Raw genomic sequence first — 57,671 nt, forward strand, 5'->3', positions numbered from 1 at the left:
ACAACTATAGATTCCAGTACAAGTAAATACTAAAATTGCAGTTCCGATAAATTCTGCGATAAAACCATTCAACTTATTGTTAAGTGTTTCACCAGTCGCAAAACAAGAAAAAATTTGCCCTTCTCCATTAGTAGTTTCTCTAAAGTACGGCCAATAGATAACAACAACCAATAATTGTCCTACAATAGCACCGAGCATTTGGGCAATTATATATTGCGCAACATGACTCCAGGGAAAAACTCCAGCTGCAGCCTTTGCAATAGTAATTGCGGGATTAATATGGTTTCCTGAAATTGAGCCAAACATCATTGCCGGTATCATTACGCCAAAGCCAAACCCGAGCGCAATAAAAATCCAGCCTCCGTTTGCTTGACCATCTTTGCCATTGGCTGTGGTTTTCTTGAGAAATGAGTTGGCAACTGATCCGTTACCAAAAACTATAAAAACAGCTGTCCCCAAAAATTCGGCAAAATAGCGCGTCATCCAACTTCCAGTCATAATCTTCCTCCTTTAATTAATTAGACTTTGCACAAACTATAAACTAATGTGAAACGCTTACACAAATAGCTGAATGACTATTAATACTGTTTGTTATCAGTAGCATTATTTTTAGTTATTGCCAGTGAAAAGGCTGAAGCATTAAGCCTTTAAAACTATTTCACAACACAATTTGTGCAAAATTTAACAAAAGTTATTTCTACCATAACTTTTTTTCAATGATGCTAAATCCCTGATTATTTAAGCTTTTACTACCAAATCCTGAAAAAAATAAAAAACAAGCCTAATTTGCTAATTGTTTCCGCTTACACAAGAATTGACCGTGAGAGCATAAAATGAGTTTGATGTTTTGAAAGGATCAAGGAAATTATGAGTTTTAATAAATATGATAACGTTTTGTTGGAAGCTGAAGATGGAATTGGCACATTGACCATTAACCGTCCTAAAGTTTTGAATGCTTTAAACTCTGAAACGCTGCAAGATATTGGGGATGCCTTAAGAGAGGTAAAAGCTCACCAAGATGAGATCAAAGTTTTGATAATCACAGGTGCTGGTCCCAGATCATTTGTTGCCGGTGCAGATATATCACAGATGCGCGACATGAACACACTGCAAGCACTTGAGTTATCAAAACTGGCACATAAGTCTTTTGGCGAAATTGAAGATTTACCTCAATTTACGATTGCTGCTGTCAATGGTTTTGCACTTGGTGGTGGCTGCGAGTTAGCTTCATCTTGCGATATGCGTGTTGGTTCTGCTAAAGCTAAGTTTGGTCAACCCGAAGTTGGCTTGGGCATTATTCCCGGCTTTGGTGGGACACAACGCCTGACACGCCTAGTAGGTCGCGGAAAAGCTAAGGAAATGATTGCAACTTCTACAATGATTTCTGCAGATGAAGCTTATCGCATCGGTCTACTTGATGAGTTAGTTGAGCCGGAAGAATTAATGAATAAAGCCCGTGAAATTGCCAAGCAGGTTATGAAGAATGGTCCTATTGCAGTTGCTCTAGCCAAATATTCTGTTGACCGGGGCGCAGATTTGCCACTTGATGTTGCTATTGACATGGAATCACAAATTTGGGCTGAAACTTTTGCTACTAAAGATCAAACAGAAGGAATGAGTGCCTTTGTTGATAAGAGAGATGCAAAATTCTCAGGTAAATAATTAATCACTCAAGCCTCCCTTTGCTTTATTAAATAAATTAAAAAATCAAATATTTTAAGGAGATTAATATGAATCGCGTTACAAAATTATTAGGTATTAAATATCCAGTTGTTCAAGGTGCCATGCAGGAAGTTGCTACAGCTGACTTAGCTGCTGCGGTTTCAAACGGCGGCGGCTTAGGCATTATTGCTGCCGGTGGAAAAACTCCGGATCAGGTTAGAGAAGCAATTAGAAAAGCCAAAAAACTTACTGATAAGCCTTTTGCTGTTAACTTGATGCTGATGGACAAGAATACTCCTAATGTTGTTAAGGTTTTAATTGAAGAAGGAGTAAAAATTGTTACTACTGGTGCTGGTACTCCAAAACCTTATATGACAGACTTAAAAGCTGCAGGTGTGAAAGTAATGCCTGTTATTCCAAATGTCAAAATTGCTAAGAAGATGGAAGAAATGGGCGCAGATGCAGTGATTGTTGAAGGTATGGAAGCCGGTGGCCACATTGGTAACACCACTTCAATGGTTTTATGGCCTCAAATCGCCGATGCAATTTCCATTCCTTTAATTGCTGCCGGTGGTATTGGTGATGGTCGTGGAGTTGTTGAAGCCTTTATTGCGGGAGCAGAAGGCGTGCAGTGCGGTACGATATTCTCCATTGCCAAGGAAAGCCCAGTCGGTGAAAATTGGCGTAAAGCCGTAATTGATGCAACAGATACTGGAACTGCAGTAGTAGGTACCTCTATTAAAGGTGGTGCTACTCGCGGGATTGCCAATGAAGAAGCTCTTAAGTTAACTGAACTTGAAAAAACTGGCGTTTCTCGCGATGATTTCAATGCTGCTATGAATAAGGCCCTTTATAAAGGCGTTCAAGAAGACGATCCTAAAGAAAGCTTCTTCATGTCTGGTGAAGTTGCCGGATTGATTAAAGAATCAAAACCGGCTGCTCAAATTGTGCAGGACCTTATGGATGATGCCCAAAGAGTCATTAAAAAAGGCGTAGAAATTTTATAGAAAGAATAAGAGGTAAGCATTATAGCTGAAGAAAAGTTAAGAATTGGGTTATCTGGCACTTTTACTAAGCAAGTTACAGATGAACTAGTTCAACAATTTGCTGAACTAAGCGGTGACCATAATCCAGTTCACATGGACGAAGAATTTGCCAAAAAGACCCAATTTAAGCATAGAATTGCGCACGGAATGATTACTGCTGCTTTTATTTCTACCTGTTTAGCAGAGCATATTCCGGGACAAGAAAGTTGTATTTATCTAGATCAAACCCTTAAGTTTGTCAAACCTGTGTACTTAAATGATGTGTTGACTGTCAAATGTACGATTACTGAATTTATTCCTAAAAAGAACTTCACTATTGTTGTGTATGATACTACTGTAACAAATCAAGATAATGTTGTTGTTACCAGTGGTCAAGCGCAATGTATGGCTACTAAGTAAAAAGAAATTTATGTGATAACAAACTACCTTGCACTAACTAGCATTTAACTAGTTTTGTGCAAGGTTTTTTTGATTAAAACCATAACTTAAAGTTATATAGACAGTGAAAATTATGTATTTCACAATCTATACTTGTAAGCGTTACCCTTATTGTGTCGGAACGATGTATGAATGACATAGTTCGGATAGTTATTGGTTTTAAAATTAATTTTTTGATTACATAAAGTGCTCTCATCAATCTAAATAAACTCATTTTATTAATTGTAATTGAATAAATTATTTTTTGACTCATTAGGAGGATTAATCTGATGGCAATTCAATTTATTAATAGTCAAAAAGCTGCCGAATTAATTCCAGATAATGCAGTAATTGCACTAGATGGGTTTTTAGGTACAGATACTCCAGAAGAAATTTTGGAATGCATGAGAGCACGTTATAAAAAAGAAGGACACCCTAAAGGACTGGATGTTTGGCACGCAGCCGGCATAGGCGACGGCAAAACTAAGGGGACAAATAATTTTGCGGAAAAAGGCTTTCTGCATCGTTTAGTTGGTGGACACTGGGCATTAGCACCAGAGTTGGAACCACTATCAGCTGCTAATGATTTTGAAGCTTTTAATTTCCCTCAAGGAGTTTTGTCACAAATATTTAGGGATGCGGCTGCACATAAGCCGGTTTTGATTACTAATGTAGGTTTAGGTACCTTCGTCGACCCTGAGGTTAGCGGCGGTAGATTAAATGATGCAGCTAAAAACGCTACATTGGTCAACAGGATCAATATTCACGGCAAAGATTATTTAGCTTATGAAGTACCAAAACCAAATGTTGCTCTTTTACGGGGCACATTTGCTGATGAGGATGGTAATATTACGTTCGATGATGAGCCGCTTACCCTAGTGGCAACAGCGATAGCCATGGCTGCTCATAATAATGGCGGCAAGGTTTTTGTTCAAGTTAAACGTGTGCTTAAGCGCGGTTCCATGAAGCCTAAAGATATCAGAATCCCAGGGATATTAGTTGATTATGTTGTAGAAGCTGATAGTGCTGAATGGACTAAGCAAACAACAGATACCCAGTATAACCCCGACTTTGTCAGCTCTGCTGTTATTAAAGCCGAAGATGAAATTAATATACCGCTAGATAGTAAAAAGGTTATAGCACGTAGAGCTGCTCTGCTCTTTAATGAAAAAACCGACCAGGTGGTTAATTTCGGTATTGGCCAGTATCCAGAAACCTGTTCGTTAGTCTTAAAAGAAGAAGGACTTTCCGATAATATCATGACTACCGTTGAGCCCGGTACTTTTGGCGGCACCCCACTTGGTGGTGGTGACTTCGGCGCTGCTATTTCCCCACAATCAATTATTGATGAGCCGTACATGTTTGACTTTTATGACGGCGGCGGGATTGATTTAACATTTTTGGGCTTGGCTGAAGCAGATGCCAAAGGTAATTTGAACGTTTCTAAATTTGGCCCTAAGATTGCTGGTACTGGCGGCTTTGTCGATATTACGCAAAATACTCCTAAAATTATCTTTACTGGTACTTTTACAGCTGCTGGGTTGAAAGAAGAAGTTAAAGACGGCAAGCTGCACATTATCCAAGAAGGTAAGGTCAAGAAGTTTGTTAAGGAAGTTCAACAAGTTACATTTTCAGGGAAAGTTGCTTCCGCTAACAAGCAAAAAGTATGGTATGTCACTGAACGTGCTGTCTTTGAATTAGCCGAAAATGGTTTGAAATTAATAGAGATCGCGCCCGGTGTTGATCTGCAAAAAGACGTTCTTGATCAAATGGAGTTCAAGCCGCTTATTAGTGATGATTTGAAAGAAATGGATTCTAGGATTTTCCAGGAACCGCTTATGAATATAAAAAATAATAATTAGTTTTATTAAGTTAAGCTAATAAAAGAAGCAGTATTTTAAATGGTTTAAGAAAAAATACATTTAATGCTGCTTTTTTTATAAATCTGAACGTGAATGAAAGTAGGAGAGCTTATCTTGGATATTAATCAGATTAAATACTTGCTTGCAGTGGTAGATAATAATTTTAACCTAACTAAAAGTGCGGAAATTTTGCATGTTTCTCAACCAGCAATTAGTAAATCAATTAAAGACATTGAATTTAGGAAGGGCATCAAGGTTTTCAAGCACAAAAAAGGCAGGATTATTGGACTCACCCGCTATGGCCAGGCTCTAGTAAATGAATCAAGAAAAGTTTATCAACAATACGTTGAAATGATGGAAAAACTAAATCGTTTTTCAGAAGAAAAGAATGGAATAGTAAAAATTGGCATAGCTCCAGTAATTAATTCTATTGTTTTTAATGACGCCTTGATTTCATTTATTAATTCTAATCCTGGGATTGAGCTTAAATTGGTTGAATGTGGGGCATATAGTTTGCAAAAGATGCTCGTACTAGGGGATATAGACTTAGCTGTAATTGTTTCCCCCGCTACAATTGAGGGCATCTATGAAAATTTGATTTATGAAAGCAGCGTTCGCGTGTGGTTTAATGCTAATCATCGTTTTAATCAAACCAGCGCCAAGGTAATTCCGTTTACTGAAATCGAAAAAGAGAAGATTGTGACTTTAACTGATAGTTTTATGGTTACTTTCCAATTGAATAAAAGATTCAGAGGGGACCGCAAGAGACCTAATTACTTTTTACAAACCGTTTCTTGGGATCTGGTGTTAAACCTGGTACAAAGAGATGCAAATTTGGTGGGCATTTTGGCTGCCCCAATTGGACAAAATTATAGTGACAAGGAAATCAAAAGTAAGGAAATGGAACCAGCTTTTCCGTGGCGGATTTCCCTTTGTAACACCAGCACGTCTATTGAGAGTCCAGCGGTTGATTACACTAAAAATTGGTTTTTGAAATATTTTTCCAAGTATAAAAAAATTTCTATTGAAGGCTAGAAGGAATTAAAAAATGTTGATGCAAATTGCTAATAGGAAAATTTATTATGAAGTGACGGGAAAAGGTCAGGCAGTGGTCTTTTGTCATGGCTTTGGCGGTAATCACGTGGTATGGGCTGGGCAAGTGCCTTACTTAACCCAACACGGCTACCAAGTAATTACTTTCGACTTGGCTGGGCACGGCAGTTCAGAAGGACCTGCAGTAAGCACCATGGCAGAGCTTGCAGATGAAGCTGCCGAATTAATTACCAGATTGAATTTAAAAGACATAATTTTAATCGGGCACTCAATGGGAGCAGGTTTAGTGTGGGCAATTTTAAAATATCATCCCGAATTGAAGATAGCTAAGATCATTACAATTGATCAAACACCCAAAATGCTGAATGACGAAAAATGGCATTATGGCTGGGCTCACGGCCAGTTAGAATTAACGCGGCATAATTTTAAAGAGGTATTATCCCATTATGATCATATTAAAGAAACGCTAAATGGGATTGATAGCCAGGTTTGGTCTGAACTATATCCGTTTAAACAACAGCATCCCTTTAAGCGCGAGAAAAATATGCCACTGCTTTTTGATCATGTTCAAAAAGATTGGCGTCAAACTGTTTATAGTATCGATTTTCCGGCGCTATCAATCAGTTCAACTAAAAGTCCATACTTTAGGATCGGCTACGTGAATGAAATGCAAAAGCACAATCAACACATTGAAATCAACACTGTTACTGATGCCGGTCATGACATAATGGCTGAAAAACCGGCAGAATTTAATCATTTGCTGGGCAAATTTTTAGGGATTGAATAGCATGCCCCCAATAGTAATTTGCTACAGACGTCATTAAAAAAGTGGATGTTCAATAATAGCAGATGCCATTATTGGCAGACTGAATAATGATAAATATGACAAAGACAATATGGAGTAAAAGTATGAAAAGAGATAATACAGTTAAATTAGCAGTCACTGCTGTGTTTATGGCGATATTGATTTTACAAACCTTTGTACCTAATATTGGCTACATCCGTATTTTGCCAGCGATTCCGGCTATTACTACCATTCCGTTAACTGTTGCTATTTATGGTAGTTTACTTAATCCTTGTTATGGTACAGTTTTTGGCCTATTTTGGGGTTTGACCAGATTAGTGGTGGCGTACACACAGCCGGGAGATATGGTTAGTCTCTTGCTGTTTCGCAATCCGGTAATTTCTTTAGTACCAAGCATCTTGGCCGGACTTTTCCCTAGTCTGATTACCAAATATTTTCAGCAAAAGAATTTACCGGTCAAAAAGTGGGTTTATGTATTAAACGGGGCTGTAACATCTTTGACCAACACGGGACTGGTCATTACTTTAGCCAGCTTATTCTTTATGCGAAATCCGCAAATATTGCTCTCAAATATCGGCAATTTCACGGCAGGGATGCCATTATTTATAGTTTTACTTGTTTCGCTGGGAATGAATGGTTTAGTCGAAGCGATTTTTACTGCAATAGTCACACCTATAGTTGTTGTGCCTTTGCACTATATAATGAAAAGAGCATAGATGATGAAGAACTTTACTAAAATTTCACGGCAGGATTGGTCCCAGGCAAAGAGTGAGACCAGCAAAATCAGCAAAAATGAGTTAAAAGAACTCACTTCATTAGGCGATATTGTCGACTCCAGCGATGTTAACGAAATTTATGCTCCCTTGGTGCATTACTTGTACCTGTTTGTGCATAACGAACAATTGCTGCTGCAATCAATGAACCATTTTATTGGGGCCAATAATGTTAATAAACCCTTTATTATTGGTATTTCTGGTCCAGTTGCCGTCGGGAAATCCACAGTATCGCGCCTGTTAAAAGTCTTGCTTGAACGCCTTTATCCTAAATTGACAGTACAACTGATGACGACAGACGGCTTTTTATATCCTAATCGTGAATTAAAGCAAAAAAGACTAATGGATAGTAAAGGCTTTCCCGAATCTTACAATATGAAACTGCTAGCAGATTTTTTATCAGATGTAGCCAGTGGCCAAAAAGAAGTGTTTTATCCGTTATATTCACACGAACTGTCAGATATTGTTCCTGGCGGTTACGGCAAGATTACTAATCCTAATATTTTAATTATTGAAGGGATAAATACCCTGCAAATTCCACCTAATAAAATGATTGCGACAAGTGATTTTTTTAATTTTTCGATTTATATTGATGCAAATGAACAACTGATCAGAACGTGGTTCTTGCAACGTTTTGTTCATCTGTTGGTCATGAACCAAAATAATCCTGCCAGTTTTTATTATTCTTGGGCAAACGGACCAAAAAGACGGGCTGTCGAAATGGCGGAAAGGGTCTGGCAAACCGTTAACTTAGTTAACCTGCGTGAATTTATCGCGCCTACTAAGTCAAGGGCCAATGTTATTTTGCATAAAACAGCCGGTCATGAGATCAACTATGTGTATTTACGCAATTATTAAAAAAGAAGAAGGCAGCGCCTTCTTTTTTTATATGTATCCTCTTTGAAGAGCTACAAAAATGGTAACAATCAGTAAATCGGCACAACCGCCCAGACTATAATTGTGTGTTAAACAATCTTGGCATAATTTTTGCAGTTGCTTTCTTCCAGCCAAAGTCTGATAGCCGCCTAAAGCTAAGTATTTTGTTGCACCTTGGTGCAGCCATTTAATCACGCTATAATTGCCAGCTCGTTTAATCAAATTGCTATCAACACTTACTGCAGCTATTTTAATTAGTGTGTCAATGAGTCTTGCTTGTAGTGTCCCCCTACTGTTTTTTAAGAAAGGCAAAGCAACTTCTCTGACTACAGGATAACCTTTTTCAGCTTGTGCGCGTGCTCCGCCTATTTGATATTGTATAAATTCTTTTTCTCCGGCTGTTTGCAGCTGGTTATTTTCCACCAGATCATGGTGGACAAGGCCGCGGCACATCTGGGTAATAGTGAGAAATAATTCGGTGTTATTAACTGTAGAATAACTTTCGGCACAAGCACAGATCCCTAAGGCAAATATTGCTCCTTTATGAGTATTGACACCATGAGTAGCAGTAAACATTTCTTTTTCAGCGATGATGCCTCTTTTGCGCAATTGCTGAAACATTTTGGTTAAATCAGGAGCTGAAAAATTTTGCCCAATTTGAACAGCGGCAGCAAAATATGGTTCTAAACTTAAGCTGCTGTCAATAAAAGTGTAAATATCCATATCTGGATGCGGGCCGGAACTTGCAGGATTTACCAAACCCGGCTTTGGTTCGGTTACGACTTCATATAAAAGAGCACGTATGGCGTTTGTGGTAATTGAATTAGTCATAGTTATCCGTTTTCTCCATTAGTTGCGTTACTTTCGGTAATTTTAATTGACAGGAATATTATCAACAATTTTTTGAATATCTGGTCTATGGCTTTTAAGAAAGTCAATAAAATCAACAATTCCCGGTGAAAAATTCTGATTGGAGTCGTAAACTAAATAAACCTGACGAGTATTTTTAGGTAAGTCCAGTTTGATAATGTGAATATCGAAACCGCTCAAATAAATAGTTTTGGCAACGATGCCGACAATATCATTGGTCAACACTTGTCCCGCAATCGCCAATTCATCATGCAGTCTATTTGTGATACTCAGATCAGATGCGGTTGCCAGTAGAGCATTGGTGATGTCTTTACCAATCTGAATTTTTTTAGAATAAGTAATAATTGGCTCACCTTGTAATTCTGCGGGAGAAATTTCATTTATTTTGGCCAGGTTGTTTTCCTTTGAAACGATAGCAACAATTTCCTCGGTGTAAAGGGGAATGTAAGTAAAATAACTAAATTCAGGTACAAATGAAGAAATTCCAATATCATACCAACCATTTTTAATGCCTTCGCAAATCTGATATGAGGGATTATCGTGGTAGATGAAATGCGGGGAAATATTGCTTTCTTGTTGGAACTGCTTAGTTAAGTGGGGCAAAATAGTCCCAATTGCTGTGGGGATGCCGGCAATATGGATGTTGCCTTGATCTTGACTGATACGCTGTTCAATCTTCTTTTTACCACTATCTAAAATATTCAGTGATTTGGTCACAGTATCATAAAAAATGCGCCCATATTCAGTTAATTGCACGTAGCGTCCATTATGCTTAAACAATTTGCAGTGCAGTTCATTTTCCAATTGTTTAATCGATATTGATAGAGTCGGTTGACTGATAAACAAGTTTTCTGCTGCTTTAGTGTATTGCTTTTGATCTGCCAATTCACAAAAATAGTAGAGTTGATTTAGATTCATGATCTTACCTCAAAAAGTATTTTTATATTTAATACTTATATTAAAAAACACTATACTCATTTTTGTAAAGCCCTTACAAGATTTATTTATATTATTATTGCTAAAATTAATATTCCTAGCTTATTGTTGATTGCTCTATTTAGTAGTTGTTGTTCCGGACAAAGGGGATTTAAAAAACTAGCAACTTTCTTTGCGTTAACAAATAACTTTAAACGGCCTTGGCAATACGGATATACAATTTACTATTGTGAGATACCTGATAAGTATCTGTTTAACAAGACAATAGAGGGTACAAATGCTGCTAATTATAGTTATTTTTTATAATTTAGCAATCAGAAATAATTATTCATATCCGTTTTAATAAGATATATTTATTTCTGAAATATTAGCAGTCTTAATTTTGAAAGGTAAAGCTATGAAAAAAGGTAAAAGTTATAGTGGTGTTGCCGCTTCTGTTTATATCCATTTTGCAGTTGTGGGAGCAGCTACCTTATTTATTAGTCAATATAGGGAAATATTGGCCCATTCTTGGAATGCTACTGAAACCCAAGTCTCGCTTGTAATTGCAATGGTGGGCTTGGGTAGAATTTTTACAATTCTATTTGCTGGTGCTATTTCAGATAAGATTGGTCGCAAAAGGACTTTGTTAATTGCATTGTTAAGTGACGCAATCTTTCTTCTTGGTGCTGTTTTTGCCAATAATATTTGGGTAGCCGGTTTAGCGGCAATGGTTTTCGGTGCAACCAATTCATTTGGCGATACTGCGGGTTATCCTGCACTTGCAGATGCTTTTCCGGATAAAACAGCTACAATGAACTCGTTTGTTAAAGCTGCAATGCAAGTAATGCAAATGGTATTTCCATTTTGCGTGAAAATAATTAAAAACCCCAAGATTACAGCGTTAATACTAGTCATTATTATTTTACTGGATGTTGTATTTACAATGAAGACGGCTTTTGCCCCACAAGCTGAAGCAAAAGCCGCACCTGCAACAGAGAAAAAACAAGAGACTGGTGTTAGTGAGCAGAATCAGCCTAAGTTAGCCGTTGATGGCCTGATGATTATTGGTTTAGGCTTTACGCTTTGCTTTACATTCTATATTTTTTCTCTTTATGCTCCTTACTACGGGCAGTATGTGTTAAATGAGCCTGCTGCTAACGCCAATCAGCTTGTATCATGGTATTCGATTGCTTCCTTAATATCTGTGTTTGTGACATCAGCTTTAGTTACTAAGGTAAAAAGATTGAATTTAATTATGGTATATTCGGCAATCACTGCTCTTGGTCTACTATTTATGGTCTTAAAGCCGTCCCTGTTAGCCGGTGAAATAGGTGCTTTGGCTGTCGGTTTCTTTACTGCAGGAGGAGTATGGCAGGTTGGACTTTCTGTTTTGACTTCTTATTTCCCCCAAAGTCACGGAAAAATTACTTCATACTACAGTTTTGCTCCAGCCGTAGTTTACTTTGTGGCACCGCTTGTAGCTGCATTTGTATTAAAGGCTAACGCTACAAGTACACTAATGGTATTTTGGATAACTACAGTCATAACAATCATTTCGGTAGTTCTATGTGTTGTCTTAATTAGTCGTAGTAAAAATTTCAACATCAAAAATTAATGTAAAACGGAAGGTGGAGTTATGTCAGAAAAAACAATTAAAGCAACAGCAGAGGGCAGAAATGGTCAGATCGATTTTGATATTAAAGTTGAAAATAACCAAATTGCCGATATTAATGTAACCAAAACTGCAGAAACCCCAGGTATCTTCAACCAGGTTGTGGGTAAATTAAAAAAGAATATTATTAATAATCAAAGTTTCGCTGTTGACGCTATTTCCGGTGCTTCCATTATGACGCAAGCCATGCTTGACTCTGGGAAGAAGGCCTTAAAAGAAAATGGTGTAAATATTGTTGCTAAACCTAGTGATCAGTCACATCAAGATGTAACTTATGATGTAGATGTAGCAGTAATTGGTTCAGGGATGGCTGGCTTAATGGCTGCCTCTCGGGCATTATCAATGGGTAAAAATGTTCTTTTACTTGAAAAAAATGGTTATCTCGGTGGGGCTACAATTTTAAATGGCTCAAACGTAGTTGGTACCGGTTCAAAATTAGCAGCTACTTTATTTGGTGAGGAAGCCCAAAAAGATTCTCCGCAGCTTTTAGTTCAAGATATTGCCCGTGAATGCCGGGGGACAAATTATCCCTTACTTTCAAACTTACTGGCGCAAAATATTGGTAAAGCAGTTGATTTTATTACTGAATTTGCGGACCTAACCTATCAAAAGGCCGAAACACAAACTATTGAGCATTCTGTTGATCGCCAAATTGAAATGCCCACAGAAAGTTCTTATGAAGTAGTTTCTAAAGTGGCAAATGCCTTTACCAAAAAGGGTGGCAAAATTTTACTTGAAACTCGGGTGGAACAACTTAATAAAAATAAACAGGGCCAGCTTGTCTCATTAGTTGCTGAAGGCAAACATGAAACTGTTACCGTAAACTTTAAGTCCTTAGTTATGGCAGCTGGTGGCTGGGGTGCCCGTGATTACCTTAAACATAAGACTAATATTCCTTATTACGGCCCGATGACTTCTACTGGTGATTATTTTGATTTTGCTAAAAATATGAATTTGGCTTCCCGCAATCTTGACTGGTATAAAGTTTACCCCCATGGTTTAGAAGTTGAACCTGGTATCGCCAAACTAACTACCTATTCAACAAAAGAAGCTACAGACATGGGTGCTATTTTTGTCAATACCAGTGGTAAGCGAATTGTAAATGAATCTGCCCCATACACTCACTTTAGGGATGCTATTGCTGAGCAAAAGGATAAAATTGCCTTTGTAGTAATGGATGAGAGAACTTGGAACAGATTTTATGAATTGCTGCTTAAATATGGTTTTAGCAAAGACGAAGTGCAAGGTTTCTTCGATCTTGATGGCAAGAGGAGTCCGATTTTAGTTAGCGGAGACTTAAAGACAGTGGCTCAAAAAGCCGGCATTGATTATGAAAACCTAAAGAAGACTTTAACTGACTATGATAAATACGTTGCCTCAGGTAATGATCCTGAGTTTGGTCGTCCTTCCCAGTTTATGCATAAATATGAAGGCGATACCTACTTTGTGATTGAGCAGAAATTACGTTTTTGTACTACCCTTGGTGGCTATGAAACTAATCAGCGTATGCAACTTTTAAACCAAGACTTTAAAGCACTAGATAATTTCTATGCCGCTGGTGAGATTGTTGGCGGTGCTAATGGTCATGATTCAATGCCAAGTATGATGAATTCTTGGTCTTATGCTTCAGGTTTTGTTGCCGGAACAGAGGCTGCTGATAATGCTAATTATCAAAAACTGACCACGACTTCACCTGCTTCAACCGATGCAGTGTCTGGTGCTTCTAAAAATTAACGTAGATTAATTATTTTTAATTTTAATAAAGGAGAAAAATGATGACTAATAAAATTACTGGTGTTAATGGTCCTATTACTGGTTGGCTCGATGGTCATACCTACTTAATTGGGTTGATGGCTTATCCTATTCGGCATTCAATGTCACCGACAATGCACAATAATGCGTTTGCTAAGCTGGGCTTGAATTACACCTATCTTTGTTTTGAAGTTGGCAACGATAAATTAAAGGGCGCAGTTGACGCCATTCGCACGTTAGATATGCGTGGTTCCAACGTTTCGATGCCTAATAAAAAAGAGGTCATTCAATACCTCGATAAATTATCACCTGCTTCTAAAATGTGTGATGCTGTTAATACTATTGTGAACGATCATGGCGTTTTGACAGGCTACACCACTGATGGTATCGGTTTTGTGCAATCACTTAAAGATGAAGGCTTTGATATTAAAGGTAAGATTATGACTTTAACGGGTGCTGGTGGTGCTGCAACACCGATAGCGGTTCAGTCAGCTTTAGATGGTGCTAAGGAAATTAGAATGTTTAACATTAGAGATAAAAATTGGCCTCAAGCTGAAAAGACTGTTAAAACTATTCGTGAAAACACTGACTGCAAGGTTTCTCTTACTGAATTATCTGATCAGGAAGCATTTAAACAATCAATTGGAGAAAGTGATATTTACTGTGATGCAACCAGCATCGGAATGAAGCCGTTTGAAGATAAGACGTTAGTTTCAGATCCATCATGGTTCCATCAGGATATGGTGGTGTTTGACACGGTTTACTCTCCTAGAACTACTAAGTTAATGAGAGTGGCACAAGAGGCCGGAGTTAAGCATGTCTATGACGGTATCGGCATGATGATTGATCAAGGAGCAGCATCATTTAAGCTGTGGACAGGTAAAGAGATGCCAACCGATTATATTCGTGAGATTATATTTTCAGACGACAACGATTAGTTGAGGGATTGACTAATGGCTACTGTAAAGATTAGAAATACTGTTTTAGGAGCAGGACTGCCCAAAATTGCCGTCCCTAATGTCGGAACAACCGCAGAAGAAATTTTGACTGCAGCTGAAAAGATTAAGTCTGCCAAACCTGATTTAATGGAGTGGCGTATTGATTATTATGCTGCAGGAGTTAATGACTTTGACAAGCTAAATACTACTGCCAAAAAATTGCGGCAGGAAGTGGGCGAGCTGCCTATTTTGGTCACATTTCGCACTAAAAATGAAGGTGGAGTTTGCAGTCTGGATGAAGACCAATATTTAAATTTAATAGAATATGTCATTACTAATAGACTTGGTGATGCTGTTGATATTGAACTTTTCCACACTGAAAAAAGAGTAAAATCTTTAGTGAACTTAGCTCATGACTACAATGTCGTAGTAATTATGAGTAATCACGACTTTGAAAAGGTGCCAGCTAAAGACGTAATTGAATTTCGTTTACGAAAAATGGCTCAACTTGGTGCAGATGTCCCTAAGTTAGCCTGCATGCCTCATAGCGCTGCAGATGTTTTAACTCTTTTAGCAGCAACGACAGAAATGAATGCAGAAATTTCTAATCCCTTGATTACTATGGCTATGGGCGATATTGGTAAAGTTACCAGAATAGCCGGTCAAGTTTTCGGTTCTAGTTTGTCCTTTGGGGCAGTGGGTCAAACCTCCGCACCGGGTCAACTATCGATTGCAGACTTACGTAATGCAGAAAATTACTTAGCTTTATCGTAAAATTTCTTAAAATAAGAGGTATTTTTGAGTTAGCTTTAAATATTAAGGCTAACTCTTTTTTAGTTAAAACCAAATTTATGTGCAAAATAAGTGTTAAACTTTTTAATAATAATATTAAGTATTTTCAGGGTAACTTTAGTATTGGAGAAATGTATGACTGCAAACGAGAACATTGAGTGGTTTAAAAACGCTCAGTACGGCATGATGATCCATTGGGGGTTATATTCGCTTCTGGCCGGAGAATATCAAGGCAAAGCAGCAGGTGTATATGCCGAATGGATTCAGTCTAAATTGCAAATACCTAATGCCAAATACAGCCAGCTTGCTGAGGCGTTTAATCCAATATATTTTGATGCTGATCAGATTGTAGCTTTTGCCAAAAGCTGTGGTATGAAATATCTAGTCGTTACAACTAAACACCATGATGGTTTTGCTATGTACCACTCACAAGTAGATCCCTATAATGTTTATGACGCAACACCATTTCATAGGGATGTCATCGGTGAACTTGCAACAGCTTGCGCAAAAAATGGTTTAAAGCTGGGACTATATTACTCTCAAGACTTAGACTGGCATGAACCTAACGGTGGCGGATATCTGTCTAATACTATTGAATCAGCTGGATCAACTTGGGATAATAGCTGGGATTTTCCGCAGAAAAATAAAAACTTTGCGCAATGTTTTTCTGCTAAAATCTTACCCCAAATTAAAGAGATAATGAGTAATTACGGCGAAATAGCCACGGCTTGGTTTGATGTACCAATGACGCTGACAAAAGCGCAGAGTCAAGAAATTTATGATACTGTGAAAAAATTGCAGCCAAATTGTTTAATTAATTCACGACTGGGTAATGGTAAATATGATTATGTTTCACTGGGCGATAATGAAGTCCCCAGTACAAAAGAAGAAAGTAAGGGCAATACTGATTATAATTCACTTACTGGATTTAAGCCCTCTAAGTATGGTTTATATGAAACAGCGGGTACAATTAATGACTCTTGGGGCTTTTCTTACCGCGATCAAAACTGGAAAGCGCCTATGACAATTGCTCATTACCGCAAGCATTTAAATAGTCTGGGAATCAATTACCTTCTAAACGTTGGACTTGATGGTCTGGGTAGAATTCCTGTGCCAGCCCAAGAAAATATCAAGGCGGCAGCAAAATTGTTTGCAAAATAATAAAAAGGCGCATCGTAATTCGATGCGCCTTAATTAATGAAAGTAATTCTAATCAAAACATTAGCTGAATAAATTTCCTTTGATTTCATCAAAATTATAGTGCTTTGACTTTTCAGCTTTTTTAATTTTGTTTACCAGCTCAAGAGCAGTAGTAAATTCATCATATTCTTCGATATCTATGAGTGCAAATTTGCCCTAGCCATTTTTGGTGAGAAAAACAGGATTATCTTTTCTAACTTTATCAAGGACTTTATTGTAATTTCTTAATGCTGAAACGGGTTGGATTTGTAACATGAGCGTCACTCCCTTAGACAAAAATTGTACATTATTTAACTAAAAATTTACAGCATAATAATGAACAGAGTTAATAAACGCCAATTTTTTAAGTTTTTCATTACTGTCTGATATTAGACTAATTAGTCGTTAGACAAAGGATTTTTTGAAACTAGAATAAGATTCCTTACATAAATCACGTTAATAACATATTTTCTGTGGATGATGTGCCCAATTGATATTTAAAAGAAACTATTTTATTGGTATATGAGTGTATAACGACCAGAATTTATTAGAAAAAGACTTAGAAAAGTAGTTTATTCATCAAAAAAGCAGGCATACAAATATATACCTGCTTTTTTAACTATTTATGTTAATTAATCTTCATAAGTACCGACTTTTTTCAGGTTACCCAAGACACTTTCACCGTGAGGTGATTGTCCTATTGCTACAGTCAAGTCGCGTCCTGCTAGGTTACCATGGTGTTCACCATCAGTCCAGTGCGGATTACCAGTAACATCATATACGACGCCTTTGATTGCTACATAGGCTGGATTACCATTTTTACCATCGTATTTTGCTAAAGATTCTTTTGTAAATTTTTCCATTGGAATTATCCCCTTTCCAAATACACTTACTATTTGTCACCTACATTATAAGCTCAAAAAATGAGCAAGTCTAATTTTTATTTTGTTCTTTTTGATAATTAAAACGCCAGCCAGCAATATCCCACGGGGTAAAAGTTAAATCTAACTTACGTTGGTAAGCCTTTTCATAAGCTGCAACTTTTTGTTGATAGTCGCGTTTCATCATTAGCTTGGAATTTTCATTAGCAGTTAGTTTAACGTCGGGGAAAATCGGCGGTAAAACATGGACTACATATTTGGTTTGGTAAAAGTTGGGGTGGTTTTTTTCTATTTTTGCAGTTGATTGTATTTCAATAAAAGTTGAGATCACTGGTACGTTTTGCTTAGCAGCAAAATAGTAAGCACCACGCTTTAATTCCCGGGGCTTACGGTAGTTCCACCACATTTCCTGTTCTGGAAAAATCAAAACCCAGCTGTTTTGCTCTAACGCATCATGCAGATGACGAGGAAATTCCGTACCCACATAGCTTGGAACTTGAATTAGGGGAATAGTGCCAACGTAGTTCATTAAGTAGCATAAAATTCCGGGTAATTTCAAGTTAGTATCTTCAATTGCAATTGTTAAAGAATGATGTGTTTTATTTGCCAGGTGCTTGATAGGCAGCGAATCAATTTGGTTAAAATGATTGGCAGTTATAATTGCTCCACCTTGGGGCAAATTAGCCAGATTTTCCAGACCGGTGAACGTAGTAGATGAAGTTAAAAAATGGGTCAGGCTATTAAAGAATAAGTGGCCAATCCGGTCATTTACCTTGCCTTTAATGGTTTTTTGCTCTTGCCAAAAATTGTTGACTAGATCTTTACTTTCATTCAGAGATAAAACTGGATCACCGACTTCAACTTTTGCATTCCAGTTACCGTTTTTTACGGCGTTTTCAATGTTGTGGATAACTTGTTCACGATTGTCACCAATAATCATAAACTGACAGGTCCTTGCTTTTTCACATTTGCCCAGTTATGAGGGTCATTAATAGTTTTATCTTCTTTAGCCAGCATGTGATCTAACTTATGCCGATCTTCATCACGCTGCTGATCAGTGTAATTATTGAGCTCGCTTAAGAGTTCTTCATAAAACTTGGTTTCTTTTGCACTGTTCCAGAAATACTTTTCGTATTGAATGTTCTTGAAGTGCCAAGGCTTAAAGAAAAGGTTGTAGTGAATTAAGCTGGGATTTGCCAGGGGTTCGGTATTGTCATTTGGCATCGCGTCCCATTTAGGGTCAAGATGCAGTATTCTTTTATCCCCAATTTCATTTAAGTAGTCTTGATCAGGAGCGATGCAGTCAAAATGATATTTGGTCAGCAGGTGCATAAAGTGATCAATAAAGTGCTCGTCGCGAAAAGCTTTGCAGTTTAAAACCAACATTCCAGAATTAATGTACTTCTTGGGATCTAAAACCAGTACATTTTTGATGTAAGCAACCATTTTTGCTACGTATTGAATTGAAGAATCTGTACAGGCAGCAAACAAATGATTGCCAAGTTCAGTATCATATAATTTACCAATATCATCATTAACGACAGTGTCGCTGTCAATATAAATAGCTTTATCATATTGCGGGAAAAGATCAGGAATGAATAAGCGGTAAAAAATTGACATAGTAAAGAAATCAGCCCGCAGGAAGTTTTCAGTCCGATTTTGAATGGGCGCAACTATTTCATCATTAATTTTAAAAAACTTAACGTGAACGTTAGCAGCACCTAATGCCTGCAAGTCTTGTTTATGCTGCTCAGATAAATCCTGACTTAAAAAGTAGACGGTGTAATCTTTAGTTTTAGCAGCATTTTGCACTAAAGAATTAAGTGATACAGCTGCATATTGAGTAAAGTCATCACTGATAGCATAAAAAACTGGAATTGTCATATATTATTTTTCTCCAAACATTATTTTTATAAATTGCTTTTCACATTGAGATAGTAAGTCAGAATGTCGTCATATTCATGTAATTTTAATACTTCGTGTACTCTTGTCACATCCCAGGGCTTCACTGTTAATGTGTGAAAAACGGGCAGGAAGCGAAAACTCGTGGTAAAGTGTTGAATTACAGTGTCTGACTGCAATTTATACTGTTCATTATAACGCCGGGGCGCGATTTTCTTTTTTCTAGCATACCGATTGAGTGCAGTTTGATCCGGCATTAAAACGGTTCTGGTCTGTAACAGACGCCTGATTTTGGTAAATAGCTTAGTTTTCCTGATTTCAGGCAAATTAAGCAGCAATACGCCTGAATTGACATAGTCAAAAATTTTGTGTTCATGAAAATTGTGGAAAAAGTACCGTCCCCAATAATCAAGGACACCCGCAAATTCAAAACCGGATAAATCTTGCTCATAAAAGTTGACCAAACTGCGCCTGATAATCACATCAGCGTCAAGATAAAGTATTTTGTTTGGCAATTGAGGAATTTCATCCGCAAATAATCTCAGCATCGCATAAGGGGTAAAGTGTGTGCTCATGTTGGCTATTAATGGTTCTCTGACAAATAAGCCGGTACAGTCCATTAATTTTAAAGTGCTATGAGGATTTTGCTTTACCAAAAGAGATTTTAAATAGTCCGCTGCGTGTTTGCTAAAGGGCTTAAACTTTTTATGAAAACTTTGCGTGTACATCGTTAGAATGTAAATGTGGAGTTCTTCTGCGCCGCTGTTTTTTAATAAAGAAAGAGTGGCGATAAGAATGCCATCTTCGGCGTTATGATCACCGCAAAAAAGAATATTCATTTAGAACTCCTTAATTTATTTTTTGATAAGTGCAATACTCGTAATCGCTCAAAAGAGCGCGTTCTTGCATTGCTTGGTAGATTTGGCTGTGCAGCTTTTTTTGCGCCTGTTTTTTATTAAGGCTTGTATCTGGATAAAAAGGACCGTCTATGTAAACTGTCATTTTTGGCTTTGTACCTCTTTTTGGCTTGGAATAAGTAGTTGTCATGGCAAAGCTGGGAGCAGCTAACATAACAGGAAAGTGCATGCTGGTGGCAGGAAAAGGCCTAATTTTAGTGTAATAAGGCCAAACATGAGCTTCAGGGTAAATAACAACTACTTTTTTAGCTTTAATGACGGCAGTGACAGCTTTAATCAGTTTACCAGATTGGTTTAGGTTCTGACCCACTGGCAGCCCAAAATAGGGCAAAACCAACTTGCCTAAAATTGGAAGACTCCAGTTTGCTTGTGAACCGATAGCATAATAATCTGAGGCAGAAATAATGCTGAGTGGCAAAACGACATCACCAAAGGCTTGTGTATGGTTGCCATATATAAAATAGCCTTGATCCCTTAGCAGCGATAATTTGCTTTTGCCGACAATGCGTACCCGCAGAATTAAACGAATATAGATAATACTGATTAAATGAGCAAGAAAACGCACAATTTTGGACCAAATTCTGCCACCAAGTGAGTGAGGAAAGATAGTGTAATTCTCAGGCAAATGATATTCTTGGCTCTTAGTGACCACTACATCATCAGTTAAATGCTGGTAGTAGTATTTATGTTTACCCATGAAACCCTTCTTTCAATACAGTCATTAAGTAATTCTATCATGAATTATACCAGATTAAAAAGGGGGCCAAAGGCTTCTAAAAAAGAGCTAAATTAAATATAAAAATATTTTCATATAGTAAATGATTAATTTGTTATTCGGCTCCATTTACTAATTTGTATATAAAAAGAGTCTACCCTTAAATTCTACTCTCTTAGCAGTTGAAAAATGGTATAAATTACTATTTTTATAAAAATAATTTCAGTCTGACAATAATTTTCAGCGTGTTTAGTGATTAATAATAGTTTATTAATTTTGTAAATACATAAAATTTACATCAGCAGTAATAAATGCGTATTTAGCAGTTGACATTATATTTTATCACTACTAAAATGACATTATGTAATTACAAAAGGAGAATAAAATGAAATATACAATTGATGACTTTGCCCGTTTGATTGATCATACTAATTTACATGCTGATGCGACAGAAGATGATATGAAAAAACTTTGTGCAGAAGCTAAAAAATACCATTTTAAAATGGTAGCTATTAACCAGGTACAATCACATTTTTGTGCGGAGCAGTTAAAAGGAACTGATATTGATACTGGCGCTGCTATCAGCTTTCCTTTAGGTCAAACCACAATAGCCTGCAAATTGGCGGAAACTGAAGACGCTTTAAAAAATGGTGCTAATGAAATCGATTATGTCGTTAATTTATCGCAAGTCAGAGCTCATAACTGGGCTTATATTGAAGATGAAATGCAAAAAATGGTAAAGCTCTGCCATCAGCACCAGGTACCATGTAAAGTTATTTTTGAAACTTGCTATTTAACTAAAGCAGAAATTAAACAACTCGCTTTAGTAGCTAAAAAGGTCAAGCCCGATTTTATTAAGACTTCTACCGGCTTCGGTACTGCTGGTGCAACAGTAGAAAATGTCAGGTTAATGAAAGAAACCGTAGGCCCAGATGTCAAGGTTAAGGCTGCAGGCGGAATACGCAATACTGATGATTTTTTGGCTATGATTGCTGCTGGGGCTGAGCGTATTGGTACTAGTTCTGGAGTCAAAATTATTGAAGCATTAAAAAAGCGTTTTGCAGAAGACGGTATTAGTGCCATTGAAATATAATTAATTAGTAAGCCGCTGTGAAGCTAGAAGACTATTCTTACTTTACACTGGTTTTTGCATGATATAGTAAATAATTGTAATGACATTATTAGTAATCTGAAAATGGTGGGGTAAATTGACAGAGAAAGAACTTCCTAAATACCAAGTAATTGCCAATGATTTGTTAGCTAAAATTCAAACCGGATTTTACCCGCAAAATTCAATTATTCCACCAGAAATAGACTTGGCGCAGAAGTATCAGGTAAGTAGGCCAACGGTGCGCCAAGCAATTTCCCAACTGGTGCATCAAGGCTATCTGGAGCGAAAGCGTAAACGGGGCACATTAGTTAAAAAGGTAAAAATAGAACAAGAATTTACGCATTTAATTGAAAGCTATAGTGAGGAAATGAGTGCCAAGGGCATTTATCCCAAAACTAACCTGCTTTATTTTAATGAAGAAAAAGCCAATTCCGAGGTAAGTAAGAATTTACAATTACCACTAAATGAGCCTGTTTTTAAGTTGGTACGATTACGGTATGCCAATAACCAACCGACAGTTTTAGTAACAACTTATGTGCCTAAGAGACGCGTACCTGAATTAATTAATTATGATTTTGCTCAAGTTTCTTTATACAGCACGCTTGAAAAATATCACTTGAAAGTGACACGTGTAATTAGAAAACTAGAGGTGCTGGCAGCAAGTGAAACTACCGCTAACTTATTAAATATAGCGGTTAACGAACCTATTTTTTATTTTCACACTCAGGGGTTAACGGCTGACGAGCAGCCAATTGAATATTCGATCGCCGAATACCGTGGTGATATTAATTCATTCGTAATTGATGTGCGACGATAATTGAGGAATTTAAAAAGTCTTGCTTTGACCCATATTAGTCAAAAGCAAGGCTTTTTTATTTGATTTTGATTGAGCCTACCGAGCTGAAAGCAGTTAATTGGTTAGCGTTATCGTCGTGTTTGTAAAAATGTTTACCTATTTTACTACCATGGAAATAAATTGAGCCTAAAGTAGTAGATAAATCATAATCAGTCTGATCATCTCTATCGCCTAATGTTTTTAGTGATCCAGCAGCCAGTTTAAAGTGGTTTTTTCCTTGTAAACCTTTGATCTTGACAGATCCGGCAGCTAGTCTGGCGTTAGAATTCATCTTACAGTGATTGATATCTAAACTGCCAGCATCTAAACGTATTTTAGCTTCGTTTTGAATCGTGGCCCCCTCTAACTTTAACGAACCGGCATTTTCTCTGATCTCAAGTTGTTGCATGTTTAGGTCATTCAAAATAATGCTACCGGCAAAGTCTTTTATTTGTACTTCATTGAGTATGGCAGTCTGGGGAACCGTAATTATCAATTCAGATTTAGTTTTGCGAATATAAATTTTTTCCCGATGATTCTGATAATATTGAGGCTTTTGCTCACGAATAAAAAGAGTTTGTTCTGCGACACTGATTTTCATGCGCTCAGGATTAATATCATGAGTTGATATATGAAAAGCAGAGCCCACTTGAACAGTAACACTAGCGGCGTAAATTTGGGCATCTATGTTAATAAAATTTTCTAAATCAATTTCTTGTGATTCTACTTTTTCTTCTTCAGCGTCAAAGTCTCCGTTAATATATATTTTCATAATTAAGCTATCTCTTATCTTTTTAACACTAATTTAATTTTTATTTTAATTTATAATATCATGCTGGTTTAAGTGAAGCAATAAAAAATTAAACTTGGTAGTTATTACTTTTGATAGAGATATATAAAAAGACCTGAATTAAGTTTTAAAATCAATCCAGGCCTTTTTATTTTATGTGGTTAATTATTTGCGTCCCGCATAAGTTAATTTATAAGAATATCACCGTCGCCACAAGAAACTTTGAGTAGAGGCGTACCCCTCAATTTTTTAACAAAATGTCTGTGATAGTTATTACCGTGAAATACAAGCTCGCCCTCTGAAGAAGTTGACAACTGATAGCTGGTCTTAGGAGGTCTGCTCATTTGGAAATCTCCTTCACTCAAATTAAAGGAACTGTCAGCCAGTAACTTGGAATCATTGACTCTGACATCACCGTCACCCAAAGTTGCCTTTACTTTAAATTGACTATTTGTAACAGTTAAATCACCATCACTCAAGTTCAAGATACCACTGGTTAAAGTTGAATTAGTAATTTTTAAGTCACCGTCAACCAGGTCAAGATTGGCTTTGTGAGTTGTCACGTTTTCAGCACTAATATTACCATCTTCAACCTGCAAGTCGAGGTCAGCGATAGATAAGTCAGCTAAATGAATATTGCCCTCAGAACATGATCCTGTTATTTCTTTGATAGAGCCAATTGCCGGAACGGTAACATTTACCTGATAAGTCCCGTCCTCATAAGCATTATTGTCAGAGATAGTCAGCTGGTCGTCTTCAACTTTAGCACTAATCTTTTTGACGTTGGGGCCGCTGATAGTAACCTGAAAGTCGTTTCCCTTAGTAATTTGGATGTTGGGTTCTTCAGCATCAATATTAATCTTAGAAAACTTGTCTAAATTAAAAGTGCGCTTTTTGGCTGCTACGTGATGGGACTTTCTACTACTTTCATCGTGATTAAAGGAATTGCCAATATTAGTTGTCCTGCCCGAATGAATGTTATTGATATCATCATTTCCGCCTTTGGCATGACCAAAAATAAATAAAATGATGCCAATAATGACGATCAAGCCGCTAATTTGGTAAAACTTTTTCATTGCTGTCCTCCTTGTTTGGGGCTACGTTTTTTTAAAATAGTTGCTACTTACCAAGAAAGCATCTACGTAATTTACTTGCCCACTAATTAATTAGAATATCGCCATCCATACTGGTAACTTTTAGTACGGGTTTATTTTTAACTTTTTTTGCAAAATGGTTGGAATGGTAAGAACCTTTAAAAATGATTTTATCATCCGAGTGATTTGTCAATACATAGTTGATCTTAGGCGCGTTTGACATTGAAAAGTCGCCGTCGTTCAATATAACTGAGCTGTTATTTAGTATTTGAGAGTCGCTAATCTTAACATCGCCATCATTTAGTTTTAGTGAACTACGTGAAAAAGTCGACTGGTTTACTTTGAGGTCACCGTCATTTGAATTTAGGTCAAGGTTTTTCGCAGTAAGCTTATTAATCAAGATGTCGCCATCTTCTATTGTCAAATTGATGCGGGGAACGTTTAAACTATTGATATAGAAATCGCCTTCTGCACAAAAACCAGTTATCTTTTTCACTGCGTTTTTAGCGGGAAGATAAACATCAACGCTGTAATAACCATCGTTATAATTATGTTCAGGCTGATCCGAAATAGTGAGCACATTATGCTCAACTTTAGTTTTTATTTTTTTGATGTCTGCTCCGTGCCCACCTCTAACTACCACTTTGAACTTGTTAATATCCTTAAGTGAGATTCGGATATCGGGTCTGTAACAGGCTAACTTAATACTACCGAACTTTTTAACGTAAAAAGTCTTGCTTGCATTATAATGAGCGTGTTTACCATTATAATCATGTGATGGGTTATCATTTAATCTAAATACGACTAGAAGAATGAGACCAATAAGTACTATCAGTCCAAAGATTAGCCCACAGATTTTGTACAACTTTTTCATTTTTATTTATCCTCATTAGTATTTTTTTCAGAACTCGTCTGAAAGTAATTTTTCTTAAGCAGGTTTTTACCTAAGTTTCTAATAATTTGGGTACACTTGGCAATCAAAATTTGGCCTAGTTTGACGATAAACGGAAGTAACAGCAGGATGACACCGATACAAATTAACGATTTACCTAAGTAGATGCAGCCTGTTGGCCAGTTACTGGTGAATAGAAGGGCCAGTGACCTAAGAAAGTTTAGGCCGCCACCGACGAAGAATTTGAACAAAAAGGCTACTAAGGCGAAAAATAAGCCAAAGAAAACCGCCAGTAAAAAGAAGATCACGAATAAAATTGCCAAAATGAGCGGGATGCCGATTGGTGCAGCACAAATTCCCAACAAAATATACCAGCTTGCTTTTAAGTTTGACTTAGGAGTCTCAGGTTTGGCGGGAGCAGAATCTTCTTTGGTTGAATAATCGGCCATAATGTTAATTGCCAGCTGCTTGGGAGTTCCTAGTTCAGTATCAATTGTTGAGCGTCTAACAAAATCACCATCTAACAAAAATTCACGATAAAACTCAACGACATCTTCACGATCTTTTTCAGGTAAATCGACTAAGTTTTGTTCAAGTTCGGAAATATAATCATCAATTACTTTGGTCATTTTGTCCTCCTAATACTTGATTAACTCTTGCACTAAAATCTAGCCATTCATCTTGTATGGTTTTTAATAAAGTTATGCCATCATCGGTAATGTGATAATAACGCCGGTTACGACCTTGATATGGTTCATCATAAGTTGTTAAACAGTTATTTTTCTTTAGTCTGCGTAACACTGGATAGATAGTTGACTCGGAGATGTCAAAAATCTTTTGGACATTTTGCGTCAAAGCGTAGCCATACAGATCATCTTGTTTTAGAAAAGCTAAAACTGCACCATCTAGCAAACGAGTTGGTATTTGAATTGCCATGCTTTGCCTCCCTTAATATTATATGATATATAATATTTTAATTTAGGTTTTACACATTAGCAAGTATTAAAAAGAAATTTTTATTAACTGTCCCGAAAAAAGAAGAAGCTCATAAGAGCTTCTTCTTGCTGTATTGTTTTAAAATTTGAACTGCTTTATTTGATGACTATATCTCCATCTCTGACAGATGCTTTTAGTAAATCACCTTGCTTGGTTTGGCTGGTAAACTTGTTGCCAATACTGGAATTATGATAGATAATGTCCCCGTCTTTAACGTCTAATTGTACACCTGTATCATGAGTGATTTGGTGTAAATTCAAATCGCCGTCTGCCATCCTAATATTATTTTGGTGCTCGAGTTGAGTCTGGGTTATATTAATATCACCATCGGCTGCTTCAAGGTTGGAGTTTATATGACACTGTTTAATCTCTAAATCCCCATCACGTGTTTGCACAATTGCCTGTTTGATAATGCTGCGTTTAAAACTGCTGTCGCCATCATGGATTCTGCTTGATAGTTGGGCAATTTCTGACTGTGTAATAAAGTTGTCGGAGTTTTTTCCAGAAAAAATCACTTCACCAGTAACATGAACGTTATTTAAATATAGGTCCCCTGTACGCAGATTAAATGTAATATTATCGAGCTGCAGGTTTTGCACCATTATGTCACCATTACGGCTGTGACCACTAATTTTAGCTAATGAGTCTTTTTGTGGAACTGTGATTTCTACCCGACTGGCACTTGTGAGCCTGTTAAACATTACCACATGATTTTTTTCTTTAGCAATACCTTCCTTAATCAAAAGTGTTTGCTTCATTAAACTGACTTCTATTGGTCTGCTGCTATAATCTGCTACCAATACCTGAAATTTATTCCCTAAATGGATAATGATGTCTGTGCTATGCACTGCCAGCTGGACTTGATCAAAACCTGCAAATGAAAGTACACGTTCTCTGCGAGGATATTTTTTAACCCGTAACCCGTTAAAATAATTGTCACTGGCGTGGGGATTGTTTGCAGAAGACATAACAGCAGTTAAGAACTTAACGTAATCTTGTTTAATTTCGTTAGCCAAGCTATTGGGCGTTCCCAGCTCTTTAATGATTTCTTCTTTTGTTTGAAAATCACCGTCCAGCAGAAAAGTCCGGTAAAAGTCAAGGGCATAACGCTGCTCAGAGTCAGATAGTGTTGACAAGTTTGAAGCTAATTTTGCAATAAAATTTTCAATTACTGGTGTCATTTTTATTGTCCTATTACTAAAATAATTATCGCTTTTCTTTTATTATACGCTATAATTTATGAAAAAAATATTAAAAATGATTATAGTTTAAAGACTAAATTGACCATAAAAACTGGCCAATATAGCGGTCCACTTTTGGATTTTCATGCAGTTGACTATGTTGGCCCTTTGCACCCTTAATTTCAATTTCGCGGTAATTAACTTTTCCCCTTAATAAATAGCGTAAGGACTGAGCAGAGACACAGCTGACATCATCATCAGAATTAGTGCCATCTTCTTTATTGCCATAGATATTCAACACAGCAGCTTTGCTGGGAAAATTATGACGTTCTTTTAAAAGAGCGCGGTAAGACCGAGTCATGTATTTTGGCCTGCTGTTATGTAAAAGGTAATTATGATTAGGTTGATCGTCTATGCCAATAATACCATTAAACGGCGCACCCAGATTAACCTGCTTTTTTAATTGGGGCAAACCTTGTTTTTGACCATATTTCAGTTGATAAGAAAGTGTCATTAAATTGCCCATTGAATGAGCAACCGTATTATAGTGCTTAATATGATATTTGTGCTGCAAAGACAAGATGAGGTTATGAAACCATTCTCTAGTCACAAGGTAATCACTATTTTTGTTGTCCGTTAAAATTACCTGAATAAGTGGTCGCTTAGTTTGCGGACGCCAATATCCTTGCAAATTAACTTTGCCGGCAGCAGAAATTCTGGCTGTTAAAACTTTATGAGCACCATTATGTTTTTCTGCATAGGCAATCATGCTTGCAGTCGAATGTGCTCCTGCACCATAGCCATGTAAGTAAATCGTGGGCGTAGCTTCAGCACGCCTTGCTTTTTGCAAGTCGTATTTAGTTTGCGGGTTATCTGGTTGAGAAATAGCTTGCTTGCGCAGCCCAATTCCAACAATTACTATCAGCGCTATACAGAAAATACTAATAATTAATAGTCGTTTTTTCTTCATTTTTTTGCCTATTTTACGAATTTTTACCGTCAACTAATTATAATAAAGAGCAATTAGGGGATAAGCAACTAATAGCCTTAATAATGTCTTAAGCATTTCATTTTATTATGGAAGTTTATTATGAAAATTAATAGTATAAAAAGAGCGCAACCTAAGAATAATTAAAAATGTCCGCAGTCACTTTTACTACTAGGAGAAAATTAATGCAACCAATTTTTATCTTAATTAGAGGCAATTCAGGTAGTGGCAAGAGTACTTTAGCTACCAGCTTGCAAGAATATTTTGGCTATCAGCAGTGTCTGCTTTTACACGAAGATATATTACGACTAGATATTTTACATGCTAAGGAAAATATTTCGGGACCAACAGCTAGTCTAATAGAACTAATGACTATTTTAGGAGGAGAATATTACCCGATCACCATTTTGGAGGGAATATTACCTAAAAGTATTTATGAACCAACTTTAACTAAATTGATACATAGATTTGGGTCTGGTGCCTATGTTTATTACTTGGACGTTCCTTTTGCGCAAACCTTGATTAATAATAGTCAAAAGCAAAATCCGTTCCCCACAGAAGTTTTACAAAAATGGTGGCTTGAAGATGATACATTGGGAATCAATGAGCGTAAATTAACAAATGGCACGATAAGCGAATTGACAAAGCAAATTTTGTCAGATATTCAAATTGGGACAAACAAAAAAGACGACTAATTAGTCGTCTCTTTTTTATTTGTCAAAAAGGTAATAAAAAAAGCACCGACTACTTGCAGTGCTATTTTTATTATGGTGGGTGGCCAGGGGCTCGAACCCTGGACCCACGGATTAAGAGTCCGTTGCTCTGCCAACTGAGCTAGCCACCCGTCATTATTTCTGTTGACCGTTAATTATGATAACAATTAATTTATTTTTTGACAAGCCTTTTATGTAAAAAACTTATTTTAAAAAGTGTTACGGCCTTTTATGCTTAATAAAATCCATAAAAGCTTAAAGATTGACGTGTGATAGATGTATGTTATCATTGTTCAGCCGTAATAATTAGTCTAAAACAGAATACGTCATTTCTGTAGCCAGCATCTTTTTGACAAACAAAAGGAAGCAACCAAGTGATTGCTTCCTTTAATAATTAATGGGTGGCCAGGGGTTCGAACCCTGGACCCACGGATTAAGAGTCCGTTGCTCTGCCAGCTGAGCTAGCCACCCATAAGCGTTGTATTAAATAACCAACGAAAACTATTATGCTATTATTTTAAAGGAATTGCAAGTTTTTTTATTAAATTTTGATGACTTTTTTGGCTAATAAACTAAAAACCAGTATAATGATAACAAAAGGGGGCTTTTCGATGTCAAAGAAAATTCTCGTTGTTGATGATGAAAAACCGATTTCTGATATTATTAAATTTAATTTGACCAAAGAGGGTTTTGACGTCGACACTGCTTATGATGGTGAAGAAGCCATCAAGAAGGTTGACGAATACAATCCTGACTTAATGATTTTAGACCTGATGCTGCCTAAAAAAGATGGCTTGGATGTAGCACGTGAAGTAAGACAAACACACGATATGCCCATAATTATGGTTACGGCTAAAGATACTGAAATTGATAAAGTTTTAGGTTTGGAAATGGGCGCAGATGATTATGTGACCAAGCCTTTTTCTAACCGTGAATTAGTGGCACGGGTAAAGGCTAATTTGCGTCGGCGCAATATTGTTAAAAAAGATGAGAGTGCTAACGAGGACGCTTCATCCAAGAATATTACCATTGGCAATCTGGTAATTATGCCAGATGCTTATATTGTTGAAAAAGAAGGTAAAAAGATTGAACTTACTCACCGTGAGTTCGAATTACTTTATTATTTAGCCCAGCACATGGATCAGGTGATGACTAGAGAACACCTTTTACAGACGGTTTGGGGTTATGACTACTTCGGTGATGTTAGGACAGTTGATGTTACAGTTCACCGTTTACGTGAAAAAATTGAAGATAACCCAATTCAACCGCAGATTTTAGTGACTCGTCGCGGTGTTGGCTATTATGTAAAACAGCCTAATGAAGACTAATAAAGAAAGCCCGCAATGTTTAATAATGCGTGGCTTTCTTTTTATTTAATTTTGCGAAACTATGAAAAAAATCAAAAACAAGTTTAAACACTTAACCATTTCTATTAACACTACTTTAGCCATTGTATTTATGGCGACGATTATTGCTACAATTGAAGTAATCGGCGCTTATTTTACGCGCCAATTGGAACAAAATAGTATTGAAAACTTTCAATCTTCAATTCAGGTTTTGCCCATTGTGTCGAACCAGCTTTCAAATCAATTGCTAAAAGATAATAAACATACTGATAGCAATTTAAACAGAATAGTAAATGATTACAGCAACGGCGTGGGCACGATTAGCGAAATCATCGTTGTAGATAATAAGGATATTATTCGTGCAGTTTCAAATTTAAATGATAAAAACCGCATTGGTCAGCGCGTTAACAATACTATGGTTAAACAGGTCACTTCAACTGGCAGACAGGCAACTAAAGTTGTTAATGACCGCGGGGACTATATGATTCAAGTCACACCTCTAAGTGCCGGCAACGGTTCTGCTAATACCGTTGGTGCCATCTATGTGCGCGCGTCAATGCAAGGGGTTTTTAACGATTTGCGTAACATTTCGTTGATGTTTTTGGTTACTTCGTTGATTGCGGCGGTAATGGGAGCGATTTTGTCCTTAGTTGTTTCCCATGCTATTACTAAGCCGATTGAAGAAATGCAAAGTCAGGCACTTAATATCGCCGATGGCGATTATTCAAGTCAGGTAAAAATTTATTCAAACGATGAGTTGGGCCAACTAGGACAAGCCTTTAATACCCTATCAGTTAGAATTGAACGTTCTCAAGAAGAATCTGAAAGTGAACAACGCAGGTTGGACAGCGTTTTATCGCATATGAGTGACGGCGTCCTGGCTACTGACAGGCACGGCAACGTTAATGTTGTTAATCAAATGGCGCTTAACTTCTTAAACACTACCGACGATGAAATTATTAACAAGCCAATCGCTAGTGTATTAGGGTTAGAAGAATCGTCGCAAGACTTAATTGGCAGTCAAAAAGGGATAGTTATTACTATCAATAAGGGCACGCGCGATGAAGTGATTTTACATGCCAGCTTTTCTCTGATTAAGCGGGTTACCGGCTTTGTGTCCGGTAGCGTTTGCGTATTGCATGATATTACTGAGCAGCAAAAAAATGAAAACTCACAAAAGCAATTCGTTTCTAATGTTTCCCATGAATTGCGTACCCCACTGACAAGTTTGCATGCGTATATTGAAACTTTAAATGAAGGTGCTTGGAAAGATCCTAAGATTGCCCCTAAGTTTTTGCAGGTGACGCAAGAAGAAACAGAGCGCATGATTAGAATGATTAGTGAACTGCTTAGTCTGTCACGAATGGATAGAGGAGTTTCAAAAGTTGATTTGGAATGGGTTAACTTTAATGATTTTGTCGCTCATATCTTGGATCGCTTTGATATGATTGTAAAAACCGATAAGGCAGAAAATAAAAAATATACGATTGAGCGGCACATTGGCAAACAGGCATTATGGGTAGAAATCGACACGGACAAGTTTGCCCAGGTAATTGATAACATAATGAATAATGCGATTAAATACTCACCTGATGGGGGTAAAATTACGGTTAAATTACATTCTGAACAAAACCGAATTGTGCTTAGCATAGCTGATCAGGGGTTAGGTATTCCGCGTGAAGACCTTAATAAAATTTTTGACCGCTTTTACCGCGTTGATAAGGCCCGTTCTCGGGCTCAAGGCGGTACCGGATTGGGTCTTGCAATTGCCAAAGAAATTGTGGAAGAACATCATGGTCATATTTGGGCTAACAGTAGTGAGGGCAAGGGATCAACTTTCTATATTTCACTGCCGTATGAGCCAATGAGTGAAGGGGATGATTGGGATGAAGTCTAAATTTAAACTGGGTGACGCTTTGCTTTTAATAGGAACGTTAGCTGTTTTTATTCTCTCAATCGTTCTCTGGATTTTCATCATGACTAATGATCAGTATTTTAACCACATTAGCCAACCAAACAGAGTGACTGAGCAAGCCAAAAACCGGCGGGGACGCATTGCTTCTAATCTTTATATTCCTACCAACTCTTATGGCTTTAGAGATGGTCAACTCTACCGTCTATATGATTCTAAGAAAAATCTGCCGCTAGAATTTATTAAAGAAATGAAGGGCGTTAAGTTTCGCAGTATTAGAAAAAGCAGTACGGGCAAAAAGGAATATGAAGAAATGCTGCATGATGAAGACTGTGTTCAGCTCAGTTTTCCTAAAGAGGTCAGCGTCAATCTGTTCACTAAGAAGAAAGTTAGAGAAAACGATGAAAGATTTAGACGCATTTTTGTCACCAGCAGCAATGATTACCTTTATTTAGGCAACGATAAGACCAATACCATCTACCGCGTTAACTTGATTAAAGCCGACTTTACCAAATTACGTGACTATGCCGGCAGGGCTCGAGGCAAAATTCCGGTTGAATTTGTCCGGCTTAAAAATTGTTATGAAGTCTTTTTTACTAAGCAAGACCATTGGCGTATCTACAGCTACCTGACAAATACGCAAACTGATTCTTATTTTGTTTCCCGACTGTTAGGTACTACTAGTGTGACTACCCGCTCTAATAAAAAAGGCTGGACCACGTATTCTCTCAACTACTATACAAATTTACGCGTTCCTAAAGCTAAGAGTGATAGGCATGATTTTCATTATACCCGCTTTGAAAAGCAGAAGGATTTGTCACTTAATGAACGTTTGTTAGAAAGTGTTGATTTTGTTCATAAACTGGGTTTAAGTGAGCAGGATCTGCGGTATTTTGATACGATTAATGACTCCATGAGTTATGTGAACTATATCGAAGGAATACCTGTTTTCTGGGATGAAAGCAGTCCCCAAGTCACTACTACCTTTACCGGCGACGCAGTTAAAGTTGACTTTAACAATACCGATTTGCAAATCCCCATACCTTTTGACGGGCAGACCAAGACTTTGCCTACTAGTGCAGCAGTGATGCAGAAACTCTTGAATGCTGGTATGAAAGAAACAGAGATCCAGCGCATTATTGTCGCGTTTCGGGTGGAAAAGGATAATTCTCATGATCATCTGGTTAACCTCATTCCCGGCTATTACATAAAAGCTTATGACCAGTGGAAAAGTTTAGCTGCTTGGGAAAAAGAAGATTTTTCCAGCTTAAATAAATATAATGAAACGTTGTCGAAAGAAGGGAAATAAGATGGACCGAAAAAGAATAGAATGGTTATTTTTCATTATCTTTCTTTTAATTGATATTTATTTAGGCATTGAGATATGGCGCTCACCTATTAATTTAAGCAGTACCCCAGGAACAACGGCAACCAGTATTCGAGCTGAAATGCGTGCTGATGGCATTGATGTTCCTTTACACATCTCGCGCAAACAACAGTCTGGTTACTATTTAGCTGTTAAAAACCGCGATTATCTTTCTCGCAAAAGCAGTAGTTTAACCCAAGTAACAACGCATTATTCCAAAAGCGATAATTCGTTAACCGGAACGCCCAAGTCTATGATTTTGCTTAATGGCAACCGTAAAAAAATCTTGCAGCAGTTGGAAGAATTTAAGAATGAACCTGCCAACGTTCCTTATGGTAAAGAATTTAAGTTTGAGCCCAGCATGTCGGGAGATAATACATATTGTTATGTGCAAAATACTGATTATGGGCGTATCTATGACAATGACGCCCAATTAACAATTAATGTACGCAATAGTCAGATTGTTAATTACACTATTTCATATATGGGACCAATAAAAGCAGTGCGTGAGCCACAATTGATTATTAGTGCTTGGCACGCTGTTAAGGCAATGTATACTGATAGAGAAATTGTTAACAATTCCAGAGTAATGCAAGTTAGTCTGGGATATTCCAAGTTAACCGATGTTCGCGGCAGTACGATCTTGCTGCCAACTTGGCTAATTCAAGTTGAGAATAAAACCACTAAAAATATTACCGTTAAAAGAGTTAATGCATTTACAGCACAAATTTTGCAAGGTAGCTCTTATAATGTTAATGTACAGAAAAATTAGAAAGGGAAAACGCAGTGCAGGTTTCTGTTTTAGCTAGTGGTTCGACTGGCAATACCAGTTTAATTGAAACCGACCAGCATAAAATTTTAATGGACGCTGGTTTATCCGGTAAAAAAATAAAGTCTTTGTTAGCAGAAGTTGGTGTTGATATTAATGATATTGATATGGTCTTTTTAAGCCATGATCATTCAGATCATAGCAAGGGACTAGGTGTTTTAATGCGGCGCTATCCCCAAATTGCCGCATTTGCCAACAGCGGCACATGGGAATATTTAACCGAAACTCAAAAAATTGGGCAAATACCAGTTGAACAAATCAACGTGATTGAACCGGGACAGACTAAAACGTTTGGCGATTTAGACGTTACGGCTTTTGCTACAAGTCATGATGCCGCCGAACCGCAATATTATGTTTTTACTAGTGGCGGCAAGCGCATGGCTTTTTTGACAGATACAGGTTATGTTTCAGGTAAAGTAAAAGGCGTCATTAGCGATGCCGATGCTTATTTAATGGAATTTAATTATGATGATATGATGCTGCGTAACGGCCCGTATTCATGGGGCTTAAAGCAGCGAATACTGTCGGATGTTGGACATTTGTCAAATGAGGACGCTGGTCAAGCGTTGCTAGATGTAGTAACAAGTAGGACAGAGCATATTTTTTTAGCACATAGAAGCCAGCATAATAATACGGCTAAATTAGCTTATGATGCTGCTAAAAAGATCATGATTAACGGCGATGCTAACTTACCCAGTGATGTTAAAATTGTTCTGACTGATCCGGTTCAACCAACTAATTTAGTACAAATTTAAGAAAACTTTTTATCTTTTTTCAAGATTTGTTAGTATAGTAAACAAAGATGTGTAAAGGAGACTGAATGATGTATAATCAAAACTCTGGTCATCAGCAGCATGGCATTGTTAAGACTGTTATTATTGGTTTAGTAGCGGGACTAATTGGTGGTGGCGCCTCGTATGTGGCCCTCGATCAAATAAATAATGCAAATATGAACAACAATGCGCAAACCAGTATTAGTTCAAGCAGCGCGAAGACTTCTAAAAATAGTGCCAAAACCAGTGGCACAATGACACCTGCTTATAATGACGTCAAGGGTGCAGTAGTATCCGTAATTAATATGAAAAGACAGTCAAACAACAATAACTCTTTGTTTGATATTTTCGGTGATGACGACAATGACAATAAGAGTAAAGGAAAGCTGCAGACTTATAGTGAAGGTTCTGGAGTAATTTACCAGAAAGCTGGCAATAAAGGCTATATCGTCACTAATAATCACGTGGTTTCAGGTAGCGATAAAATACAAGTGATGCTTTCTAATGGTAAAACTGTCAACGCCCGCATCATTGGTACGGATGCAACAACAGACCTGGCAGTTCTTTCAATAGACAGCAGCTATGTTACCCAGACAGCCGAATTTGGCGATTCTAAGAGCTTACAAGCCGGTCAAACCGTAATTGCGGTTGGTTCCCCTCTTGGTAGCGAATATGCCTCTACGGTTACTCAGGGGATTATTTCAGCTCCTGCACGTACCATTACAACTTCATCTGCTAATCAGCAAACTGTTATTCAAACTGATGCAGCTATTAACCCGGGTAATTCGGGTGGTGCATTAGTCAATTCTGCCGGACAAGTTATTGGGATTAATTCAATGAAACTTTCTCAATCAAGTGATGGTACATCAGTTGAGGGTATGGGCTTTGCGATTCCTTCAAATGAGGTAGTCACAATTGTTAACCAGCTAGTTAAGAAGGGTAAAATCGTTCGTCCACAGCTGGGAGTTAAGGTCATAGCTTTGCAGGGCATTCCGTCCAGCTACAGAAAACACCTTAATATCAAGTCTAACCTCAAGAATGGTATTTATGTTGATTCGGTTACCAAGCACAGCGCAGCTGCAACAGCAGGAATTAAAGCGGGTGACGTGATAATTAAAGTTGACAACAAGGCTGTCTCTGATGTTGCTTCGTTACACAGCATTTTGTATAATCACAAAGTCGGAGATAGAGTGACTTTAACCGTTAACAGAAACGGCAAAGAAATTAATTTACAAGTAAAATTACAATCGGATTAGATGAATTAATATTCTAAAAATAAGCTAAAAAAAGGCTATACTATGCGATTTAAAACATAAGTATAGCCTTTTTGTTAATAATGTTAATGGGAAACAAAATAAGGTTCGTATTTTAAGTCTGTCAAGTAAAAAACTGGTAGTCAAACTTTGTTGACAACTGTGGAAAACTTTGTGGATTGTGCATAAAAGGCGGAAATTAACTTGGGATAAATTGTGGAAAAGCTGTGAATTGTGTGTAAATAATAGTGAAAAGTAATTAGCACAAACAGTTGTTCAAGGCTTAACAGCAGTATTTGAGGCCTAAAAGTTTGTGAAAAATAACTATGAAAAATCTGTTTGTGGGTAAAATGTTCTCAAGTAAAGTAAAAAAGTTTGCTAACCACAATTTATTTGCTTACTAAAGGTAAAGACCACAAAATATAGATTTTGCTTATACACAGCTGTGGAAAAACCAAGTGGAAACTTTGGGAATTGGGGGATAAAATAGCAATTATGAATATTAAGATCGTTTGTGTGGGTAAGTTAAAAGAAAAATATTTTAGGGCTGCGATTGCTGAGTATCAAAAAAGACTGAGCAGGTTTGCCAAAGTCCAGATAATAGAAGTGCCAGATGAAAAAGCTCCTGAAAAATTTAGTGCGGCAGAACAGGAAAATGTTAAAGAAATAGAAGGACAGAGAATTCTTAGTAAAATTAAAGCTAAAGAATATGTTTTTGTGACGGCAATTAAAGGCAAAGAGAGAAGAAGTGAAGAACTTGCTGGAGAAATAAAAGATTTGGGCACTTACGGTCATTCAGATCTTACTTTTGTAATTGGTGGCAGCCTAGGTACCAGTGCTGCCGTTAATAAGCGGGCGGATGATTTATTGAGTTTCGGTAGATTGACTATGCCCCACCAGTTAATGCGGGTTGTGCTAATTGAACAAATTTATCGCAGCTTTATGATTAATAGTGGGAGCCCGTATCACAAGTAGTAGGCAGTTAAAAGTGCTGGAGTGCCAATTGCCCCCCAATAGCCGGTTTGTAACCCGTGACAGCGAATTGATCGCATATAAAAGCAGTGTTGCTATTAAGGGGCATTTATAGCAAAGAAAAAGTGGACATGAACGTCCACTTTTTTATTTTAATGTGAATAAAGCCAAGTTTACTAAAAGCAGGATAATGATGGCTGTTAACCAGTCACTTTTTTTAATAGGAATGGGCACAATGACAGAGCGTTTAGCATTCTCCTGATAGCCATGAGATGCCATTCCTTGTGCCAGATTTTCGGCTGAATTAAGGGCAACTAAGATCGCTTTAAAATAGAGAACGGGTGACCAAAAGCTCAGGTAAACGCCACGCATCATGCCAGCAGTCCGAATTTGTTTAATGGCTGTTTTCATTCGCGGCACAATATTGAGAGCAGCTAAAACGCCATAAGCAAACTTACTCGGTAAATGAAAGTTTTGTTCAAAAGAGCGAGCTAAGTCTGTGGCAGTGGTTCCAATTGAGACACAGTAGATCGTCAGCGTATAGACATAAACACGGCTGGATAAACTCAGTGCATTTTGCAGGTTAGGTTGCGGTGCAAACCAATATAAAGTGGCAAAAACCGTAAATGCGGCAATTAGGGGCATTAAGAGCGTTAGCAGCAAATTCTTTAATTTAATATGTTTGTAAATTAGATAAATTAATGCAAAACCGATGATTAACAAATTGGTGCATAAACTGGACTTAAGGGATATTTCTAATGAAATAATTAGTGCCAGAAAAAATTTGAAACTAGGATTCATTGTTGATAGCCTCACTTATTTGTATAGCTTAAATGCTGGTCTTGAAAAACAAGATGATAGTCGCACCAATCAGCCAAATTAGTTAATTCGTGACTAATGATTAATAGCGTTTGGTTGCGGGCCTTTTGGCTTTTTCTCAATAATGTCATTACTTTACCCGCAGAAACCGCATCTAGTCCGCTAAGTGGCTCGTCAATCAGCAATACGTCTTGATCAGAGATCAGCATTAACAAAATTTGCAGTTTCTTTTGTTGACCACCGGATAATGAGTAAACAACATGATCAAGCAAAGAATCAAGTTCAAGATAGGATAGTGTTTCATTTATTTTCTCATCCGTAAAGAAAGAATTAGTCCGGTGCTTTTTGCTCAGGTTAATTTCATCTGCCACTGAAACGTTGATGAACTGATCACTTGCACTTTGAAAAATTTGCCCGACTTTAAGCAGGTACTTGCGGGTCGCTAATTTGTTGATTTCCTGATTGTGGTAAGTGATACTGCCAGAATACGGCAACATTTTAGTTAATGCGTTAAAAAGCGAAGTTTTGCCCACACCGTTTGCTCCTGTTATCAGGGTAGTTTTACCAGCAACAATGTTTAAATTCTCTTGCTTGAGAAGCAAACGATTTTGGTAAATCCGGGTATTTTGCAGCGTAAAACAATTTGGCTCGTTTTGTTCTGGCAGAGCAAAAGAATAAGAGGCAGCTGTCATACTTTTTTGTAACAGCTGTTCTTTTTTATCTGGTGCAAGCTGCACTATTTTTTTACCCTGAAATTGAAACAGGTTATCACAAATGCCCTCATAACCAGATAATACGTGGTCACTCACAATGATTGTTTTGCCCTGATCGCGCAAATGGGCTAGTTTAGCAATCAAAAACTTGCGGGCTGCAGGATCACAACTGGCAAACGGCTCATCGAGTAAAAAAAGGTCAACATTCATTGCAATTAAAACGGCTAAAGCTACCCGCTGCTGTTCGCCGCCAGACATGGTATTAATTTTTTGATCAAGCAAATAATCAATTTGGGCAAACTGAACGGCTTCATTTAGACGCTTCTCATACTGCTCTTTGGTTAGGCATAAGTTTTCAAGTGCAAAAATGATTTCCTCACGTGGCGTTGCCATCGTGAACTGCTCACCGGCACTTTGAAACATCATTGCGGATTTTAATCCGGCTAAAGTCACAGTGCCGCTTAAGTGACCGGCAAATTTAGGATATAAGTCTGCTAAAATTTTTAATAATGTAGACTTGCCGCAGCCGGTAGGGCCAACTAATAATGAAAATTCTCCCGTAGGAATCTTTAAATTAATATCAGTTAATATTTGATTTTCTTTATCGTATGAAAAAGTGAGGTTATTTAATTTAATCAATTTAGTTACCAAAAAAATCGTCAGGAGAATACCTGACGACGTAAAATCTTTCGTTTTCCCTTCGCTGGCATTATCCATAGCAGGTTCAACGGGTATATTCTCAGCCTATACGGCACCCCGATATTATTTTCATTATACCTAAAAGAATTTTTATTGTCTAGACTGATTAGTCTTGCTTTTAACGGCCTGAAATAATTGTGAAATAACAAAAATCTATTAGCAAGCTGCCAATTTGCTATATAATAAATTTATGAAAATAAAAAATAAAACAAGAAGGTGACGTAATGGCGGCAGTTAAGTTAGAACAATATTTGGCTAGTGTCTTGGACTCAAAAAAGTCGGACACAAATGAGATAAGAATAAAGCCTGGAAATGAAGATTTTAATTTATTCAGTGCTTTTTTGGAAAATCGTAATACTGGGATACATCGTTATCAAACTACAGGCTTAACCATTCTTTATTTGGCAAAAGGAGCAGTCAAAACCAGGATTAATGCTCAGGAACTTACTTTGGGTGCTGGTAATATTATTTTTTTACAGAAGAAATGCAACTACGAGATTTTAAAACCAAGCCATAAAGATATTTTAGTTAAACTTGAATTTGACCCTAATTTAACTATGCAAGATTTTCTAGGTGATTACTCTAAACTGAATCGTGAAGAAAAGGGTCTACTTAAAAAAATTACTACAGCTTTTAATCAGAAACGCTTATTAAGTATGAGCGGCACGCCAATGTCTAAATCCGCTCATCTAGTTAAAAAAGTAATTGATGAATATCTCAATCAAAATCTTTTTGCACGCAACATAATTATGGCAGAACTTAATTTGCTCTTATTTTTAGCAATTAGAAGCCAAGACTTAGCTGCTGAAACTAGGTTGATTACTAATCATCAGTTTGCTCAAACCGAGTTAGAGCAGTATATTGATGCTCATTTCACTGATGTCAGCCTTAATGATGCAGCCAAGTATTTTGGCTTTAACCCCAATTATTTTTCAAGTTTGGTTAAACAAAAAACGGGCAAAAGTTTTATGGAACATGTTGATGAAAGACGTATGCAGGAAGCGCGAAGTTTGCTGGCACGCCCGGATATCTCTGTTAAGGAAATAATTACTCGTGTAGGTTATAGCGGCAAATCATTCTTTTATAAAAAATTTAGTGAATATTACCATGAAACGCCCGTGCAGATGCGTGCAGAACTATTTCGACAAGCAAATATCAACTTAAAATAAAAGCAGCCTTACTAGAAAAGGCTGCTTTATTTATTACATTTTTTCCAAGCGTTTAATTCTATCCGCTGTCGGCGGGTGACTGTCAAATAAATGCGTAAAACTGCGTCTTTTGCGTAATGGATCTTCAATATACATTCCCGCACTGCTCGGATCGGCTTTTTTCATTGGTGCAGAACCGTCAATTTTCTCTAGCGCCGAAATTAATCCTTGAGGATTGCGCGTTAATTCAACTGACGAAGCGTCAGCCAAGTATTCCCGATTACGCGATAATGCCATTTGCGCTAAGCTGGCACAGATCGGACCCAGAATTAACACAAACAAAATAGCTATAACTTTGAAAATAACAACAATAGAACCGCCGTTGTTGTCGTCTCTATCTCTATCATCGTCAATCCACCAGATGTAGCGGCTGGCAATTCCCGATAAATATGAAATGACGCCAACCAAGACTGCAGCAATAGTAGAAACCAGAATGTCATAATTTCTAATATGAGAAATTTCATGACCTAAGACGCCCTCAAGTTCCTCGCGGTTCATCATGTCAAGCAAGCCTTGTGTCACTGCTACAGCAGAATGGTTAGGATCACGTCCTGTCGCAAAGGCATTGGGACTATGATCGGCAATGATAAATACACGCGGCATCGGCACCTGTCCCACAAGTGCCATGTCTTCTACAACATGCCAAAGTTCTGGATTATCCTGCTCATGGACTTCTTGGGCATGATTAAGACTCATTACCATGTTGGCTGGGTTAGGCAGGACAATTAGCATATAAATGATACTAAAAATGACGGCAATAACTAACCCCAAGACGGGCCGATCACTAAAAAGATAGCCTAAACCTGCCCCTACAAGTGCCAAAATAATAACAAACAGACCCATAATACCAACGGTCTTACGCTTATTGCGGGCAATTTGTTGAAATAACATAAAAATAACCTAGTATTTAAAATTTAACTTTAGGTACTTCTTTTTCCGACTCGTTAGTTTGTAAGTAATCAACCTTCTTAAAGCCGTGAATATGAGCAACTATGTTGGATGGGAAAGTTAAAAGTTTTTGATCATATAAGGCAGCTGATGAATTGTACAGTTGTCTGGAATAAGCAATCTTGTTTTCAGTGTTAGTTAATTCTTCTTGTAGTTTCAAGAAGTTTTGATTTGCTTTAAGATCAGGATAATTTTCTGATAAAGCAAAAATTGACTTAAGGGCATCGGAAATTTGGTTAGAAACCTTCAGAGTTTGAGCATGGTCATCGCTAGGAATATTTGTTAACTGGTTACGCAAATGAACAACGTTTTCTAAAGTTTCTTTTTCGTGTTTAGCGTAACCTTTAGTAGTTTCGACCAAGTTAGGGATTAGATCATTACGCCGCTTCAATTGTACGTCGATCTGGCTCCAAGACTCATCGGTGTAAACCTTGGCTTTTTGTAAACCGTTGTATACTGCAATGTAAACTATAACTAATAAAATAGCAATTATTACAATTATCCAAGTTAAACTGATCATAATTTTCCTCCTTAATTTATATCAACCAATTATAACTGATTATGAAGCTTTTGAATATAAAAAAGAAGCTTATGCTATTTCTCATTAGCAAAGCTTTACTGATATTATTTATTATTAAATTAATAAAAGACCCCAGCCGGCAACGGTTAGAACCAGCAGACCAATAAACTGCATTACGGACCATTTCTTGAAGAATTCTCCTCTTGAAACTGTGGCGTTTTGGGTAAATGTTTTTAATACTAGCATGTTAGCCATTGAACCGATTGGAGAGCCAAAACCGCCGATATTGGAGCCGAGGAATAATGCCTCCGCGTACGGGGTAAACTTACCAACTAAAATAGTTGCAGGAACATTGCTGATAATTTGACTGGAGATAATCGAAGTGAAGTAGGTCGAGCTTTCCGAATTGATCATTGTGTGAATGATACTGACAATCATCGGAATCTGTTGAATATCACTAATAAAAATAAAAAAGCAGGTAAAAGTTAATAGCAGAGCAAAGTCTACTTTAAGTAAAATTCTGGGATTGATTAATAAAGCCAGTATAATTGCCACAATCATCGGAATGGCAACGTTAATTACCTTAAAGACCCCTAAGAAAAATAGGGCAAAAACCGCAGTTGTAATGATTGTCGGTCTTAAACTAATATTAATTTGTTTAATGTCTTGCCGCGGAATTTCTTTACGAGGAATGAAGTGAAAAATAATAAACGTGATGATCAGTGCCATTAATAGATATGGCAATGACCATGAGAAAAACTGCAGGGCGTTAACAGAATATTTGCTGACCAAAAAAATATTGTGAGGATTACCCCACGGTGTAAAAGCAGCACCAATATTTGCCCCCATCCCAATTAAGGTAACGGGCAAGATTTGAGGCAAATTACATCTTTTGGCGATATTCAAATACAAGGGAATTAATGTAAGCGCTGTTATGTCATTGCCGAGAAACATCCCAGCAATAATTGCTAAGAGTGTAAACAAAATGTTTAATTTCTGCATATTGTCGGCAATACTGGTCAATTTATACGCCAACACGTCTAACACGTGCAGGTAGGCGTATATTTGAATAATGATTAGCATCGCGGCAACTGAAAATATTGTATGAAGGTTGATATCTTCAAGCCGCGGTCTAGCAAAAAAAAGACTGATAATCGTTATTACAAAAGTAATCTGCAGGATTTTATCACTAAAAACCTTTTTCAAGACGGTCATAAAATGTCCCCTTTCACAAGTTACAATCATCTATAATCGCTATATACATTTTGACCTTTTTTCCTCGTATTCGCAATAATAAATTTTCATATTGAAAATGCTCTTTTACTATAAACATATTTTTTGACACTATAACTTAATATATCCTATACTTGAGAAAATTGCTAAGGTTTAGGAGGAAATATTAAAATGAGTGATTCCGAATCAGTAAAAATGAATGTTAAATCAAGTGCTGCTGATAAGATTAGAAAAAGTGTGAAAGATGGACAAGTTGTTTTACTTTCATTAAATGACGGTTCTAACAAATATTCTAACATTGCTGGCAGCTGTGCTGCCGGTACTCGTTTTCAATTTGTAGTTTTGGATAAGCAAGATCCGGAATTTTCAATTAAAGTTGAAAATAATGCCGGCTTGGATTTATACACCAGTCCTGCAGAAATGCAATATTTAGGCAACAACTTGGTTGTTGATGAAAAAAATGCAGCTATTAGTTTAGCTGATGACAGTGGTGTAATTGATGCAGCTATGACTGTCAGTGCAAATAATTAGTGTAATAAACTAATAATATCTAATTAAAAATCACCTAATTTTTTAGCGGTCTCATTGAGGTCGCTTTTTTGCTCAAACCAAAAAGTCACGCTCAAAAAAGCGCATCTTGCTTCATTCTAGCTTAAGTGGTAAACTATATAAGATTTTCGAAAATCTTGAAAGGAAGTATAGTACTATGCGTAAAGGTGAGAATTACAACACTGGTTGTGAGCCAAACCAAAGACCTAAGAACAAGAGAAACGGCAAAAAGCGTGTTGCGCACGTAGCAGCAGTTGTTGCTTTCTTGAACAAGGCCAAAGCAGACGAAAATAAATAGTCTGTTTTTAATTAAGACTAAAGGGTGGATGAAGCTTTCGTCCACCTTTTTTTATTACTCTAAATTGAGTAAAATTAAATTGAAGTAATTACTTTTTGCTTTAAGGAGAATACTTAAAAGTGAAGTTTCAATGCAGTGCGTGCGGTTTGCGCATAAATGCCAAACATTTTAAACAAACAGGCTTGCTTAACCCTAAATTAACCAGTATTTGCGATCTGTGTATCCAGAGAGGGGAAACGCCGGAGAATTTTGCCAATATTGCGGTAAAAGTCTTTGCACAATGCCTACTGTTTACTTTTGTAGGAAAAGATGATGACTCAGAAAGCCCCGCGCTTTTAATTGCCAAAAATGACCTGCGTAAGCGTTATGAGGCTTTTATTCAGGATTATGATGGCAATGAATTAGCCCAGCAGCAACTATCAGCACATGATTTTAACCAGGCAGTTATTGACAGCGAGACGGGTCAAATTGATTTTGTGCCCAGCAGCGAATTTACTTTTGCCGAAAATCTAAGTAAATTAGGATTAACAGTCGACTTTAAACTAAATGAAGTGGATTACATTGACCGTGAGCGTATTCGTGCTAAATACCATTATCGCTGCCAATATTGCGGTAGGCGCGGTCGTAGCGTCGATCACAAAGATCCGGTTTCGCTGTCACATAATAATGATTTTGACAACCTGATTTTATCCTGCACGGAATGCAATCGCATCAAGTCCAACATGCCGTATAAATTGTTTGTCAGTTTAAATAATGAAATCCCTGAAGTTAACCACAAACTCGTCAAATATGAAGACGCTCTTGCTACTTTGAAGGGTGAATTTGAGGAAAGACGGCGCGAATTAGCTGCTAAAATGCATCTAAAAGGCGTTGTTAATGATCCCGAACTTGACCAGATGCGTAAGCAAAACAAAAAACTGCAGGATGCAATTGATAGCTTGGAAAGCGATTATACTGACTTGCGTTCTTTACGCGAGCAGCATTTTATGACTGGTTGGAAACTAGCGCAAGTAAACACAAAAGAAGATATTATTTAACTTTTAAAAGGCTTACAATGAAGTTAAGGAAAAAGGGAGGTTAAAAAATGAAGTCAACTAAATTCAAGCAAAATATTTTAGCAAAATTGGGGATCAGTATGGCTGCCGCAGTCTTGGGCATGATGAGTGGCGCTAATCTGGTCCAGAATGTTTTGGCAGCTTCTGCTACACCTGCTGCTAACGATCAAACTGCAAAAACAACACCAACTGCAACCAGCACTGTCAATAATCAGCTAGGCTTTTGGACTGGCACAGATGGCAGTTGCACTTGGAAATATGATGTTCTTACCGATACTCTGACTATTAGCGGTACTAAGGGAGCACAACTGTCAAGTACGCCTTTTACTAAAGAATTCAAATGGGCTGGGAATATCGAACATATTGTTTTTGAAGATCCGATTCAAATGGCACCGGACTCAAAAGAAAAATTTGCTCAATTAAGTTCACTGCAAGATATCAAAGGCATAGACAAAGTTGATACCAGCAACGTAACTAATATGTCGAAGTTGTTTTCTGACGATTCGAACTTAACCAGTCTTGATGTCAGCCATTTTGATACTAGCCGGGTAACCGATATGAGTCAAATGTTTTTGGGTCTAAGAACGACCGAACTAGATGTCAGTCACTTTGATACCAAAAATGTAGTGAACATGAACGGCATGTTTGAATCCACAAAAGCCAAGCAGTTAGATATTAAGAATTTTAATACATCCAACGTAACCGATATGGGAAATATGTTTACCTATACAGTTGTTACAAAATTGGACCTAGACCACTTTGATACCAGTAATGTAACTAATATGGCCAACATGTTTGGGGAAGCTAAGGTCACACAACTTAATCTTAAAAACTTTAACACGCAGAATGTAACAGATATGAGTGGGATGTTCGCAAATGACAGCCTAACTAACTTAGACCTAAGTAATTTTGACACCCACAATGTTACTAAAATGAATGGTATGTTTGAAAAGCTTAAAAAAGTAACCAGTCTTGATTTAAGCAATTTTAATACCCAAAATGTGACCACAATGGCCTATATGTTTGCTGACGCGCCTGATTTAGTAAAGGTAAATACCACTGGCTGGGATACTCGCAACTTAACAGATACTCAGTATATGTTTAGTGAAATGAATAGCCTAACTGATTTCGATTTGGGTAATTTGAACACCAGTAAAGTCAAAGATATGACTGGGATGTTTACCGGTTTTAACCATCTTGATCAACTGGACTTAAATAAATTAGACACACGCAGTGTTATTTATATGGTTGGCATGTTTGAAAATGTCTCCAATGTTAAGAAAATTGATGTCAGTCATTTTGATGTTCGCAAAGTTACGCGCACTTTCAATATGTTTAGAAAATGTACGGCTTTATCTGAAGTAAATTTGAAGGGTTGGAACCCAAAGAGTTTAACGGATATGGGCAACATGTTTAGGAATGATAAAAATTTAGTTAATGTCGATTTAGGCAAGCTGAACACCAAAAATGTTTCCAGTATGATTGATTTATTCAGAAATGATACCAAGTTGGAAACTGTGGACTTGCATGACTGGAACACGAGTAAAGTATATGCGACGGCTAGAATGTTCATGGATTGTCCTAATCTAACTTATGTCAACTTACACGGGTGGAAAATGCCCAAGTTAGAAGATTCAACGCAAATGTTTTATCACGATAAAAGCCTGATCGGTGTGGATCTTAGTCATTTTAATATTCATAATAGTCAAATATTACTGGAGGCTGGTAATCCTAAAGGATTTGCTGTGAAGCTGGGCCATTACCGTTTGCGTAAGAGTTCAGGTGTAGGTCAAGGATTTAAGCACATTCAGGCTGTAGGCAAAGGAACAATTAGAAAGCCGAAAGGCAAAAAATATACTGCAAAGCAATTATTCAAGCTGTATAATCATTCTGCCAAAAAGAGCCCTAAAAAAACTTATGTCATGTATAATGGTAAAAAACCACAGCTGCCAAAATCATTTCATTTTTAATCTTTAGCAAAATAAAAGGATTAGTTCATTTCAGAACTAGTCCTTTTTATTTTGGCTTTCCAGCAAACTTTAACTAAAATCTTCGAAGTACAAAGTGTCTATCTGGGTTTTAGTGGTTTCTAATAACCAGTTTGCTTCATCTACTTGTGCCAAAGTTGCTTTTGCTGATCTTAAAACAACAGCTGCGTTAACTAAAGCATAGTCGTAACTAAGCAAAAGTCCAACATGGCGGCCACTGCCGTTACCAATTTGCTGCCCAGAATCAAAGGCTTTCTGTAGCTGTGCTTTATCGCTGTCAGTGGCTATTTTTTGTCTTTGCTCAGCTTCTGCAGGTTTATTTAAAGGTGAAAGCTTAATACCGTCATAAAATTTTACGTCGCTGGCTTTGACGAAACTGTTAACGGAAATTATTTTTTCAGCGGTAGTTAAAGTGCTCCCAGCATTCTGAGAGTCTGACTTAGGACTGCTTAACTGAGTACCGTCATTATTGAGAAGGTCTTTTTTGTTAAAGCTGCTGCTTAAAAGATGGTAATACAATTCAGCCTTATTTGTTGCTGCATTCCAAATATAGAACAAGCCGTCAACATTGAAGATGGACAGCTCCGCAGCATTAAAGCTAACTCCAACAGGGTTGCCTGTGACATCATACAACTTAATGTTTGCAGTCTTCTTTGATTTCACATAACTGCAGACTTGAGCAAGATAATCAGAAGTTGGCAAGTAGTTTCTTAAATTGATGTAGCTTTCATCTATGTACTCGTCAGGATGATCATGCAGACGGAAAATATAGCCTTCAAAGTCTTCTGCCCAAGGTTCAACAGCCAAATCAACTTTTATTTTCTGCCCCTTTTTTAAAACATGTTTTGTTGTCTTATTTTTGATAGTTTGAGTTGCTGTCTTTTTTAAGACCGTGGCAGTTGTAACCCCATTGTAAGTTAGAGGATAACCATCTAAGCTTGCCACGTTATAGGCTTTGACATAGCGATTTTTACCAATGGCATAATAATTTTTCCCTTTAATTTTTGTAAGAGGAAGGTAGAAAAAGTGCTCATCGTTATCTGATTTAAAGTATTTACTATAATAGTATTTCGGCTTTGACTTAACTTGTTTAACTTTGCCCTGATACTTAACAATAGCGCGCTTAGGTAAAGTATAGCCACTCTTGTTACCGGCTTTAGTATATACAGCTGATTTCTGTAATAAAACCAATTTGCCCTTTTTGCTGTTCTTACCATTGACTTCTTTAATATCCGCCATACTAATGTAGCAACCATCACCAATATTATAGAATTTTTGTCCATTAATTATTTTGGTGCCGTAATATTGCATAACATCTGCATTAAATCCTGGAATGTACTTATAGCCATTGGCATCATCTTCAGCATAAGGCAGATATTTGTTCTTGTTTTTAATTTTATGACCATATTTATTATAAAGATGGGCATCATAGATTAACGTGATTTTACCCTTTGCGGTCTTTTTACTGCTTTTGGCAGCTGCAACTGTATGTATTTGATTGCAATTTGCTAAAAAAGGTGTGACGACCAATGCCAAAGCCGTAATCGCCAAACAGATTTTTTTGGTAAGTTTCATGATTTACCTCCTTACTAATCCTTTCTACTAAATTTATTATAACCTAATATAGGTGCAGCAATACATGTCTTACAGTAAAAGAATAATAGTCTGGCAAAGTTTAACTTAAGTTTTAAATTATTAATTAGTTTTAAGTAAAATACCCGTATAATTAGGGTAAGAGAAAAGAGGTGTCAAGATGAAATTACCCATTTTAATCAAGTTAAAAAAGACAGGTGCAGGCTTGGCAGCAATGGCATTAGGTTTAGTCGTAACGTTGCACACCAATTTAAATGTGGCTGCCGCAACAGAACCTCCTACTGCTGTCCCAGTTAGTGCGACAGGTTTGCCAGCTGATGCTGGTCTGTGGACTGGCACTGATGGCAGCTGCACATGGAAATATGACATTATTACCAGAACCCTGCGGATTAGTGGCGCGCAAAAGGATAGTCAATTATCAAGTACACCGTTTTTAAAGCAGTTTAAATGGTCTGGTAATATTGAGCATATTGTGTTTGAAACACCGGTTCAAATGGCTCCGAACTCGGCAGAAAAGTTTTCCGATCTTGAGCATTTGAAGGATATTACGGGCCTCGACAAAGTTGATACTAGTCAAGTGACAAATATGGCTTTTCTTTTTGCCAATGACCAAGCCCTAACTAAAGCTGATGTGAGTCACTTTGATACCAGCCAAGTGACTAGTATGGAACGAATGTTTGACAGCACAGCACTAACAGAAGTAGATTTGAGCGGTTTTAATACCAGCAAAGTCACTAATATGAGTGGTATGTTTAGAAACAGCTCGATGAAACATCTTAATCTGAATAATTTTGCTACCAGCCAAGTGACCAATATGGCAGATATGTTTGCGGATAGCGATGTGGCAGAACTTAATCTTGCTAATTTTAATACCGGTAATGTCACTAACATGGCTGGTATGTTTGCTGGAGTAAAGGTTCCTGAACTAAATCTTAAGCACTTTAACACTAGTAAAGTTAATAATATGTCTGGTATGTTTTCCAGTACCCAAAATCTGTCAAGTCTTGATTTGAGTAATTTTGATACCAGTCAAGTGACTGATATGGCGGAAATGTTTAGGGGTAGCACTGTTACTCACTTAAATTTGGTTAATTGGGACACCAAAAATGTCACCAGTATGAAAAATATGTTCCAAGGGTGTTCTAATTTAACTAAACTTGACTTAAGTGGCTTTAATACCAGTAATGTTACAGATATGTCTGGTATGTTTGCAAAATTCGCCCATTTGGATCAGCTAAATTTCGGTCACTTTGATACGAGTAAAGTTAAAGATATGAAAGAAATGTTCGCATACAATCCAGCTGTTACTAGTTTGGATTTAAGTAGTTTTGATACCAGCAACGTTACTAATATGATCTCGCTGTTTTCTGGAGACAGCTCTTTGGCTAAACTCAATTTAACGGGCTGGAATACCAAGAACGTACGCTGGATGAATTCAATGTTCAGTGGCGACAGCAGTCTAAAAGACATTGACTTGAGGCACTTTAATACTGCCAAAGTTACTGATATGCTTAGGATGTTTAAGGGTGCAAAAAGTCTGGAGCAGCTTGACCTGCATACTTGGGATACACGTCAGGTTACCAGGGTCAGCCAAATGTTTATGGACTGTGATAATCTTGTTTTTGTTGATTTGCGTGGCTGGCAGTTACCAAAAGTGTATGATTCAACGGAAATGTTTACTAATGATCAGAAACTCGCTGGAGTTGATTTAAGCCATTTTAATATTCATAATAGTCAGATTTTGAAAAATGCTGGTAATCCTAAAGGATTTGTTGTCAAGCTCGGTCATTACCGCTTACGTAAGAGTTCAGGAGTAGGTCAAGGATTTAAGCATATCCAAGCAGTAGGCAAAGGCACAATTAGAAAGCCGAAAGGCAAGAAATATACTGCAAAACAATTGCTAAAACTGTATAACCATTCGGCTAAAAAGAGTCCTAAAGAAACTTATGTTATGTATAATGGCAAAAAGCCGCAGCTGCCTAAAGGGTTCAAACTTAAATAATACAAAAAAGGCTAGTTCGTTTTAACTACGAATTAGCCTTTTGTTTTATTAGTGAGAGCACTGAAGATTATTTTAATTTGCCTTCATTAATAAGCTCAGCGTCACGAATTGCAAGTTTCTTGTTATGTGCTTCATGACCTTTATCAGATAGATTAGAATTAAACTTGTACCCACGTTTCTTCAAAGCTTTAATATCGCTTTTAATTAATGATGTATCAACCTGTGGGTGTTTCTTGTAATAGTTATAATCGTATAAATAATCACCATATTCTACAACATCACTCCATCCAACATGCTGTTTAGGTGCTTTTGCTTTCTTTGGCTTTTGTACAGGTTGTGGCTTTAAATCGCCTGATGGTTTAGTAGTAGGAACATCTTTCTTAATTTGTCTCTTTAACCACTTAATTTCAGCGTTAAGACAGTTCTTGAAAGTCTTGGCATACTTAGTCTTATAATTTTTAAAATGCTTCAAGGTCTTCTTGTAAAGGGCTAATTTTTTAGCCTTATTCGTTAACTTTTGCCCCTTCTTGACGTTCTTATTGAAATAATTATTTGCTTTTTGGTGGCGTTTTGACCAAGTTTTCTTAGTTTTGTGGATATTGGTCTTTGGTTCAGCTACAGGGCAAGATATTTCTGATGTTAATACGTGGGTATCTTGGATAGGTTGCGAAATTGGTTCAGCTACAGGAGTTTCAGTTTTATCTGTTGCACTTGTGTCTGGATTATTTGTATTAGTATTTGTTTGATTAGTTGCAGCGACATCTGCTAAAACAGCTGAAGTTTGACTAATAATTGGCGCTAAAACGGTAATACCCGCGACAGCTGCAACAATAATATTTTTATGTAATTTCACTTTGATTTACTCCTTTAAATTTGATTTTAATAACCTTTATCACTAAGCCTATCACAACTTTTTATCAGTTTATAGCTACTTTTTAATAATTAGTAACTGATAAATTAGCATTAAACTGATAGTCTCGTTTTTGCCAGGCTCTACATATTGTCTATTATATTTGCTTGGACTATTTTTGTAAAACTAATATTGCTCAAGCCAGTAGACATTTAATCACCCGGCGGAGTAGACATAGTTGTCAGCTGTTTTTTAGCGGTTTTAACGTACCAGACAGCTTCATCTACCTGCGTAACAGTTGCCTTATCAGACCTTAACGTAGCAGAAGCGTTTCTTAAGGCACAATCATAATTAGACATGAGATTATCATAGGCGCTATTTTGTGCTAGATCTTTTCCTTCGTTAAAAAGTGTGAGCAGTTCCTGCTTATCAGCTCCTGTCGCAATCTTTTGCCCATTTTCAGCCTGCTCAATCGTATTCAGTGCTTTTAGCTTTAACCCGCTGACGTATTTCACATCATTCACCTTAATAAAGTTATTGCCATAGATTAATGCTTGCTTTTTTGCAGGGTAAGTTGGTTCTGAATTTGGCACCGGGTTTGGTTGGTTGGCATCAATCACACTAGCGTCACTGTAATTTAAACAATGATAAAACAGTTCCGCCTTATTTTCCTCAGGTACCCAGAGATACATTATGCCATCAACTGTTAGATTACTGTATTGCGGCTTTATAATACGTTTACCAATTGTCTTGCCAGATGTGTCATAAAGTTCAACGCTGTTGTCTGTCACTGGCGTAACGTAAGTATAAACTAAGTCGCGATAGTCAATGATAGGCAAATTCTTTTTCAATTTAACATCATCTTCATCAACATATTCATCCGGATAGTCGTGCAGTCTGTAAAGATAACCCTCAAAGCCATCATTTTGGTAAGGAATAACAGTTAAATCAAGTTTAATCTTCTGTCCTTTTTTCAGTTTACGTTTAACGGCAGAATAATTTACCGTTATGCTGGCGGTGTTCTTAAGAACAGTCGCTGACGAAACACCGTTGTAGCGAGCAATGTGACCGTTAATATAGCCGACGTTGGCTGCTTTAATGTAACTGTTATGTCCTAAAGAGTAAAAATATTTTCCTTTTATTTTGTGGGCAGGTACGTATTTGGGCTGGAAGTACCTTGCGACATCATTAAGGTAGTAAAAATATTTGGGTGTTTTGGTAGCAGTCTTAGCTTTTCCCTGGTACTTAACAACTGTATTAGTTCTAAGTTTCTTTCCCGTTGTTTTGCCAGTCTTGGTGTAAATCAGTGCATCGTGTTTGATAGTCAATTTACCTTGTGTGATATTGCGCCCATTGACTTTTAAAACATTAGCACTATTAATATAATAGTTATGCCCCAAGTGGTAAAACTTTTGCCCGTTAATTTTTTTAGTGCCGTAGTAGGGATAATTGGTTCTACTGTCATCATCATAAACTATCATTTCTGTAGTCAAATAGCCCTTGGGATCAGCGCTAAAGCCGTTAGGAATGTTATAGCTATGTGTACCCCGATTTTGCTTCAATTTTATTTTATGGCCTGACGGGTTGTAAACATAATCGCTCTCAAGCAGCGTGACTTTTCCTTTGGCTTTCTGAGCAGCTTCTACTGTTTGGGGGTTAGCGGTATATGGCAAAAATAGAGTGGTGGATAGGGCCAGGGCTGTTAAGCCAATGCCAACTTTCTTGAAAAATTTCATTTTATGACCTCACAAAAAACGCTTAGGTTAATATCATTGTACCCTAAACTGATATTTAAAATTGTTTTATTATATAAATTACCTAAACTTTTGCGTGGCTTTCAATATTTTCGCGTGATTTAGTTAGTTTTCAAATTAAGCAATAAAAATAGAGTTAAACCACTCTTATTTGGTGGACTAACTCCATTTTTTTAATTTAACTCCATTCAGCGAAGTTTAAAGTACTTAATTGAATTTTGGTTGTGTCAAGTAGCCAAATTGCCTGCTTTACTTGAGCAATCGTTGCTTTTGGAGATTGTAAAACAGAAGAAGCAATCATCAAAGCATTATTATAATTACTTACTGCACTTTGTTGCTCACACTTAACATTCTTGTTATTCTTATTTTCCTCAAATTTTCTTTGTAATTCTTGCTTATTCTTATCTGTTGCTACTTTCTGATCGTTCTCAGCATCTTTAGCAGTATTGAGAGGGGTAAGTTTAATTCCACTGGCAAAAGTAACATCACTAGCTTTGACAAAGCTGTTAGTATAACGCATCTTATCTTCTGTCGATTCAATTAGTTTATTGTTTTTATCAAACTCTGGTTTTTTAAGGTCAGTGCCGTCGTTATTAACAAAATAGTTTCTGTCTATTCTGTAGGTTAAAAAGTGATAAAACAGTTCTGCTTTGTTTTCGCTAGGTACCCATAAGTAATAAAGACCATCAACGGTCAAGGGGTTTTGCTTACGGTTCCTGTAACTGATACCTGTTGGAGTACCGTCAAAATTATAGAATTTAGTATTTGTCGTAGTATTAGGCCTTACATAGGTGAATGTCAGTTCATCGTAACTTGATGTTGGCAAATAGTTTCTCAATTTAATGTAACTTTGAGCAACATATTCGTTAGGATAATCGTGCAGGCGATAGATATAGCCTTCAAAGTCTTCTGCCCAAGGCTCAACCGCTAAATCAACTTTAATTTTTTGCCCCTTTTTTAGAACGTGCTTAGTAGAATCATTGGTTAATGTTTGAGTTGTCGTCTTTTTGAGAACAGTGGCATAGCTAACGCCATTATACATAAGAGGATATCCATCTATACTATCAACGTTATTTGCTCTAATATAACGATTCTTCCCTATTGCATAACAGTCTTTACCATTAACTGTTTCTGTCGGCAAGTAATAAAAGGTTGTCTTTTGCTCAGAAACGTTAAATTTTGCAAAGTAATATTTTTGCTTGGATTGAGTTTGCTTAACCTGACCCTGATAGTTAACGACTGATTTAACTGGTAGAGTCTTGCCTTTTAGTTTACCGGTTTTAGTATAGATTGCAGATCTGTGATTCAAAACCAGCTTACCGGTCTTAAAGCTTTTGCCGTTAACGTTATTGACATCACCGTCATTAATATATTCTCCTTGACCAATTTTATAGTATTTTTGCCCATTAATCATTATTGTGCCGTAATAATCTAAGGAGTCGACATCAAAAGAAGAAACATAGCAGAATCCATTAACATCTGCTTCGATTACAGAATAATTCCCGTTTTTTCTTGCTTTAAGTCTTTGACCATATTGATTATATACGGGTGCGTCATTGACTAAAGTAATTCTGTTTTTAGCTAGTTTTTGTGTTTTTGGCGCAGCTTGCACTGTTTGAATATGATTTAGACTTGGCAGCAGCGGACTAATTGTCAACACTGTTGCGGCTAAGCCAAGACCAATTTTCTTGAAAAATTTCATATCTTCACCTCATTATATGTGACTTTATAACCAATATAATTATAACGCAAACTAGTTATTAAAATCAGAGCAAACAGACGTTCATTTATTTTTGCTAGCGAACAAATACTTGTATAATTAGGTTAGTAAGTATCTAGAAGTAAATAAAGAAGATGTAATGATGAAGCAAGAATCATTATTTGCAAACAGTGGGCAAAATGAACCATTGGCTAACCGCGTACGTCCCCAAAATCTAGATCAGTTTGTAGGACAAGAACAGCTGCTGGGACCGGGAAAAATTTTGCGAGAAATCATTGATAATGACCAGGTTTCCTCAATGATTTTTTGGGGACCACCGGGAGTCGGCAAAACGACTTTGGCTGAAATAATTGCCCGGCAGAGTCAAGCGAGCTTTTTTAATTTTAGTGCGGTTGACAGCAGCATTACTAAAATCCGCAAAATTATGAGGCAGGCTGAAGCAGAACACGAAGTGGGGCAAAAAACGCTGGTATTTGTAGATGAAATCCATCGCTTTAATAAAGCACAACAAGATGCTTTTTTACCCTATGTTGAACGTGGCAGTATCACGTTAATTGGCGCCACGACCGAAAATCCTTCCTTTGAAGTTAATTCGGCACTGCTTTCACGCTGCAAGGTTTTTGTCTTAAAACCGCTTGAAGTCAAAGATATTATCAAGTTATTGCAAAATGCTTTGCGCAACCCTAACGGTTTTGGCAAATTAACCGTTAAAATCAGTGAGCAGGAGATTGAAGCCATTGCCAAATTTGCCAACGGTGATGCCAGAACTGCTTTAAATACGTTAGAGATGGCGGTTTTAAATGGCAACAAAAGTGGTAATACGATCGCTGTGACTATGGACAGTCTGGGGCAATTAATCACACAAAAGTCAGTCTTGTATGATAAAGACGGGGAAGAACACTACAATATTATCTCCGCTTTGCATAAATCAATGCGTAACAGCGATGTAGACGCGGCAATTTATTGGCTGTCGCGCATGCTTGAAGGTGGAGAAGATCCGCTTTATATTGCACGTAGACTAGTGCGCTTTGCCAGCGAAGATATTGGCTTGGCAGATACTAATGCGCTGAATGTGGCGGTCAACGTCTTTCAGGCTTGCCAATTTATAGGGATGCCGGAATGTGATGTGCATTTGACAGAAGCTGTGATTTATCTGTCACTTGCTCCGAAATCAAACGCAGTTTATAAGGCTAGACTAGCTGCTGAAGAAGATGTTAAGAAGACTATTGATGAACCAGTACCTTTGCAGATTCGCAACGCCCCAACTAAGTTAATGAAAGATTTAGGCTATGGTAAAGGTTACCAGCTGGCGCATTATGCTAAAGACAAGTTAACGACAATGAAAACTATGCCACCAAGTTTAGAGGGACACGAATATTATTTGCCAACCTCGCAGGGTCATGAAGACCGTTTTAAAAAGAGGCTGGAACAAATTAAAGAATGGCACAAAGAACACGATGATTAAGGCGCAGCTTTTAAAGTCTAGCCTCATTAGTTTTAATTACCGGGACACTGCTATTTGAGCATCAACTAAAAAGCGGGCAAATCACAATTTAAGTGGTTTGCCTGTTTTCGTGCTCTTTCTTTTTTGTGGCGATATTTATTTAAATTTATTATTTAACGAAAAGCATATTGCCTGAA

55 protein-coding genes, 2 tRNA genes and 1 riboswitch (2 of these 58 running past the window's edge) are annotated in these 57,671 nt (G+C 37.2%); of the genes, 30 read left to right on the plus strand and 27 right to left on the minus strand.

The features are described from left to right. Nucleotides 1–498, minus strand: partial view of an MIP/aquaporin family protein gene (locus LACWKB8_RS00510; RefSeq protein WP_038520683.1) — the 5' portion only. The gene continues 258 nt to the left of window position 1, outside the view; the window shows 498 of its 756 coding nt (coding positions 1–498); the start codon lies at nt 496–498; its stop codon lies off the left edge, out of view. Between the two features lie 369 nt (nt 499–867). Between LACWKB8_RS00510 and LACWKB8_RS00515 the strand changes: the two genes are divergently transcribed. From LACWKB8_RS00515 to coaA, 8 genes are all read left to right on the plus strand, one after another. Then, complete coding sequence (locus LACWKB8_RS00515) at nt 868–1,662, plus strand: enoyl-CoA hydratase-related protein (protein ID WP_038520686.1); 795 nt, start codon at nt 868–870, stop codon at nt 1,660–1,662. A gap of 68 nt (nt 1,663–1,730) precedes the next feature. Continuing rightward, complete coding sequence (locus LACWKB8_RS00520; protein ID WP_038520689.1) at nt 1,731–2,669, plus strand: nitronate monooxygenase; 939 nt, start codon at nt 1,731–1,733, stop codon at nt 2,667–2,669. Nucleotides 2,670–2,711: 42 nt separating this feature from the next. Further along, on the plus strand, nt 2,712–3,107 hold the full coding sequence (locus LACWKB8_RS00525) for a MaoC family dehydratase (protein ID WP_223895917.1): 396 nt from the start codon (nt 2,712–2,714) through the stop codon (nt 3,105–3,107). A gap of 308 nt (nt 3,108–3,415) precedes the next feature. Beyond that, the gene (locus LACWKB8_RS00530) at nt 3,416–4,987 is read left to right on the plus strand and encodes an acyl CoA:acetate/3-ketoacid CoA transferase (RefSeq protein ID WP_038520695.1); all 1,572 of its coding nucleotides are present in this window, start codon (nt 3,416–3,418) and stop codon (nt 4,985–4,987) included. A gap of 114 nt (nt 4,988–5,101) precedes the next feature. Next, entirely contained in the window at nt 5,102–6,022 is a 921-nt protein-coding gene (locus LACWKB8_RS00535) for a LysR family transcriptional regulator (protein ID WP_038520698.1), read from the plus strand. A gap of 13 nt (nt 6,023–6,035) precedes the next feature. Beyond that, nucleotides 6,036–6,827, plus strand: coding sequence for an alpha/beta fold hydrolase (locus tag LACWKB8_RS00540; protein ID WP_038520701.1), 792 nt, complete (start codon nt 6,036–6,038; stop codon nt 6,825–6,827). Nucleotides 6,828–6,949: 122 nt separating this feature from the next. Next, nucleotides 6,950–7,561 carry an ECF transporter S component gene (locus LACWKB8_RS00545; RefSeq protein ID WP_038520704.1) on the plus strand — a complete coding sequence of 204 codons (612 nt, stop codon included), beginning with the start codon at nt 6,950–6,952 and terminating at the stop codon, nt 7,559–7,561. 3 nt (nt 7,562–7,564) lie between these two features. Then, entirely contained in the window at nt 7,565–8,476 is a 912-nt protein-coding gene (gene coaA / locus LACWKB8_RS00550; protein ID WP_038524850.1) for a type I pantothenate kinase, read from the plus strand. A 27-nt stretch (nt 8,477–8,503) separates the two neighbouring features. Here the strand turns inward: coaA and LACWKB8_RS00555 are convergent, their stop codons facing one another. Together LACWKB8_RS00555 and LACWKB8_RS00560 are read right to left on the minus strand one after the other, a co-directional pair. Continuing rightward, nucleotides 8,504–9,325 (minus strand): triphosphoribosyl-dephospho-CoA synthase, encoded by an 822-nt coding sequence (locus LACWKB8_RS00555; RefSeq protein WP_038520706.1) that lies wholly within the window; start codon nt 9,323–9,325, stop codon nt 8,504–8,506. Between the two features lie 42 nt (nt 9,326–9,367). Beyond that, nucleotides 9,368–10,282 (minus strand): LysR family transcriptional regulator, encoded by a 915-nt coding sequence (locus LACWKB8_RS00560; protein ID WP_038520709.1) that lies wholly within the window; start codon nt 10,280–10,282, stop codon nt 9,368–9,370. A gap of 415 nt (nt 10,283–10,697) precedes the next feature. On the opposite strand from LACWKB8_RS00560, the gene LACWKB8_RS00565 reads away from it, so the two are divergent. The 5 genes from LACWKB8_RS00565 (at nt 10,698) to LACWKB8_RS00585 (ending at nt 16,597) form a co-directional block, all read left to right on the plus strand. Beyond that, the gene (locus LACWKB8_RS00565) at nt 10,698–11,897 is read left to right on the plus strand and encodes an MFS transporter (RefSeq protein WP_038520712.1); all 1,200 of its coding nucleotides are present in this window, start codon (nt 10,698–10,700) and stop codon (nt 11,895–11,897) included. Between the two features lie 21 nt (nt 11,898–11,918). After that, on the plus strand, nt 11,919–13,688 hold the full coding sequence (locus LACWKB8_RS00570) for an FAD-dependent oxidoreductase (protein ID WP_038520714.1): 1,770 nt from the start codon (nt 11,919–11,921) through the stop codon (nt 13,686–13,688). A gap of 41 nt (nt 13,689–13,729) precedes the next feature. Continuing rightward, entirely contained in the window at nt 13,730–14,644 is a 915-nt protein-coding gene (locus LACWKB8_RS00575; protein WP_038520716.1) for a shikimate dehydrogenase, read from the plus strand. Nucleotides 14,645–14,659: 15 nt separating this feature from the next. Then, nucleotides 14,660–15,418, plus strand: coding sequence for a type I 3-dehydroquinate dehydratase (gene aroD / locus LACWKB8_RS00580; RefSeq protein WP_038520718.1), 759 nt, complete (start codon nt 14,660–14,662; stop codon nt 15,416–15,418). 153 nt (nt 15,419–15,571) lie between these two features. Next, a complete protein-coding gene (locus tag LACWKB8_RS00585; protein WP_038520722.1) occupies nt 15,572–16,597 on the plus strand; it encodes an alpha-L-fucosidase in 1,026 nt (341 codons plus the stop codon). Between the two features lie 650 nt (nt 16,598–17,247). On the opposite strand, the gene LACWKB8_RS00595 is transcribed toward LACWKB8_RS00585, so the two are convergent. The 5 genes from LACWKB8_RS00595 to LACWKB8_RS00615 form a co-directional block, all read right to left on the minus strand. After that, the gene (locus LACWKB8_RS00595; protein ID WP_034981697.1) at nt 17,248–17,478 is read right to left on the minus strand and encodes a cytochrome b5 domain-containing protein; all 231 of its coding nucleotides are present in this window, start codon (nt 17,476–17,478) and stop codon (nt 17,248–17,250) included. A 70-nt stretch (nt 17,479–17,548) separates the two neighbouring features. Continuing rightward, nucleotides 17,549–18,436 carry a lysophospholipid acyltransferase family protein gene (locus LACWKB8_RS00600; protein ID WP_038520724.1) on the minus strand — a complete coding sequence of 296 codons (888 nt, stop codon included), beginning with the start codon at nt 18,434–18,436 and terminating at the stop codon, nt 17,549–17,551. Then, nucleotides 18,433–19,380, minus strand: a complete 948-nt coding sequence (locus LACWKB8_RS00605) for a glycosyltransferase family 8 protein (protein ID WP_038520727.1) — start codon at nt 19,378–19,380, stop codon at nt 18,433–18,435. Before LACWKB8_RS00605 ends, LACWKB8_RS00600 begins: the two co-directional genes overlap by 4 nt. Before the next feature lie 26 nt (nt 19,381–19,406). Continuing rightward, a complete protein-coding gene (locus LACWKB8_RS00610) occupies nt 19,407–20,237 on the minus strand; it encodes a glycosyltransferase (RefSeq protein ID WP_038520730.1) in 831 nt (276 codons plus the stop codon). A 10-nt stretch (nt 20,238–20,247) separates the two neighbouring features. Next, nucleotides 20,248–21,012, minus strand: a complete 765-nt coding sequence (locus tag LACWKB8_RS00615; RefSeq protein ID WP_038520732.1) for a 1-acyl-sn-glycerol-3-phosphate acyltransferase — start codon at nt 21,010–21,012, stop codon at nt 20,248–20,250. Nucleotides 21,013–21,415: 403 nt separating this feature from the next. Between LACWKB8_RS00615 and deoC the strand changes: the two genes are divergently transcribed. Both deoC and LACWKB8_RS00625 read left to right on the plus strand, forming a co-directional pair. Continuing rightward, entirely contained in the window at nt 21,416–22,123 is a 708-nt protein-coding gene (deoC, locus tag LACWKB8_RS00620) for a deoxyribose-phosphate aldolase (RefSeq protein ID WP_038520735.1), read from the plus strand. 115 nt (nt 22,124–22,238) lie between these two features. Further along, nucleotides 22,239–22,958 (plus strand): GntR family transcriptional regulator, encoded by a 720-nt coding sequence (locus tag LACWKB8_RS00625; protein ID WP_038520738.1) that lies wholly within the window; start codon nt 22,239–22,241, stop codon nt 22,956–22,958. A 55-nt stretch (nt 22,959–23,013) separates the two neighbouring features. On the opposite strand, the gene LACWKB8_RS00630 is transcribed toward LACWKB8_RS00625, so the two are convergent. The 7 genes from LACWKB8_RS00630 to LACWKB8_RS00660 form a co-directional block, all read right to left on the minus strand. Then, entirely contained in the window at nt 23,014–23,748 is a 735-nt protein-coding gene (locus LACWKB8_RS00630; RefSeq protein WP_038520740.1) for a DUF4097 family beta strand repeat-containing protein, read from the minus strand. A gap of 203 nt (nt 23,749–23,951) precedes the next feature. Continuing rightward, nucleotides 23,952–24,842: a DUF4097 family beta strand repeat-containing protein gene (locus LACWKB8_RS00635; protein ID WP_038520743.1), complete on the minus strand. Its 891-nt coding sequence runs from the start codon at nt 24,840–24,842 to the stop codon at nt 23,952–23,954. Nucleotides 24,843–24,924: 82 nt separating this feature from the next. Then, complete coding sequence (locus tag LACWKB8_RS00640) at nt 24,925–25,734, minus strand: DUF4097 family beta strand repeat-containing protein (protein ID WP_038520746.1); 810 nt, start codon at nt 25,732–25,734, stop codon at nt 24,925–24,927. A 2-nt stretch (nt 25,735–25,736) separates the two neighbouring features. Beyond that, nucleotides 25,737–26,381, minus strand: a complete 645-nt coding sequence (locus LACWKB8_RS00645) for a DUF1700 domain-containing protein (protein WP_052059612.1) — start codon at nt 26,379–26,381, stop codon at nt 25,737–25,739. Continuing rightward, nucleotides 26,365–26,688: a PadR family transcriptional regulator gene (locus tag LACWKB8_RS00650; RefSeq protein WP_038520749.1), complete on the minus strand. Its 324-nt coding sequence runs from the start codon at nt 26,686–26,688 to the stop codon at nt 26,365–26,367. Before LACWKB8_RS00650 ends, LACWKB8_RS00645 begins: the two co-directional genes overlap by 17 nt. Before the next feature lie 155 nt (nt 26,689–26,843). Further along, on the minus strand, nt 26,844–27,929 hold the full coding sequence (locus LACWKB8_RS00655) for a DUF4097 family beta strand repeat-containing protein (protein WP_038520752.1): 1,086 nt from the start codon (nt 27,927–27,929) through the stop codon (nt 26,844–26,846). A gap of 94 nt (nt 27,930–28,023) precedes the next feature. Further along, complete coding sequence (locus tag LACWKB8_RS00660) at nt 28,024–28,899, minus strand: alpha/beta hydrolase (RefSeq protein WP_038520754.1); 876 nt, start codon at nt 28,897–28,899, stop codon at nt 28,024–28,026. 203 nt (nt 28,900–29,102) lie between these two features. Here LACWKB8_RS00660 and LACWKB8_RS00665 point away from each other — a divergent pair, with 203 nt between their 5' ends. Then, a complete protein-coding gene (locus LACWKB8_RS00665) occupies nt 29,103–29,612 on the plus strand; it encodes a zeta toxin family protein (RefSeq protein ID WP_038520757.1) in 510 nt (169 codons plus the stop codon). A gap of 73 nt (nt 29,613–29,685) precedes the next feature. On the opposite strand, the gene LACWKB8_RS00670 is transcribed toward LACWKB8_RS00665, so the two are convergent. Continuing rightward, nucleotides 29,686–29,761 (minus strand) — tRNA-Lys (locus tag LACWKB8_RS00670). A gap of 267 nt (nt 29,762–30,028) precedes the next feature. Next, a tRNA-Lys gene (locus tag LACWKB8_RS00675) sits at nt 30,029–30,101 on the minus strand. A gap of 140 nt (nt 30,102–30,241) precedes the next feature. Here LACWKB8_RS00675 and yycF point away from each other — a divergent pair. From yycF to rlmH, 7 genes are all read left to right on the plus strand, one after another. Beyond that, a complete protein-coding gene (gene yycF, locus LACWKB8_RS00680; RefSeq protein WP_038520760.1) occupies nt 30,242–30,958 on the plus strand; it encodes a response regulator YycF in 717 nt (238 codons plus the stop codon). Nucleotides 30,959–31,019: 61 nt separating this feature from the next. Beyond that, nucleotides 31,020–32,873: a cell wall metabolism sensor histidine kinase WalK gene (walK, locus tag LACWKB8_RS00685; protein ID WP_038520763.1), complete on the plus strand. Its 1,854-nt coding sequence runs from the start codon at nt 31,020–31,022 to the stop codon at nt 32,871–32,873. After that, nucleotides 32,854–34,197: a two-component system activity regulator YycH gene (locus LACWKB8_RS00690; protein ID WP_207204687.1), complete on the plus strand. Its 1,344-nt coding sequence runs from the start codon at nt 32,854–32,856 to the stop codon at nt 34,195–34,197. Before walK ends, LACWKB8_RS00690 begins: the two co-directional genes overlap by 20 nt. A 1-nt stretch (nt 34,198) precedes the next feature. Further along, entirely contained in the window at nt 34,199–35,026 is an 828-nt protein-coding gene (locus tag LACWKB8_RS00695) for a two-component system regulatory protein YycI (protein WP_038520769.1), read from the plus strand. A 14-nt stretch (nt 35,027–35,040) separates the two neighbouring features. After that, nucleotides 35,041–35,838, plus strand: coding sequence for an MBL fold metallo-hydrolase (locus tag LACWKB8_RS00700; RefSeq protein ID WP_038520772.1), 798 nt, complete (start codon nt 35,041–35,043; stop codon nt 35,836–35,838). Between the two features lie 65 nt (nt 35,839–35,903). Beyond that, nucleotides 35,904–37,112 (plus strand): S1C family serine protease, encoded by a 1,209-nt coding sequence (locus tag LACWKB8_RS00705; protein ID WP_038520775.1) that lies wholly within the window; start codon nt 35,904–35,906, stop codon nt 37,110–37,112. 492 nt (nt 37,113–37,604) lie between these two features. After that, nucleotides 37,605–38,084, plus strand: coding sequence for a 23S rRNA (pseudouridine(1915)-N(3))-methyltransferase RlmH (gene rlmH / locus LACWKB8_RS00710; protein ID WP_038520777.1), 480 nt, complete (start codon nt 37,605–37,607; stop codon nt 38,082–38,084). Nucleotides 38,085–38,228: 144 nt separating this feature from the next. Here rlmH and LACWKB8_RS00715 read toward each other — a convergent pair whose 3' ends face one another. Together LACWKB8_RS00715 and LACWKB8_RS00720 are read right to left on the minus strand one after the other, a co-directional pair. Then, a complete protein-coding gene (locus LACWKB8_RS00715; RefSeq protein WP_038520780.1) occupies nt 38,229–38,882 on the minus strand; it encodes an energy-coupling factor transporter transmembrane protein EcfT in 654 nt (217 codons plus the stop codon). Nucleotides 38,883–38,893: 11 nt separating this feature from the next. Then, complete coding sequence (locus LACWKB8_RS00720; protein ID WP_166484933.1) at nt 38,894–40,330, minus strand: ATP-binding cassette domain-containing protein; 1,437 nt, start codon at nt 40,328–40,330, stop codon at nt 38,894–38,896. Beyond that, nucleotides 40,292–40,382, minus strand: a riboswitch (TPP riboswitch). Its footprint overlaps the gene before it by 39 nt. 154 nt (nt 40,383–40,536) lie before the next feature. On the opposite strand from LACWKB8_RS00720, the gene LACWKB8_RS00725 reads away from it, so the two are divergent. Then, nucleotides 40,537–41,481, plus strand: a complete 945-nt coding sequence (locus tag LACWKB8_RS00725; RefSeq protein ID WP_038520783.1) for an AraC family transcriptional regulator — start codon at nt 40,537–40,539, stop codon at nt 41,479–41,481. Between the two features lie 33 nt (nt 41,482–41,514). Here LACWKB8_RS00725 and htpX read toward each other — a convergent pair whose 3' ends face one another. The 3 genes from htpX to LACWKB8_RS00740 all read right to left on the minus strand — a co-directional run bounded on the left by htpX (nt 41,515) and on the right by LACWKB8_RS00740 (nt 44,203). Then, entirely contained in the window at nt 41,515–42,411 is an 897-nt protein-coding gene (htpX, locus tag LACWKB8_RS00730) for a zinc metalloprotease HtpX (protein ID WP_038520786.1), read from the minus strand. Between the two features lie 16 nt (nt 42,412–42,427). Continuing rightward, a complete protein-coding gene (locus LACWKB8_RS00735) occupies nt 42,428–42,988 on the minus strand; it encodes a LemA family protein (RefSeq protein WP_038520788.1) in 561 nt (186 codons plus the stop codon). Nucleotides 42,989–43,102: 114 nt separating this feature from the next. Continuing rightward, a complete protein-coding gene (locus LACWKB8_RS00740; RefSeq protein WP_038520791.1) occupies nt 43,103–44,203 on the minus strand; it encodes an SLC13 family permease in 1,101 nt (366 codons plus the stop codon). A gap of 189 nt (nt 44,204–44,392) precedes the next feature. On the opposite strand from LACWKB8_RS00740, the gene LACWKB8_RS00745 reads away from it, so the two are divergent. The 4 genes from LACWKB8_RS00745 (at nt 44,393) to LACWKB8_RS00755 (ending at nt 48,093) form a co-directional block, all read left to right on the plus strand. Then, the gene (locus LACWKB8_RS00745; RefSeq protein ID WP_046326584.1) at nt 44,393–44,752 is read left to right on the plus strand and encodes an iron-sulfur cluster biosynthesis family protein; all 360 of its coding nucleotides are present in this window, start codon (nt 44,393–44,395) and stop codon (nt 44,750–44,752) included. A gap of 175 nt (nt 44,753–44,927) precedes the next feature. After that, the gene (locus LACWKB8_RS09215; RefSeq protein ID WP_109917899.1) at nt 44,928–45,068 is read left to right on the plus strand and encodes a hypothetical protein; all 141 of its coding nucleotides are present in this window, start codon (nt 44,928–44,930) and stop codon (nt 45,066–45,068) included. A 119-nt stretch (nt 45,069–45,187) separates the two neighbouring features. Next, nucleotides 45,188–46,105 (plus strand): HNH endonuclease, encoded by a 918-nt coding sequence (locus LACWKB8_RS00750; RefSeq protein WP_038520794.1) that lies wholly within the window; start codon nt 45,188–45,190, stop codon nt 46,103–46,105. Between the two features lie 47 nt (nt 46,106–46,152). Then, nucleotides 46,153–48,093 (plus strand): BspA family leucine-rich repeat surface protein, encoded by a 1,941-nt coding sequence (locus LACWKB8_RS00755; protein ID WP_052059613.1) that lies wholly within the window; start codon nt 46,153–46,155, stop codon nt 48,091–48,093. Nucleotides 48,094–48,162: 69 nt separating this feature from the next. Here LACWKB8_RS00755 and LACWKB8_RS00760 read toward each other — a convergent pair whose 3' ends face one another. Next, the gene (locus LACWKB8_RS00760) at nt 48,163–49,686 is read right to left on the minus strand and encodes an SLAP domain-containing protein (RefSeq protein WP_038520797.1); all 1,524 of its coding nucleotides are present in this window, start codon (nt 49,684–49,686) and stop codon (nt 48,163–48,165) included. A gap of 178 nt (nt 49,687–49,864) precedes the next feature. Between LACWKB8_RS00760 and LACWKB8_RS00765 the strand changes: the two genes are divergently transcribed. Continuing rightward, nucleotides 49,865–51,706, plus strand: a complete 1,842-nt coding sequence (locus tag LACWKB8_RS00765; RefSeq protein WP_052059614.1) for a BspA family leucine-rich repeat surface protein — start codon at nt 49,865–49,867, stop codon at nt 51,704–51,706. Nucleotides 51,707–51,773: 67 nt separating this feature from the next. Here the strand turns inward: LACWKB8_RS00765 and LACWKB8_RS00770 are convergent, their stop codons facing one another. The 3 genes from LACWKB8_RS00770 to LACWKB8_RS00780 form a co-directional block, all read right to left on the minus strand. Then, entirely contained in the window at nt 51,774–52,559 is a 786-nt protein-coding gene (locus LACWKB8_RS00770; RefSeq protein ID WP_038520800.1) for a hypothetical protein, read from the minus strand. A gap of 209 nt (nt 52,560–52,768) precedes the next feature. Further along, on the minus strand, nt 52,769–54,292 hold the full coding sequence (locus LACWKB8_RS00775) for an SLAP domain-containing protein (protein WP_038520802.1): 1,524 nt from the start codon (nt 54,290–54,292) through the stop codon (nt 52,769–52,771). Nucleotides 54,293–54,488: 196 nt separating this feature from the next. Beyond that, nucleotides 54,489–56,012: an SLAP domain-containing protein gene (locus tag LACWKB8_RS00780; RefSeq protein ID WP_038520804.1), complete on the minus strand. Its 1,524-nt coding sequence runs from the start codon at nt 56,010–56,012 to the stop codon at nt 54,489–54,491. Nucleotides 56,013–56,172: 160 nt separating this feature from the next. Between LACWKB8_RS00780 and LACWKB8_RS00785 the strand changes: the two genes are divergently transcribed. Further along, on the plus strand, nt 56,173–57,495 hold the full coding sequence (locus LACWKB8_RS00785) for a replication-associated recombination protein A (RefSeq protein WP_038520807.1): 1,323 nt from the start codon (nt 56,173–56,175) through the stop codon (nt 57,493–57,495). Between the two features lie 148 nt (nt 57,496–57,643). On the opposite strand, the gene LACWKB8_RS00790 is transcribed toward LACWKB8_RS00785, so the two are convergent. Beyond that, nucleotides 57,644–57,671 carry the end of a hypothetical protein gene (locus LACWKB8_RS00790; RefSeq protein ID WP_038520810.1) on the minus strand. The gene runs 284 nt beyond the window's last position, so only the last 28 of its 312 coding nucleotides appear in the window; its start codon lies off the right edge, out of view; the stop codon is at nt 57,644–57,646.

The organism is Lactobacillus sp. wkB8, from assembly GCF_000761135.1.
Taxonomy (GTDB): Bacteria; Bacillota; Bacilli; order Lactobacillales; family Lactobacillaceae; genus Lactobacillus; species Lactobacillus helsingborgensis.

Excerpts from the sequence above, each read along its gene's own strand:
- LACWKB8_RS00515 (WP_038520686.1), top strand. The coding sequence starts at position 868 with ATGAGTTTTAATAAATATGATAACGTTTTGTTGGAAGCTGAAGATGGA.
- LACWKB8_RS00520 (WP_038520689.1), top strand. The coding sequence starts at position 1,731 with ATGAATCGCGTTACAAAATTATTAGGTATTAAATATCCAGTTGTTCAA.
- LACWKB8_RS00530 (WP_038520695.1), top strand. The coding sequence starts at position 3,416 with ATGGCAATTCAATTTATTAATAGTCAAAAAGCTGCCGAATTAATTCCA.
- LACWKB8_RS00540 (WP_038520701.1), top strand. The coding sequence starts at position 6,036 with ATGTTGATGCAAATTGCTAATAGGAAAATTTATTATGAAGTGACGGGA.
- LACWKB8_RS00545 (WP_038520704.1), top strand. The coding sequence starts at position 6,950 with ATGAAAAGAGATAATACAGTTAAATTAGCAGTCACTGCTGTGTTTATG.
- coaA (WP_038524850.1), top strand. The coding sequence starts at position 7,565 with ATGAAGAACTTTACTAAAATTTCACGGCAGGATTGGTCCCAGGCAAAG.
- LACWKB8_RS00555 (WP_038520706.1), bottom strand. The coding sequence starts at position 9,325 with ATGACTAATTCAATTACCACAAACGCCATACGTGCTCTTTTATATGAA.
- LACWKB8_RS00560 (WP_038520709.1), bottom strand. The coding sequence starts at position 10,282 with ATGAATCTAAATCAACTCTACTATTTTTGTGAATTGGCAGATCAAAAG.
- LACWKB8_RS00565 (WP_038520712.1), top strand. The coding sequence starts at position 10,698 with ATGAAAAAAGGTAAAAGTTATAGTGGTGTTGCCGCTTCTGTTTATATC.
- LACWKB8_RS00570 (WP_038520714.1), top strand. The coding sequence starts at position 11,919 with ATGTCAGAAAAAACAATTAAAGCAACAGCAGAGGGCAGAAATGGTCAG.
- LACWKB8_RS00575 (WP_038520716.1), top strand. The coding sequence starts at position 13,730 with ATGACTAATAAAATTACTGGTGTTAATGGTCCTATTACTGGTTGGCTC.
- aroD (WP_038520718.1), top strand. The coding sequence starts at position 14,660 with ATGGCTACTGTAAAGATTAGAAATACTGTTTTAGGAGCAGGACTGCCC.
- LACWKB8_RS00585 (WP_038520722.1), top strand. The coding sequence starts at position 15,572 with ATGACTGCAAACGAGAACATTGAGTGGTTTAAAAACGCTCAGTACGGC.
- LACWKB8_RS00595 (WP_034981697.1), bottom strand. The coding sequence starts at position 17,478 with ATGGAAAAATTTACAAAAGAATCTTTAGCAAAATACGATGGTAAAAAT.
- LACWKB8_RS00600 (WP_038520724.1), bottom strand. The coding sequence starts at position 18,436 with ATGATTATTGGTGACAATCGTGAACAAGTTATCCACAACATTGAAAAC.
- LACWKB8_RS00605 (WP_038520727.1), bottom strand. The coding sequence starts at position 19,380 with ATGACAATTCCAGTTTTTTATGCTATCAGTGATGACTTTACTCAATAT.
- LACWKB8_RS00610 (WP_038520730.1), bottom strand. The coding sequence starts at position 20,237 with ATGAATATTCTTTTTTGCGGTGATCATAACGCCGAAGATGGCATTCTT.
- LACWKB8_RS00615 (WP_038520732.1), bottom strand. The coding sequence starts at position 21,012 with ATGGGTAAACATAAATACTACTACCAGCATTTAACTGATGATGTAGTG.
- deoC (WP_038520735.1), top strand. The coding sequence starts at position 21,416 with ATGAAATATACAATTGATGACTTTGCCCGTTTGATTGATCATACTAAT.
- LACWKB8_RS00630 (WP_038520740.1), bottom strand. The coding sequence starts at position 23,748 with ATGAAAATATATATTAACGGAGACTTTGACGCTGAAGAAGAAAAAGTA.
- LACWKB8_RS00635 (WP_038520743.1), bottom strand. The coding sequence starts at position 24,842 with ATGAAAAAGTTTTACCAAATTAGCGGCTTGATCGTCATTATTGGCATC.
- LACWKB8_RS00640 (WP_038520746.1), bottom strand. The coding sequence starts at position 25,734 with ATGAAAAAGTTGTACAAAATCTGTGGGCTAATCTTTGGACTGATAGTA.
- LACWKB8_RS00645 (WP_052059612.1), bottom strand. The coding sequence starts at position 26,381 with ATGACCAAAGTAATTGATGATTATATTTCCGAACTTGAACAAAACTTA.
- LACWKB8_RS00650 (WP_038520749.1), bottom strand. The coding sequence starts at position 26,688 with ATGGCAATTCAAATACCAACTCGTTTGCTAGATGGTGCAGTTTTAGCT.
- LACWKB8_RS00655 (WP_038520752.1), bottom strand. The coding sequence starts at position 27,929 with ATGACACCAGTAATTGAAAATTTTATTGCAAAATTAGCTTCAAACTTG.
- LACWKB8_RS00660 (WP_038520754.1), bottom strand. The coding sequence starts at position 28,899 with ATGAAGAAAAAACGACTATTAATTATTAGTATTTTCTGTATAGCGCTG.
- LACWKB8_RS00665 (WP_038520757.1), top strand. The coding sequence starts at position 29,103 with ATGCAACCAATTTTTATCTTAATTAGAGGCAATTCAGGTAGTGGCAAG.
- yycF (WP_038520760.1), top strand. The coding sequence starts at position 30,242 with ATGTCAAAGAAAATTCTCGTTGTTGATGATGAAAAACCGATTTCTGAT.
- walK (WP_038520763.1), top strand. The coding sequence starts at position 31,020 with ATGAAAAAAATCAAAAACAAGTTTAAACACTTAACCATTTCTATTAAC.
- LACWKB8_RS00690 (WP_207204687.1), top strand. The coding sequence starts at position 32,854 with ATGATTGGGATGAAGTCTAAATTTAAACTGGGTGACGCTTTGCTTTTA.
- LACWKB8_RS00695 (WP_038520769.1), top strand. The coding sequence starts at position 34,199 with ATGGACCGAAAAAGAATAGAATGGTTATTTTTCATTATCTTTCTTTTA.
- LACWKB8_RS00705 (WP_038520775.1), top strand. The coding sequence starts at position 35,904 with ATGATGTATAATCAAAACTCTGGTCATCAGCAGCATGGCATTGTTAAG.
- rlmH (WP_038520777.1), top strand. The coding sequence starts at position 37,605 with ATGAATATTAAGATCGTTTGTGTGGGTAAGTTAAAAGAAAAATATTTT.
- LACWKB8_RS00715 (WP_038520780.1), bottom strand. The coding sequence starts at position 38,882 with ATGAATCCTAGTTTCAAATTTTTTCTGGCACTAATTATTTCATTAGAA.
- LACWKB8_RS00720 (WP_166484933.1), bottom strand. The coding sequence starts at position 40,330 with ATGGATAATGCCAGCGAAGGGAAAACGAAAGATTTTACGTCGTCAGGT.
- LACWKB8_RS00725 (WP_038520783.1), top strand. The coding sequence starts at position 40,537 with ATGGCGGCAGTTAAGTTAGAACAATATTTGGCTAGTGTCTTGGACTCA.
- htpX (WP_038520786.1), bottom strand. The coding sequence starts at position 42,411 with ATGTTATTTCAACAAATTGCCCGCAATAAGCGTAAGACCGTTGGTATT.
- LACWKB8_RS00735 (WP_038520788.1), bottom strand. The coding sequence starts at position 42,988 with ATGATCAGTTTAACTTGGATAATTGTAATAATTGCTATTTTATTAGTT.
- LACWKB8_RS00740 (WP_038520791.1), bottom strand. The coding sequence starts at position 44,203 with ATGACCGTCTTGAAAAAGGTTTTTAGTGATAAAATCCTGCAGATTACT.
- LACWKB8_RS00745 (WP_046326584.1), top strand. The coding sequence starts at position 44,393 with ATGAGTGATTCCGAATCAGTAAAAATGAATGTTAAATCAAGTGCTGCT.
- LACWKB8_RS09215 (WP_109917899.1), top strand. The coding sequence starts at position 44,928 with ATGCGTAAAGGTGAGAATTACAACACTGGTTGTGAGCCAAACCAAAGA.
- LACWKB8_RS00755 (WP_052059613.1), top strand. The coding sequence starts at position 46,153 with ATGAAGTCAACTAAATTCAAGCAAAATATTTTAGCAAAATTGGGGATC.
- LACWKB8_RS00760 (WP_038520797.1), bottom strand. The coding sequence starts at position 49,686 with ATGAAACTTACCAAAAAAATCTGTTTGGCGATTACGGCTTTGGCATTG.
- LACWKB8_RS00765 (WP_052059614.1), top strand. The coding sequence starts at position 49,865 with ATGAAATTACCCATTTTAATCAAGTTAAAAAAGACAGGTGCAGGCTTG.
- LACWKB8_RS00775 (WP_038520802.1), bottom strand. The coding sequence starts at position 54,292 with ATGAAATTTTTCAAGAAAGTTGGCATTGGCTTAACAGCCCTGGCCCTA.
- LACWKB8_RS00780 (WP_038520804.1), bottom strand. The coding sequence starts at position 56,012 with ATGAAATTTTTCAAGAAAATTGGTCTTGGCTTAGCCGCAACAGTGTTG.
- LACWKB8_RS00785 (WP_038520807.1), top strand. The coding sequence starts at position 56,173 with ATGAAGCAAGAATCATTATTTGCAAACAGTGGGCAAAATGAACCATTG.